The sequence below is a fragment of the Streptomyces sp. WMMB 714 genome (genome assembly GCF_900090125.1).
GTDB lineage: Bacteria > Actinomycetota > Actinomycetes > Streptomycetales > Streptomycetaceae > Streptomyces > Streptomyces daqingensis.
On record NZ_FMHJ01000010.1, the window covers coordinates 168,269 to 225,939 of the forward strand.

46 protein-coding genes and 1 pseudogene (1 of these 47 cut by a window edge) are annotated in these 57,671 nt (G+C 72.0%); 35 read left to right on the top strand and 12 right to left on the bottom strand.

All coding sequences use genetic code 11. The features are described 5' to 3' along the window. Positions 1-26: 26 nt before the first annotated feature. From H181DRAFT_RS19300 to H181DRAFT_RS19315, 4 genes are all read left to right on the top strand, one after another. A complete protein-coding gene (locus H181DRAFT_RS19300; protein ID WP_045865789.1) occupies positions 27-461 on the top strand; it encodes a guanyl-specific ribonuclease in 435 nt (144 codons plus the stop codon). Between the two features lie 714 nt (positions 462-1,175). Continuing rightward, positions 1,176-2,105 carry a sugar kinase gene (locus H181DRAFT_RS19305; protein ID WP_045865790.1) on the top strand — a complete coding sequence of 310 codons (930 nt, stop codon included), beginning with the start codon at positions 1,176-1,178 and terminating at the stop codon, positions 2,103-2,105. 198 nt (positions 2,106-2,303) lie between these two features. Beyond that, positions 2,304-2,954: a bifunctional 4-hydroxy-2-oxoglutarate aldolase/2-dehydro-3-deoxy-phosphogluconate aldolase gene (locus H181DRAFT_RS19310; RefSeq protein ID WP_045865791.1), complete on the top strand. Its 651-nt coding sequence runs from the start codon at positions 2,304-2,306 to the stop codon at positions 2,952-2,954. Positions 2,955-3,189: 235 nt separating this feature from the next. After that, a complete protein-coding gene (locus H181DRAFT_RS19315; RefSeq protein WP_045865792.1) occupies positions 3,190-3,684 on the top strand; it encodes a GNAT family N-acetyltransferase in 495 nt (164 codons plus the stop codon). Here H181DRAFT_RS19315 and H181DRAFT_RS19320 read toward each other — a convergent pair. After that, a complete protein-coding gene (locus tag H181DRAFT_RS19320; RefSeq protein ID WP_045865793.1) occupies positions 3,665-4,462 on the bottom strand; it encodes an SGNH/GDSL hydrolase family protein in 798 nt (265 codons plus the stop codon). The two genes, H181DRAFT_RS19315 and H181DRAFT_RS19320, sit on opposite strands and share 20 nt — an antisense overlap. Further along, positions 4,449-5,030, bottom strand: coding sequence for a PadR family transcriptional regulator (locus H181DRAFT_RS19325; RefSeq protein WP_045865794.1), 582 nt, complete (start codon positions 5,028-5,030; stop codon positions 4,449-4,451). Before H181DRAFT_RS19325 ends, H181DRAFT_RS19320 begins: the two co-directional genes overlap by 14 nt. A 192-nt stretch (positions 5,031-5,222) precedes the next feature. On the opposite strand from H181DRAFT_RS19325, the gene H181DRAFT_RS19330 reads away from it, so the two are divergent. The 4 genes from H181DRAFT_RS19330 (at position 5,223) to H181DRAFT_RS19345 (ending at position 11,660) form a co-directional block, all read left to right on the top strand. Then, positions 5,223-5,654, top strand: a complete 432-nt coding sequence (locus H181DRAFT_RS19330; protein ID WP_045865795.1) for a nuclear transport factor 2 family protein — start codon at positions 5,223-5,225, stop codon at positions 5,652-5,654. Positions 5,655-5,856: 202 nt separating this feature from the next. Next, positions 5,857-9,921, top strand: a complete 4,065-nt coding sequence (locus H181DRAFT_RS19335) for a P-loop NTPase (RefSeq protein ID WP_045865796.1) — start codon at positions 5,857-5,859, stop codon at positions 9,919-9,921. A gap of 261 nt (positions 9,922-10,182) precedes the next feature. Next, positions 10,183-10,980, top strand: a complete 798-nt coding sequence (locus H181DRAFT_RS19340; protein WP_045865797.1) for a class I SAM-dependent methyltransferase — start codon at positions 10,183-10,185, stop codon at positions 10,978-10,980. 248 nt (positions 10,981-11,228) lie between these two features. Then, a complete protein-coding gene (locus H181DRAFT_RS19345) occupies positions 11,229-11,660 on the top strand; it encodes a VOC family protein (RefSeq protein ID WP_045865798.1) in 432 nt (143 codons plus the stop codon). 128 nt (positions 11,661-11,788) lie between these two features. Here the strand turns inward: H181DRAFT_RS19345 and H181DRAFT_RS19350 are convergent, their stop codons facing one another. Further along, positions 11,789-12,793: a Gfo/Idh/MocA family oxidoreductase gene (locus H181DRAFT_RS19350; RefSeq protein WP_045865799.1), complete on the bottom strand. Its 1,005-nt coding sequence runs from the start codon at positions 12,791-12,793 to the stop codon at positions 11,789-11,791. Between the two features lie 153 nt (positions 12,794-12,946). On the opposite strand from H181DRAFT_RS19350, the gene H181DRAFT_RS19355 reads away from it, so the two are divergent. The 11 genes from H181DRAFT_RS19355 to H181DRAFT_RS19405 all read left to right on the top strand — a co-directional run bounded on the left by H181DRAFT_RS19355 (position 12,947) and on the right by H181DRAFT_RS19405 (position 23,726). Beyond that, on the top strand, positions 12,947-13,705 hold the full coding sequence (locus H181DRAFT_RS19355) for a GntR family transcriptional regulator (RefSeq protein ID WP_045865800.1): 759 nt from the start codon (positions 12,947-12,949) through the stop codon (positions 13,703-13,705). 314 nt (positions 13,706-14,019) lie between these two features. After that, positions 14,020-15,030: a sugar ABC transporter substrate-binding protein gene (locus tag H181DRAFT_RS19360; protein ID WP_045865801.1), complete on the top strand. Its 1,011-nt coding sequence runs from the start codon at positions 14,020-14,022 to the stop codon at positions 15,028-15,030. A 172-nt stretch (positions 15,031-15,202) separates the two neighbouring features. Next, complete coding sequence (locus H181DRAFT_RS19365) at positions 15,203-16,177, top strand: sugar ABC transporter substrate-binding protein (RefSeq protein ID WP_107068800.1); 975 nt, start codon at positions 15,203-15,205, stop codon at positions 16,175-16,177. Next, positions 16,174-17,268 carry an ABC transporter permease gene (locus H181DRAFT_RS19370; protein WP_078895840.1) on the top strand — a complete coding sequence of 365 codons (1,095 nt, stop codon included), beginning with the start codon at positions 16,174-16,176 and terminating at the stop codon, positions 17,266-17,268. The genes H181DRAFT_RS19365 and H181DRAFT_RS19370 overlap by 4 nt, the downstream gene beginning before the upstream one ends. After that, complete coding sequence (locus H181DRAFT_RS19375; RefSeq protein ID WP_078895841.1) at positions 17,265-18,134, top strand: ATP-binding cassette domain-containing protein; 870 nt, start codon at positions 17,265-17,267, stop codon at positions 18,132-18,134. Before H181DRAFT_RS19370 ends, H181DRAFT_RS19375 begins: the two co-directional genes overlap by 4 nt. Positions 18,135-18,299: 165 nt before the next feature. Continuing rightward, a complete protein-coding gene (locus H181DRAFT_RS19380; protein ID WP_045865883.1) occupies positions 18,300-19,454 on the top strand; it encodes an ROK family glucokinase in 1,155 nt (384 codons plus the stop codon). Then, the gene (locus H181DRAFT_RS19385; protein ID WP_254666907.1) at positions 19,451-20,104 is read left to right on the top strand and encodes a hypothetical protein; all 654 of its coding nucleotides are present in this window, start codon (positions 19,451-19,453) and stop codon (positions 20,102-20,104) included. The genes H181DRAFT_RS19380 and H181DRAFT_RS19385 overlap by 4 nt, the downstream gene beginning before the upstream one ends. An 81-nt stretch (positions 20,105-20,185) precedes the next feature. After that, positions 20,186-21,433 (top strand): bifunctional 3-oxoadipate enol-lactonase/4-carboxymuconolactone decarboxylase PcaDC, encoded by a 1,248-nt coding sequence (gene pcaC, locus H181DRAFT_RS19390; protein WP_045865803.1) that lies wholly within the window; start codon positions 20,186-20,188, stop codon positions 21,431-21,433. A 64-nt stretch (positions 21,434-21,497) separates the two neighbouring features. Then, positions 21,498-22,136, top strand: a complete 639-nt coding sequence (locus H181DRAFT_RS19395; protein WP_045865804.1) for an MBL fold metallo-hydrolase — start codon at positions 21,498-21,500, stop codon at positions 22,134-22,136. Positions 22,137-22,146: 10 nt separating this feature from the next. Next, positions 22,147-22,926, top strand: a complete 780-nt coding sequence (locus H181DRAFT_RS19400; protein WP_045865805.1) for an exodeoxyribonuclease III — start codon at positions 22,147-22,149, stop codon at positions 22,924-22,926. A gap of 329 nt (positions 22,927-23,255) precedes the next feature. Further along, positions 23,256-23,726, top strand: a complete 471-nt coding sequence (locus H181DRAFT_RS19405; protein ID WP_045865806.1) for a hypothetical protein — start codon at positions 23,256-23,258, stop codon at positions 23,724-23,726. Between the two features lie 63 nt (positions 23,727-23,789). Here H181DRAFT_RS19405 and H181DRAFT_RS29990 read toward each other — a convergent pair. Continuing rightward, positions 23,790-23,891, bottom strand: a pseudogene (locus H181DRAFT_RS29990) (alpha/beta hydrolase); the annotation flags it as partial. Positions 23,892-24,007: 116 nt separating this feature from the next. Further along, positions 24,008-25,813, bottom strand: coding sequence for an SGNH/GDSL hydrolase family protein (locus tag H181DRAFT_RS19410; RefSeq protein ID WP_045865807.1), 1,806 nt, complete (start codon positions 25,811-25,813; stop codon positions 24,008-24,010). A gap of 291 nt (positions 25,814-26,104) precedes the next feature. Here H181DRAFT_RS19410 and H181DRAFT_RS19415 point away from each other — a divergent pair, with 291 nt between their 5' ends. Beyond that, positions 26,105-26,545, top strand: coding sequence for a DUF6278 family protein (locus tag H181DRAFT_RS19415; protein ID WP_045865808.1), 441 nt, complete (start codon positions 26,105-26,107; stop codon positions 26,543-26,545). A 9-nt stretch (positions 26,546-26,554) separates the two neighbouring features. Here the strand turns inward: H181DRAFT_RS19415 and H181DRAFT_RS19420 are convergent, their stop codons facing one another. Continuing rightward, positions 26,555-27,289, bottom strand: coding sequence for a hypothetical protein (locus H181DRAFT_RS19420; protein WP_045865809.1), 735 nt, complete (start codon positions 27,287-27,289; stop codon positions 26,555-26,557). Positions 27,290-27,449: 160 nt separating this feature from the next. On the opposite strand from H181DRAFT_RS19420, the gene ggt reads away from it, so the two are divergent. From ggt to H181DRAFT_RS19450, 6 genes are all read left to right on the top strand, one after another. Beyond that, on the top strand, positions 27,450-29,267 hold the full coding sequence (gene ggt, locus H181DRAFT_RS19425) for a gamma-glutamyltransferase (protein WP_107068806.1): 1,818 nt from the start codon (positions 27,450-27,452) through the stop codon (positions 29,265-29,267). 309 nt (positions 29,268-29,576) lie between these two features. Next, complete coding sequence (locus H181DRAFT_RS19430; protein ID WP_045865811.1) at positions 29,577-30,419, top strand: nitrilase-related carbon-nitrogen hydrolase; 843 nt, start codon at positions 29,577-29,579, stop codon at positions 30,417-30,419. Next, entirely contained in the window at positions 30,419-31,768 is a 1,350-nt protein-coding gene (locus H181DRAFT_RS19435) for an aspartate aminotransferase family protein (RefSeq protein WP_045865812.1), read from the top strand. The genes H181DRAFT_RS19430 and H181DRAFT_RS19435 overlap by 1 nt, the downstream gene beginning before the upstream one ends. Beyond that, positions 31,765-33,171, top strand: coding sequence for a dihydropyrimidinase (gene hydA / locus H181DRAFT_RS19440; RefSeq protein WP_045865813.1), 1,407 nt, complete (start codon positions 31,765-31,767; stop codon positions 33,169-33,171). The genes H181DRAFT_RS19435 and hydA overlap by 4 nt, the downstream gene beginning before the upstream one ends. Positions 33,172-33,211: 40 nt before the next feature. After that, positions 33,212-34,219 carry a TIGR03842 family LLM class F420-dependent oxidoreductase gene (locus tag H181DRAFT_RS19445; protein ID WP_045865814.1) on the top strand — a complete coding sequence of 336 codons (1,008 nt, stop codon included), beginning with the start codon at positions 33,212-33,214 and terminating at the stop codon, positions 34,217-34,219. Between the two features lie 88 nt (positions 34,220-34,307). Beyond that, positions 34,308-35,942 carry an NCS1 family nucleobase:cation symporter-1 gene (locus H181DRAFT_RS19450; RefSeq protein ID WP_078895842.1) on the top strand — a complete coding sequence of 545 codons (1,635 nt, stop codon included), beginning with the start codon at positions 34,308-34,310 and terminating at the stop codon, positions 35,940-35,942. Between the two features lie 23 nt (positions 35,943-35,965). Here the strand turns inward: H181DRAFT_RS19450 and H181DRAFT_RS19455 are convergent, their stop codons facing one another. Next, positions 35,966-41,842, bottom strand: a complete 5,877-nt coding sequence (locus H181DRAFT_RS19455; RefSeq protein ID WP_045865885.1) for a WD40 domain-containing protein — start codon at positions 41,840-41,842, stop codon at positions 35,966-35,968. A gap of 64 nt (positions 41,843-41,906) precedes the next feature. On the opposite strand from H181DRAFT_RS19455, the gene H181DRAFT_RS19460 reads away from it, so the two are divergent. Further along, on the top strand, positions 41,907-43,094 hold the full coding sequence (locus H181DRAFT_RS19460; protein ID WP_107068801.1) for an SLC13 family permease: 1,188 nt from the start codon (positions 41,907-41,909) through the stop codon (positions 43,092-43,094). Positions 43,095-43,137: 43 nt separating this feature from the next. On the opposite strand, the gene H181DRAFT_RS19465 is transcribed toward H181DRAFT_RS19460, so the two are convergent. The 4 genes from H181DRAFT_RS19465 to murJ form a co-directional block, all read right to left on the bottom strand. Beyond that, the gene (locus H181DRAFT_RS19465; protein ID WP_078895843.1) at positions 43,138-44,049 is read right to left on the bottom strand and encodes an inositol monophosphatase family protein; all 912 of its coding nucleotides are present in this window, start codon (positions 44,047-44,049) and stop codon (positions 43,138-43,140) included. Beyond that, positions 44,030-44,710: a hypothetical protein gene (locus H181DRAFT_RS19470; protein WP_254666908.1), complete on the bottom strand. Its 681-nt coding sequence runs from the start codon at positions 44,708-44,710 to the stop codon at positions 44,030-44,032. Before H181DRAFT_RS19470 ends, H181DRAFT_RS19465 begins: the two co-directional genes overlap by 20 nt. Further along, positions 44,707-45,657: a hypothetical protein gene (locus tag H181DRAFT_RS19475; protein WP_254666909.1), complete on the bottom strand. Its 951-nt coding sequence runs from the start codon at positions 45,655-45,657 to the stop codon at positions 44,707-44,709. Before H181DRAFT_RS19475 ends, H181DRAFT_RS19470 begins: the two co-directional genes overlap by 4 nt. A 92-nt stretch (positions 45,658-45,749) precedes the next feature. Further along, positions 45,750-47,441, bottom strand: coding sequence for a murein biosynthesis integral membrane protein MurJ (gene murJ, locus H181DRAFT_RS19480; RefSeq protein WP_045865815.1), 1,692 nt, complete (start codon positions 47,439-47,441; stop codon positions 45,750-45,752). 257 nt (positions 47,442-47,698) lie between these two features. Here murJ and H181DRAFT_RS19485 point away from each other — a divergent pair, with 257 nt between their 5' ends. Further along, positions 47,699-48,337, top strand: a complete 639-nt coding sequence (locus tag H181DRAFT_RS19485; protein ID WP_045865816.1) for a hypothetical protein — start codon at positions 47,699-47,701, stop codon at positions 48,335-48,337. A gap of 17 nt (positions 48,338-48,354) precedes the next feature. Here H181DRAFT_RS19485 and H181DRAFT_RS19490 read toward each other — a convergent pair whose 3' ends face one another. Further along, positions 48,355-49,155 (bottom strand): SIR2 family NAD-dependent protein deacylase, encoded by an 801-nt coding sequence (locus tag H181DRAFT_RS19490; RefSeq protein ID WP_078895844.1) that lies wholly within the window; start codon positions 49,153-49,155, stop codon positions 48,355-48,357. A gap of 170 nt (positions 49,156-49,325) precedes the next feature. Here H181DRAFT_RS19490 and H181DRAFT_RS19495 point away from each other — a divergent pair, with 170 nt between their 5' ends. The 7 genes from H181DRAFT_RS19495 to H181DRAFT_RS19525 form a co-directional block, all read left to right on the top strand. Further along, a complete protein-coding gene (locus tag H181DRAFT_RS19495) occupies positions 49,326-50,960 on the top strand; it encodes an ABC transporter substrate-binding protein (RefSeq protein ID WP_045865817.1) in 1,635 nt (544 codons plus the stop codon). Next, positions 50,957-51,910, top strand: a complete 954-nt coding sequence (locus H181DRAFT_RS19500) for an ABC transporter permease (RefSeq protein WP_045865818.1) — start codon at positions 50,957-50,959, stop codon at positions 51,908-51,910. The genes H181DRAFT_RS19495 and H181DRAFT_RS19500 overlap by 4 nt, the downstream gene beginning before the upstream one ends. A 116-nt stretch (positions 51,911-52,026) precedes the next feature. After that, positions 52,027-52,848 carry an ABC transporter permease gene (locus H181DRAFT_RS19505; protein WP_045865891.1) on the top strand — a complete coding sequence of 274 codons (822 nt, stop codon included), beginning with the start codon at positions 52,027-52,029 and terminating at the stop codon, positions 52,846-52,848. Beyond that, a complete protein-coding gene (locus tag H181DRAFT_RS19510; RefSeq protein ID WP_045865819.1) occupies positions 52,845-53,936 on the top strand; it encodes an ABC transporter ATP-binding protein in 1,092 nt (363 codons plus the stop codon). The genes H181DRAFT_RS19505 and H181DRAFT_RS19510 overlap by 4 nt, the downstream gene beginning before the upstream one ends. Further along, positions 53,933-55,066 carry an ABC transporter ATP-binding protein gene (locus H181DRAFT_RS19515; protein ID WP_045865820.1) on the top strand — a complete coding sequence of 378 codons (1,134 nt, stop codon included), beginning with the start codon at positions 53,933-53,935 and terminating at the stop codon, positions 55,064-55,066. Before H181DRAFT_RS19510 ends, H181DRAFT_RS19515 begins: the two co-directional genes overlap by 4 nt. A gap of 5 nt (positions 55,067-55,071) precedes the next feature. After that, positions 55,072-56,946, top strand: coding sequence for a gamma-glutamyltransferase family protein (locus H181DRAFT_RS19520; RefSeq protein ID WP_045865892.1), 1,875 nt, complete (start codon positions 55,072-55,074; stop codon positions 56,944-56,946). 70 nt (positions 56,947-57,016) lie between these two features. Then, on the top strand, positions 57,017-57,671 hold the 5' portion of the coding sequence (locus H181DRAFT_RS19525; RefSeq protein WP_045865821.1) for an inositol monophosphatase family protein. 164 nt of this gene lie beyond the right edge of the window; the window shows 655 of its 819 coding nt (coding positions 1-655); it begins with the start codon at positions 57,017-57,019; its stop codon lies beyond the right edge, outside the window.

Sequence of the window (57,671 nt, forward strand, 5' to 3'; positions counted from 1 at the left end):
CATCTACGCGCGTCAGCATGGGAGGTATGAGATTCCCCCCACGAATCGCGCGCATCAGCGCCCTCAGTGCCCTGTCCCTCTCCCTCCTCGTCGGCGGTCCCGCGGCGTTCGCCCAGGCGACGGCGACCGACTCCGCCCCCAAGGCCTCGGCACCCGCCGCGGTCGCGCCCGCAGAGGTCGGTGACATCTGCGAGTCGAAGCTGCCGGCCGAGGCCCACGAGACGCTCGACCTCATCGAGCAGGGCGGGCCCTACCCGTACCCGCAGGACGGAACCGTCTTCCAGAACCGGGAAGGCATCCTCCCCGACCAGGATGAGGGCTACTACCACGAGTACACCGTGGAGACGCCCGGCTCGGACGACCGCGGAGCCAAGCGCATCGTGACCGGCGAGGAGGACAAGGAGGACTACTTCACAGAGGACCACTACGAGTCCTTCGACCTGGTCGACTACACCTGCTGACGCCCGGGGCGGGTGGCGGCGCACGCGCCGGCGCCCGCCCGTCCGGACGCCGCGGCGGCGCCGTCCGGACGGCTGTGCCCGAAGACGTCACATGAACGACCGCTGACCGCCTGCCCGGCCTGGGGCCCCCACTCCCGGGCCGGGCAGTGCTGTGCCGTCCTGAGCGGCAAATTCCCGGCAGGGCCGAGCCCTTCGACGCGTCCGCGTGGCCGGACGTGTGCGAGGGGCGGACACGGAGCGTGACCGCCGGCGGATCCGGCGCTCGGTGCCCGTGGCGCCATCTGGTCAATCTCATCGCGGCCGTACCGCCCCGTACCCGGGTCCGGACGGGGCGCGCCCCGGGGTGCGCCAAGGCCGTCCACCGTTCCGCGTGCCGTCCCCGTGCGTGCGACCACCGCCGGCTGCGGCCGCTCGCCGAGGAGCCTGTGACCTGGCCGGACGCGGGTCCGGGGGCATCGCGGGGCCGTGCGGGTCCGGCAGTCGCGGCGAGGCGGGCGGCCGACGGCGAGCGAGCCGGCGCGGAGACGGGACGCGGGCGCCCCGTGCGGCGCCGGGCAGCGGCACCCGCCCTTCGGTGCGGCAGGAAGTGGGCCCCCGGGGGTGGCATTGTCCGTCTGAGCGGGTAACGTTCTCCACAGAGAGTGATGCCATGGTGGCAGATGTGGGGAGAAACCGGTGGTAAACGGGCCAGAGGCGGTTACCTGCGGTGAGGCGATGCTGCTCATGCTCGCCGAACCCGGGATGCCCCTGGACCGCGCTGTCTCCTTCCGGCGCTCCGTCGCGGGTGCCGAGTCCAACGTCGCCCAGGGGCTGGCCCGCCTCGGCCACTGGACACGCTGGATCGGCCGCGTCGGGGACGACCCCGCGGGCGAGGCCGTGCTGCGCGAGCTGCGTGCGGACGGAGTGGACGTCTCCGGGGCCGAGATGGATCCCCGGGCGCCCACGGGCCTGCTCCTTCGCGACAGCCATCCGCAGCGTGCGATCGACGTGCAGTACTACCGCTCGGGTTCCGCGGCCTCGCTGCTCTCGCCCGAACACATCCGCGTGGAGGCGCTGGAGGGCGCCCGCGTGGTGCACGTATCGGGTATCACCCCGATGCTGTCCGAATCGGCCGCCCGCGCCACCCGGGCGCTGATCGAGCGCGCCCGGCAGGTCGGCGCGGCCGTCTCCTTCGACCCCAACGTCCGGCGCAAGCTCGGCACCGACCACGACTGGATCCGCGTGGCCGGCCCGCTGCTGCGCGAGGCGGACATGGTCCTCGCCGGCGAGGACGAGCTGGAACTGCTCCTCGGCGGAGGCTTCGAGGAATCCGCGAAGGCGCTGCTGACGATGGGCCGCGCCGAGACGGTCGTGGTCAAGCGCCGCGACCACTCTGCGGTCGCCGTCGACGCGAAGGGCCGGTACGCCAGGGCGCCGTTCAGCGTCCCCGTCGTCGACCCGGTCGGCGCCGGCGACGCGTTCGCGGCGGGCTGGCTGTCCGCGTGGCTGCGCGACGCGGGACCCGAGCGGGCCCTGGCCGAAGCGGCCTGCGTGGCGTCGCTCGTCGTGCAGGCCCCCGCCGACACCGACGGCCTTCCCACCGCGGCCGCCCGCGACCGGGCGCTCGCGGCGTACGTCCAGGGCACCGACTCCGTACACCGCTGACACCCCCCGCCGTGCTGCCCCCGGGCAGCTCGGAGTTACCTTCGTGCACAGCACAACTACACAGGAACAGCGCACAGTTCACGGGAAATCCGCAGAGCGGCACTTCGTACATGTACCGCATCGCACCGTGGCCCGCGCCGCGGCCCGACCGCGCGGACGCCGGACCAGAGCCCGACACGAAGAGAGGCGGCGACTGCCGTGTACCGATGGGAGATCACTCGGGCTGCCCTTGAGCAGCGCGTCTTCGCCATCGTCCGCAGCGACAGCTACGAGCGCGTCACGGCGACCGCCGACACTCTCCTCGGTGCGGGCATCACCAGTCTCGAGATCTCGCTGACCTCGCCGCACGCGCTGGAGGCGGTCTCCACACTGCGCCGCGAGACGGACGACGACATGGTCATCGGTGCGGGCACCGTCCTGGACGGGGCGTCCGCCCGCGCGGCGGTGGACGCCGGTGCCCGCTTCCTCGTCTCGCCGTCCCTGGACGAGGAGGTCATCCGCACCGGGCACCGCTACGGGCTGCCCGTCTTCCCGGGGATCGCCACTCCCAGCGAGGCGGTACGCGCGATGGAGCTCGGAGCGGACGCCCTCAAGCTCTTCCCCGCCTCCGCCTACCGGCCGGGCTGGGTGCGGGACGTGCGGGCGGCGCTGCCCCAGGCGGCGCTGCTCCCCACGGGCGGCGTCACCGTGGAGAACGCACCGGAGTGGATCGCCGCCGGAGCGGTGGCGTGCGGCATGGGATCGGCGCTCTCCGCGGGCGACCGGGAAGCGGTCTCGAAGCGCGTCACCGAACTGCTGCAGCGGCTCGCGGACGCGGCTCCTGCGACCTCCCGCAGAGAGAGACCCTGAAGTCACCCGCCCCGGCTGCGAGTTCGGGCCGCGGGGCGGGGCTCCCGGCACGTCAGGCGGTCCGGCTCGCCACGCGAAAGGCGGCCCGGCCCCTTGCGGCCGGCCGCAACTCCGCCACATGCGCCGTGACGTGAGCCGCCCCGACGTCCGCCGCGCGGCACGGCCCGCATGTTCCGCCTCACATGCCTCCGCAACCCCCACCCCACCCGCACAACATGAACCTACGCTAAGGCGGATGAGGATCAGCGAGTGCCGGGAAGAGGACGTCGTGCTGCTGGACAAGCACATGCCGTGCCCCGGGTCGACGTCGCTCCACGGTCCTCGCTTCGCCCGGCACGACGCGGGTGCCAGTACGTTCCTCATCGCCTGGCGGGACCGGTTGCCGGTGGGCAGCTGCGAAGTGCTCTGGGAGGGCTGCGAGGCGCCGGAGGTGCGCGCCGTCCACGAGAACTGCCCCGAGATCCAGGGGCTCGGCAACTGGCCGGGCACGCTGCGCGCCCAGTCCGTGGGCACCGCCCTCATCCAGGCCGCCGAAGGCCGTGTGCGCGACCGGCAGTGCTCCTGCGTCGGCCTGGGCGTGGAGAAGAACAACCCGCGCACCGCAGACCTTTACAAGCGGCTCGGCTACACGCCGTCCACGCCCTACCTGGACTGCGGCGTCTACCGCGACGGCACGGGCGTCTTCCACCGCGTCGCCGACGCGTGCACGTTCATGGTGAAGTACCTCTGAGCCGTACGGGCAGCAGCTCCGGGCGCTTGGCCGAGCGGCCGTCGCCGGAGGACCGGCCGAGCATGCGCCGCGCGAGCCACGGCCCGAGGAAGGACGCCGCCCACCGCAGTTCGCCCGCCGCGGCACGCCACCCGGCGGGAACCGCCGCGGACGGACCGGGGAGCGGCCGGGTCCAGGAGTCGTCGCTGCCGGGCAGCTCCAGCGCGTGGGCCACCGCTGCGGCGATGCGTTCGTGGCCCAGTGGGCCGGCGTGCAGCCGGTCCGGACTCCAGAGCCGGGGATCGGTGACCACCCGGTGGTGCGACGTCTCGACGACGGTGACGCCGTGCCGTCGCGCGGCCAGCCGTATGCGGTCGTTCAGGGCCCCGACGCGGGGGCCGAGGGGGCGGGCGAGCGGGGTGATGCGGGCGAGGTCGGGGAAGGTGAGCGTCGCGACGCGGGCTCCCCGGGCGGTGAGCGCGGCGTACATCGCCTCCAGGTGCCCGGCGACCTCGTCGGCGTCGAACCTGGGGCGCAGCAGGTCGTTCATCCCGGCGACGACCGTGGCCAGCCCGGGCCGCAGTTCGAGCGCCGGGGCGAGCTGCCCTTCGCGGACCTGCCCGGCGGTCCTGCCCCGTACGGCGAGGTTGGCGTAGTGCGTGCCCGAGTGGTGCGTCGCGAGCTGCTCGGCGAGGCGGTCGGCCCACCCGCGCAGGCCCGCGGCCTCGTCGCCGTCGCCGAGGCCCTCGGTCTGGCTGTCGCCGAGGGCGACGTAGCGAAGAACCTCAAGACCGGACACGGGCGGCCTCCGACGCGTGCGCTCTCTCCCGCAGGACCTGCGCGGTCTGCCGGCACCAGTCGCGGTTCCCGCGCTCGAACTCCAGGCCGCGACGGCAGGTCAGATACGGGCCGATCCGCTCCCCGTGCCTGAGGAACTCGTCCTCCCCGCGTCCGTCGCGCATCTTCCGCAGCAGCGCCTCGAACAGCGCTGCCTTGGCCTCGGCGAACTCGGCCCGTTCGGTGAGCTGCTCGATGAGCGGGCCGGTGGAGACGCTGTCGGCGGCCTGCACCTTGACCAGGAGGTCGTCCCGGATGAACGAGGGCTTGGCGGCGGCCGACGCGAAGTTCTCCAGCTCGGCCAGCCCGGCGTCGGTGACCCGGAAGAGCCGCTTGTTGGGCCGCGCGTCCTGCACGACCTCGCGGCCCGCGATCATGCCGTTCCTCTCCAGTCCGGACAGCTCCGTGTAGAGCTGCTGGGGGAGGGCGTGCCAGAAGTTGGCCACGCCCATGTCGAAAGCCTTCGCCAGCTGGTAGCCGCTCAACTCCCCGTCGAGCAGGGCCGCCAGCACGGCGTGACGCAATGCCACTGGCCCGTCTCCTCTCCTGCGCCTGTGCCCACCGGGGGCGTTTCCGGCCACTCGATGCGGCTCCGTGCCCGGACGCTGGTCACCCGGACCTCCGCCATGATACTCAAGAAAGTGACTATTCATATTCTTGAGTAGGGCCCGGGCGGGGTCGCCGCATCCGGGACCCGTCGCCGGACGACAAGGGAGTGCCCCATGGCCGCAGCGAACCGATTCCGCACCGCCGTCGACAACCGCGATCTCGCCGCGCTGGAAGGCCTGTTGACGGAGGACGTCCGGCTCTACAGCCCGGTCACGTTCGAACCGTTCGCGGGCAGGCACGCTGTGCTGGGCCTCTTCGGCGTTCTCCTGCGCACCTTCGAGGACTTCCGCTACATCGGTGAACTGGACGGAGCCGCGGAGACGGCCTCGGACGCCGTCGAGACCCCGTCGGCGGCCCTGGTCTTCCGCTCGACGGTGAACGGACGGCAGATCCACGGCGTCGACCTGCTCCACCTCGACCAGGACGAGCGGATCAGGGAGATCACCGTCATGGTCCGCCCGCAGTCCGCCGTGCAGACGCTGGGCGAGGCGGTCCTCGCGGGCCTCGTCGCCGACGGGCAGCTCCCCGGGGCCGCGTCCGCGTGAGGCGCACGTCGGGCCCCCGGCCGCCCGGCCGCCCGGCCATGTTGCCGAGTAGCCGATGACGGCCTGAGGCGCCCGGCTCACGTCCGTCGAAGTCCGTGTCCGGGTACGGGACTTGGCCTGCGCCGACGGGAACCGCGTGTCGGCGGCGGGCTCTACCATGGCGCCCTACGCTCGCCTCGACGACCGCCGGCGAAGGAGTGCTGTGTCCGTCAAAGACCTGGACCGGTTGGAGATGGAGTGGCGGCGGCGGATGCCCCAGCACGCCGCAGGCGGCCGCTACTCGGTGGCGGGTTTCCACTATCAGTTCCTGTCCACCCTGCTTCGCACAGTTCGGCGTTTCATCGCGGACAAGGGCCGTACGACGGCGCCGGTGATCGCGGAGTGTCTCTCCGACATCCTCTCCGTCGAGGACAACGCCGTCGTGGTGATCCAGGTGAAGCGACGGCTCACTCCGAAGACCGTGAGGGATGCCCTGCGCGAACTCCGTGCCATCCACGAACTCGCGTCGTCCTTCCCTGCACTGCAACCGCACCTGCGTTTCGAGATCCAGGCGGCGAAGTCCGAAGTCGCGGACGTCCAGGGGGTTTTCGACACGTGGTGCGCCAAGGCGGGGGAAGACGTCGAGGACTTCATCAGCCGGGTCAGTGTGTCCACGGTCGCCGATGCGGGTGGAGAGCTCTTCGCGCTGCTCCACCAGGAGCTGAAGGCCGCGGACCCGGTCGGTCGGGCGCATCAGTGGCTGGCGAGCCTGGTCGAGGCCAGCGAGAGCGACGAGGGGTTCTCCCTCGCCGCCAGGGCCATCTGGAACGATCTCGTCACCCTGCACGCCGAGAGGAACTTCCGGGGTGACGGAATCCTGCTCTGGCGCGACGAGCACGTGCCGCCGAGCACTGTCAGCCAAGGGGACTTCCTGACCGGGCAGCAGCCGATGCTCCACCACCTCCGGCAGGGGTTCTTCGCCGAGCGGCCCAAGGCGCTCGAAAAGGCGGAGCGGGACTTCCTCGACTGGATCGACTCCCGGCCGGCGTTCGCCGACAAGACCGTCAGGCTGCCGGTGTTCTGGATCGGTGGCAGGTCCGGAGTGGGGAAGAGCGTCCTGCTCCTCCAGCTCCTCTCGCGGTTGCACGCCGACGGCGTCGCCCGGATCCTCTGGCTGGCCAACAACCCGCAGAGCATGGCCGGTTCGATCGAATGGGCCCGGCAGGCCGCCGAGACCGCACAGGAATCCGACCGGGTCTGGGTCATCGCGATCGACGATCCCTACCTGGTGGGATCCTCCGCAGAAGCCACGGCGCACTGGCGGGAGGCCCTGGACAGGATCGAGGATCTGCGGCAGGAGGGCGAGGGCGACCGGGTTCCGTTGATCGTCTGCTGCGGCCCCACGGAACAGGCCGCCCGGCTGGAGGACGACTTCCCGGATGACGTCGCGCTCACCCAGAGCATCGTCGACAACGAGTCCCGGGCCGACTACGAGCAACTCCGCAGCTGGTTCACACAGCGCACAGGTGACACTCCGCCCCCGGTCGACGAAGGCAACCTCCTGCTGGTTCAGCTCTTCTTCGAGTGGTTCCACGGCCAGTCGCTGTCGTCCTTCGCGCTGCGCTTCAGAGAACGTCTCAACGTCATGGATCCGTCGGGGCGGATCGTCGACGCGGTCACGCGTCTCCTGACCCTCAACCGGCTGTACACCGGCTACCCGGTCAGTGCTTTCGAGGAGCTCCTCAACCCGGCCCAGCGGGACGCGCTCGAGACCCTCCAGAAGGAGGAGCACCTGGAGTCCCGCGGTATCGGAGCACGGCAGGACATCTGGGTCGCACACCCGCATCTGTCCAACATCATCTATGAGACGTGGTTCCCCGCACACAGCAGTCGCCGTCAGCGGATCGATCATTTACGCCAAGTGATCGCGGACTGCGACGAGTACGGCGTGGACACCTCGTCACGGATGTCGCCGTTGTGGGCGCTCTCCCGGGTAGTCAAGGACAGAACGGGCGAGTTGAGCGCCCGAGTCGATTCGGGCGATCTCTCGGAGCTGCTAGAGAAGACCTACGCCCGCATTGCCGACGGCGACGTACCGATGCGGCTCTCCGACCTTCCGGTCTGGATCGAGTTCTCCAGCCTTCGGCCTGACCGCACATGGTCCCCCCACCCGGTGGAGACCGCGATCGAGTTCCTCGACGACGCCCCGACCACAGCCACGGGTCTGCGACTTACCTGCCACAAGCTGCTCCAGCACGCGTCGATGCGGGCGGGGGTCGGCGACGCCGTCATCCGGCTCCTGGAAACCGCCACCCACTGGCGGGAGTGGGTGCCGGTGGCACTGGACGCGTTGAGTCGGCTCGAAGATCCCCGGCTGGACACGATCGTGGAGAGCTGGGTCGAGAGCTGGACCGAAAGCCGTCAGGGCGACATGGCCACTCCCGCGAACGCTGTCGGTGAGTTGCTCGAACGCGCACTGCAACGACCGACCGCGAGCGGGCGGTTGGCGACCGTCGCCGGGTCGCTGCTTCCCCGCGCGCCCTGCTCGCTGCACTGGGGCGACGTGGCGATCGAGCTGCACCGACGCCATCCCGACGCCCATCTCCCGCAGGTGATGTCGTGGCTGCGAACGTACGCGAAACGCAGCGAGGCGGTGTACCTGCTCAACGAGTTGCTCACATCCGGCAACGGGGGCGGCGTCCGTGACGAGGTCGTGCGGCTAGCAGTGCAGTGGTCGGCCTCCTACCACCGCAGACCACCGGCGAACTTCGTCCTCGAACCGCTTCTGAAGATGCTGCCGTCGAACGTCGAGGTGGCGCGCTGGGCCAAGAGCTGGCTCAAGGTCGGTATGGGCGACCAGGGCCATGTGATCCAGCTACTGGTCCGCCAGCACGGAGAGATCGCTCTGGGCGTCGAGTGGCTGCGGACCACCTCGATGAGCCACCCGTCATGGACCTTCGTCTTCACCGATGCGTTCGATGCCGACGCCGGCGACCGGGATCTCGTCCTCCAGGGACTCATCTGGCTGGAGGAGCAGTTCGACCACTCCGGCTGGCCGATCGTGTGGGAACCCCTCTGGGAGGCCGGCCACCATGCTCATTGGCTCACCTCCCTCGCTCTTTCCTGGCTCGCCGAGCATCCGGAGCACGGCTCCTGGTCGCATGTCTGGGAGTATCTCTGGCGGGCCGGGAAGCACAGAAGAGAGCTGACCGTCCAGGGTCTCGCTTGGCTGGAGCCGCGAATCGACGACCCCGGGTGGACATTCGTCTGGAAACCCCTCTGGGAAACCGGCACCGGTGGTGACCAGCAGGTCGCCATCGATACCGACCTGCTCGCGGTTCTCGCCCTCCAGTGGATCTCCGGCCATCTCGACGGGTATTACCGGCGTCAGATCTGGGACGCGCTGTGGAACCAGAACCCCTCGACGCAGAAAGCCGTCCTGAATTGGGTGAAGAAGGTCCCGGAGCAGGCCGTACGGGAACACTTCTGCTCTCTCATCTTCCTGTGCGGCGGCTCGTCCCGCGAGATCCGTGCGATGGGGGTGGAGCCACTGGCGCTCGTCGAATCGGGACGGGCCGGCTGGGCCTCCGGGTGGATGAGGCTCTGGCGTGAGGGATACGACCGGGAGAAGATGCGGACCGTCGGCCTCTCCTGTCTGCGTGACGTCCCCGACTCCGCCGGCCTGTCCAGGTATCTGAAGTGGGCGGAGGTCTGGAGAGCGCTCTGGGTCGGGAGCCACACGCCACAGGTCCGGGGCGAGCTGTCGGACCTGGCGCTGCGGTGGCTCACCGCGGCGCCTCTCATGAAGCAGTGGAAGGACGTCTTCCACGAGCTGAGAACGGAAGGGGCGAAGGACGACCAGCTGCATGAGCTGGCCATGAGGCGACTCGCCGGCCTGGAACCGGATGATTCCCACTGGGGATACCTCTGGAGCAGCGCCTGGCGGCACGGGTCCGACCGGGGCGAGCTCCGCCGGTCGGCGGTGGACTGGCTGAGGGCCATGCCTCAGGCGGACAGCTGGAAACACGTCTGGTTCAAGCTGTGGGAGGACGGCGACGGCCTCGAAGAACTGTGGGATCTGGGTATGTGGTATCTGCGTACCGAGGTCACGAGACGAGGCTGGGAGTACGTCTGGTATCCGCTCTGGGAGACCGGGGAGCGCCGGGAGGAGTTGGGGGATGTCGCCGAAGTCTGGTTGTCGGTCACCCCGCGGCACAGAAGCTCATGGGGGCGCGTCCACGCCATGCAGCGGAACTCTCTCGGCAGCCGACGGGATCTCGAGAGTTGAGTCCCGCGCCTTCGGAGTGGCGACTCCACCGGCGCCGCCGACTCGCCGCGGAGCGCCCCCGACGCCGTGCAGTCCGCTCGCGTCAGCAGTCAGCAGTCAGCAGTCAGCAGTCAGCAGTCAGCCGCGCAGACGATGGGCGGGGCGGTCCCCGCGGGCCTCGTCGCTGACGGGCGGCTCCCCGGGGCCGCGCCTGCGTGAGGCGCACGTCGGGCCCCCGGCCGCCCGGCCGGTGGGTCACCTGCGGACCGGAAGGTGAGGACCATGTTCGACGAAGCCCTCGACTCCTGGCGGGAGTGGCAGCGGAGCCCCTGGGGCCGGCTCCGTTACAGCGTCGCGGAGTCCAACCTCCGCCGGTGGCTCGCGCCGCTGGGTGACGGCCCGCTCACGGTGCTCGACCTGGCCGGCGCCGACGGCGGCGACGCCCTGCGCCTCGCGGCGCTCGGCCACCGGGTGACCGTCGCGGACTTCTCGCCCGGCATGCTCGCCGCGGCTCGCGAGCGTGCGCGCGAAGCCGGGCTGGAGGAGCGGCTGGTCACCGTCGAAGCGGACGTCTTCGACCTCCCGGCGGCGGTGACCGCCGACCGGTACGACGCCGTCCTGTGCCACAACCTCCTGCAGTACCAGGACGATCCGCTGCCCGCACTGCGCACGGCGACGGGCCTCGTACGCGCCGGCGGTGTCGTTTCCGTCATGGCGATCAACCGCCACTCCGTGCCGCTGGGTCTGGCCGTACGCCGGCTCGACCCGGCGGCGGCCCTCGCCGCGCTCGGCGGGCGCACGGCACCGGGTCACACCTTCGACGCCGAACTGACCCTCTACACGGCAGAGGAACTGACGCCGCTGCTGGCCGAGTTGGGCTGCGAGGACATCGAGCACTGCGGGATCCGCACCGTCCAGGACCACATCGTCGACGACGCCCGGAAGCACGAACCGGACTTCTACGCCGCGCTGGAGGCCCTGGAGCTGGCGCTGACCGGCCGCCACCCCTACCCGCACACGGCGAGGATCCTCCATCTGCTCGCGCGGGCGGGCGGCCGGCGGGGCCGCCGGTCCGCGTGAGCAGAACCCTCCGCGCACGGGCGCCGTCGCGCCGGGAATCGCGTTGTCCCGGCCCGCGAGGCGGGCTACGTTGACCGGGTGACTGCCGGGTCGGCCATGCGCCGAGCACGAGTGGGGTTCCCGGTCTCGCCGTGAGCGCGAGGCGGGCCAGAGGCCCGCCGGTCCTCCGCGTCTTGCCTCCCGCACCCCGCTGGAAGACCCCAGCGGGGGTGCCGTTCCATCGGATCCCAAGACCTGGAGACACACGCATGCCTGACGATCAGCAGCAACCGCCCCACGGACCCGGCCCGGCCACGACCGCGGTCCAGCTCGACCACACGGCCGTCTACGCCCGGGACCGGCGCCTGTCCGCCGAATTCATCGCCGGTGTCCTCGGACTGGAGGTCGGTGCCCCGTTCGGGCCGTTCCTGCCCGTGGACCTCGGTAACGGCGTGACCCTCGACTACTACGAGAAGAGGGACGAGCCGGTCCAGCCGCAGCACTACGCGTTCCTCGTGCCCGACGAGCAGTTCGACTCGATGATCGCCCGCCTGGAGGCGTCCCGTACCACCTACTACGCCGACCCCGGCCACACCGAACCCGGCGCCATCAACCGCCTGTTCGGGGGCCGGGGCGCGTACTTCGACGATCCGGACGGTCACAACATGGAGATCATGACCCGTCCGTACGTCCGCCCCTGAGGGACCGTCGCCCGCGGTGCGCCGGTCCGCTCACCGGACCGGCGGCCCGGGCGGCGGCCCTTCAGGGCCGTACTCTCCATGCGCCGCCGGACTCCCCGCGCGGTGCGGCCCGTCGGGCGCCGTGTGCGTCAGCTGCCGAAATCCGTCATCGCCACGGGACGTCCCTCGCGCCGCGAGCGCTCGCACGCTTCCGCGATACGCAGCGCCGCCAGCGCCTCGTAACCGTCGCAGGGGTTGGGCGCCTCGCCCCGCACCGCCTGTACGAAAGCGGTCAGTTCGGCCTCGTAGGCGGGTGCGAAACGCTCCAGGAAGCCCGGCCAGGGCGTGCCCCGGGAGGTGTCCGCCGCCGGCTCCAGGGAGGTGAGGGGCGTGCGGGCGTCGAGCCCGACGGCCACCTGGTCCTTCTCGCCCGCGAGTTCCATGCGCACGTCGTAGCCCGCCCCGTTGACGCGGGTCGCGGTCGCCGTGCACAGCGTCCCGTCGTCCAGGGTGAGGACGGCGGCGGCGGTGTCGACGTCGTCGGCTTCGCGGAACATCGCGGGACCGGCGTCGGAGCCCGCCGCGTACACGGAGACGACCTCGCGCCCCGTGACCCACCGCAGCACGTCGAAGTCGTGGACCAGGCAGTCCCGGTACAGGCCACCGGAGAGCGGCAGGTAGGCGGCCGGGGGCGGGGCCGGGTCGGAGGTCATGGCGCGCACCGTGTGCAGCCGCCCGAGGCTGCCCGAGCGCACTGCCTCGCGCGCGGCGGCGTAGCCGGCGTCGAAGCGGCGCATGAAGCCGATCTGCAGGAGGCTGCCCGCCTCCTCGACGGTGCGCAGCGCCTCCATGGTGCCGGGCAGGTCGAGGGCGATGGGCTTCTCGCAGAAGACGGGCAGGCCGTGCTCCGCGGCCTCGCGGATGAGCCCCGCGTGCGAGGCCGTCGCGGAGGCGATGACGACGGCGTCGATGCCGTGGGTCAGCAGGAGCTCGGTGGGGGACGGCACGGACGTCGCGCCGAGTCCGGCCGCCACCTCGGCGGCGCGGGCGGCGTCCGCGTCGGTGAGGAGTACCTCCGTCACTCCGGGGGCCGCGGTGAGGGTGCGGGCGTGGAAGGTGCCGATACGGCCGGTGCCGATGAGTCCGATGCGCATGGGGACACGTTGGCCGGTGCGCTCAAGTGCTGTCAACACTTTGTCCTGACAATTGCGGCACCGCACAGGGGAGCCATGAAGTAGCTGTGCGCTTTGTCCGGACAACCAGACTTACGCCTTCCGGTGGGCCGCCCCGCGCACTACGCTCCACCCGTGGCCAAGAATGATCCCGTCGACCTCGAGTTCAGCGTCGACCGCGGCAGCCCGGTCCCTCTGTACTTCCAGCTCGCCCAGCAACTGGAAGCCGCCATCGAACGCGGCCGGCTCTCCCCCGGAAGCCTCCTCGGCAACGAGATCGAGCTGGCGGGGCGGCTCGGACTGTCCCGGCCCACGGTGCGTCAGGCGATCCAGTCGCTCGTCGACAAGGGCCTGCTCGTGCGGAGGCGCGGCATCGGCACCCAGGTCGTGCACAGCCAGGTGCGCCGCCCACTGGAGCTGAGCAGTCTCTACGACGACCTGGAGGCCGCCGGGCAGCGGCCGGCGACGCAGGTGCTGCACTACGGGACGGAGGCGGCCGGCCCCGAGGTCGCCGCCGCGCTGGCCGTCCCCGAAGGCGGCGACGTGTGCCGGGTGGAGCGGCTGCGGCTGACCCATGGCGAGCCCATGGCCTACCTGCGCAACCACCTCCCCAGCGACCTGCTTCCCGGGGACACCCGCGCGGAGCTGGAGTCCACGGGGCTCTACCGGCTCATGCGCGGCGCCGGTATCACCCTGCACAGCGCGCGGCAGTCGGTGGGGGCGCGCGTCGCCACCGCCGAGGAGGCGAAGCTGCTGGGGGAGGAGGCCGGTGCACCGCTGCTGACCATGGAACGCACCACGTTCGACGACACCGGGCGTCCCGTGGAGTACGCCGCGCACCTCTACCGGGCCTCGCGCTACGCCTTCGAGTTCCAGCTCCTCGTCCGGTCGTGACCGAGCCGTCGTGACCGAGCGGTCGTGACCGGTCGGCGTGACCGGAGCAGCCCGGGTCCGCGTCCGCCTCCGTCCGGCCTGAACCGCGCCGCGCCCTCGCCTGCGGCTCACAGGTGCCTTACCTGCGCCCTCACCTGCGCATCGACCGCGTCAGGTCCGCGCCAGGTTCCGCGCCGGGCCCGCGCCAGGTTCCGCGCCGGGCCCCGTCCCGTGTTCCGCCGCGACCCTCGCACGGTTTGTTCGGACAAACTGTCGTGGAGAATGTTCGGACAAAGTATTGACGCCCCGCTCCGACCACGGCTAGAACTCCGCTCATGGTCCTTCGGCGTAGAGCACGTAGAGCAACAACGGTGGCGATAGCCCTGACGAGCGCGGCGCTCCTGGCCGCCGGCTGCAGCAGTTCCGGCGGCAAGGGCTCCGAGGAGAAGGCGGACGGGGCCGGCGGCGGCAAAGGCGTCAACACCCCCCGGATGACTGTCGCGATGGTGAGCCACTCCGGGGAGGGCGACACCTTCTGGGACATCGTGCAGAGCGGAGCGAAGGACGCGGCCCGCAAGGACAACGTCCAGTTCGACTATTCGCACGACGACGAGGCGGGGCGGCAGGCGCAGCTCGTGCAGTCGGCCGTCGACAAGAAGGTCGACGGGCTGATCGTCACGCTCGCCAAGCCCGACGCGATGAAGGGCGTGCTGAAGAAGGCCGCCAAGGCCGGCATCCCGGTCATCACCATCAACTCCGGCGGCGAGTTCTCCAAGGAGATGGGCGCGCTCTCGCACATCGGGCAGGACGAGTCGATCGCCGGTGAGGCCGTCGGTGACGAGCTGAACAAGCGGGACCGCAAGAAGGCCCTGTGCGTCATCCACGAGCAGGGCAACGTCTCCCTCGAGGACCGCTGCGCGGGCGCGAAGAAGACCTTCGACGGGGACATGTCGACGCTCAACGTCGACGGCACGAACATGCCGGACGTGCAGTCCTCCGTCGAGGCCAAGCTGCAGTCCGACTCGGACATCGACACCGTCCTCACCCTCGGCGCCCCGTTCGCGGCGACGTCCGCGAAGGCGAAGGAGAAGGCCGGCAGCGACGCGGAGATCGACACCTTCGACCTCAACGCGCAGGTCGTGAAGGGCCTGAAGGACAAGAGCTTCGGCTTCGCGGTGGACCAGCAGCCCTACCTCCAGGGCTACGAGGCCGTCGACGCCCTGTGGCTGCACGCGTACAACGCCAACGAGCTGGGCGGCGGCAAGCCCGTGCTGACCGGTCCGCAGATCGTCACGGAGAAGGACGTGCCGAGGCTGGAGAAGTACACCGAGCGCGGCACCCGGTGACAGGACGCCGCGGGGGGAGTGCCGATACTGGCGCGGGGATCCGCGCCGGTGCCGGCTGCCGCCGCGGCGACCCGGAAGAACAGCGCCACCCGTACCGAGAGGTCAGCAGCACGTGTCCAGGCTGGAGAGGTTCCGCGGTAACCGCACAGGAGCGCGCGCCGGGCGAGCCGCCGTGGCGGGGCTCCTCGCGGCGGCGATCCCGCTCGCGGGGTGCAGCAGCACCGGCGGCAAGCGGGCCGAGGAGGAGCGCAACGCCGCCGTCGGAGGCGAGGCCGCCGTCGGTACGCCCCGCTGGAAGATCGCGATGGTGAGCCACTCCGGGGAGGGCGACACCTTCTGGGACATCGTGCAGAGCGGAGCTGAGGACGCGGCCCGCAAGGACAACATCGAGTTCCTCTACTCCCACGACAAGGAAGCGGGGCGGCAGGCGCAGCTCGTGCAGTCGGCCGTCGACAAGAAGGTCGACGGGCTGATCGTCTCCCTCGCCAAGCCCGACGCGATGAAGGGCGTGCTGAAGAAGGCGGACAAGGCCGGGATTCCCGTCGTCACCGTCAACTCCGGCCAGGACGAGTCCCGCAAGCTCGGCGCGCTCGCCCACATCGGGCAGGACGAGGTGCTGGCCGGCGAGGCCGTCGGCAGGGAGCTGAACGACCGCGGCCGCAAGAAGGCTGTCTGCGTTCTGCACGAGCAGGGCAACGTCGGCCACGAAGAGCGCTGCCGCGGCGTCCGCGAGACCTTCGACGGCAAGGTGCGCAACCTGCACGTCGACGGGACGAACATGCCCTCGGTCGAGTCGTCGCTGGAGGCCGAACTCCAGTCCGACCGCGGGATCGACTCCGTCGTCACGCTGGGCGCGCCCTTCGCGCCGACCGCCGTGAAGGCCGCCGAGGGGGCGGGCAGCAAGGCGGAGATCGACACCTTCGACCTCAACGACCAGGTGGTCACTGGCCTCGAGGACGGCTCTCTCGGCTTCGCCGTGGACCAGCAGCCCTACCTCCAGGGCTACGAGGCCGTCGACCTGCTGTGGCTGCACCGCTACAACGCCGACATGCTGGGCGGCGGCAAGCCCGTGCTGACCGGCCCGCAGATCCTCACCAAGAAGGACGCACCGACCTTGCAGAAGTACACGAAGCGGGGAACGCGATGACGGCTACACCCACTCCGACACCCACACCGGAGCCCGCCGGGACGGCGCGGTCCGAAGAACAGGAGAAGGACAGGACCGACGAACGCCTGGTGCACCGCTCACTGCTGAGCCGGCTGCTGGGACGGCCCGAACTCGGCGCCGTGGTGGGCGCCGTGGCCGTCTTCGTCTTCTTCTCCTTCGCCGCCGAGAGCTTCCTGCGGGCCTCCAGCCTCTCCACGGTCCTCTACGCCTCCTCCACCATCGGGATCATGGCGGTGCCGGTGGCGCTGCTGATGATCGGCGGCGAGTTCGACCTGTCGACGGGCGTGATGGTCACGTCCTCGTCCCTGATCTCGTCGATGTTCAGCTACCAGATGACGGCCAACGTGTGGGTCGGCGTCGGGGTGTCGCTGCTGCTCACGCTCGGCATCGGCTTCTTCAACGGCTACCTGCTGGTGCGGACGAAGCTGCCGAGCTTCATCATCACGCTCGGCACGTTCCTGATGCTCACCGGGCTCAACCTGGGCCTGACGAAGCTCATCAGCGGCACCGTCTCCACCAAGGGCATCGGCGACATGGAGGGCTTCACCTCCGCCCAGGCGCTCTTCGCCTCGGAGCTGTCGGTGGGCTCCGTCCAGATCCAGATCACCGTCGTGTGGTGGCTCGCCCTGGTGGCCGTCGCCACCTGGATCCTGCTGCGCACCCGCGCCGGCAACTGGATCTTCGCCGTGGGCGGCGGGCAGGACACCGCGCGGGCGGTCGGCGTTCCCGTCGCCCGTACGAAGATCTGCCTCTACCTCGGAGTCGCGCTGGGCGCGTGGATCTCGGGTCAGCATCTGCTGTTCAACTACGACGTCGTCCAGTCCGGCGAGGGCGTCGGCAACGAGCTGATCTACATCGCCGCCGCCGTCATCGGCGGCTGCCTCCTCACCGGCGGCTACGGCTCGGCGGTCGGTGCGGCGGTCGGCGCGCTCATCTTCGGCATGACGAGCAAGGGCATCGTCTACGCCCAGTGGGAGCCCGACTGGTTCAAGTTCTTCCTGGGGGCGATGCTCTTGATCGCGACCCTGCTGAACGCGTACATACGCAAGCGGGCGGAGGCCAACCGATGACCGCGGAGAAGACCACAGGCAAGGACACGGCGGAGCAGGCCGGCGGGGCCGTGGAGGACGCCGCGGCGGAGGGCGCCCCCCTGGTCGAGCTGTCGGACGTCAGCAAGCTCTACGGCAACATCCGCGCCCTGGAGGGCGTCTCCCTCCCGGTGCACGCCGGCCGCATCACCTGCGTGCTCGGCGACAACGGCGCGGGCAAGTCCACCCTCATCAAGATCATCGCCGGGCTGCACCAGCACGACTCCGGCAGCTTCCGCATCAACGGCGAGGAGACCCGGCTCGGCTCCCCCCGCGAAGCCCTGGACCGCGGTATCGCGACCGTCTACCAGGACCTCGCCGTCGTCCCGCTGATGCCCGTGTGGCGCAACTTCTTCCTCGGCTCCGAACCGGTCAAGGGCCGCGGCCCCTTCTCCCGGCTCGACGTGGACCGTATGCGCCGCACCACGCACAGCGAGCTGCTGCGCATGGGCATCGACCTGCGGGACGTCGACCAGCCCATCGGCACCCTCTCCGGCGGTGAGCGGCAGTGCGTCGCCATCGCCCGCGCCGTGTACTTCGGCGCGAAGGTGCTGGTGCTGGACGAGCCGACGGCCGCGCTCGGCGTCAAGCAGTCGGGTGTCGTACTGAAGTACGTCGCGGCCGCACGTGACGCGGGCCTCGGTGTCGTCCTCATCACGCACAACCCGCACCACGCGTACCTCGTCGGGGACCGTTTCGTGCTGCTCAAGCGGGGCGCCATGGCGGGCAGCCACCGCAAGGAGGAGCTTGCCCTGGACGAGCTGACGCGCCAGATGTCCGGCGGCAGCGAGCTGGAGCAGCTCTCCCACGAGCTGGAGCGCGCCCCCGTACCGCAGCACCTGGAGTGAGGGCGTGCGGCACCGCGCGGGCTTCGGCCCGCTCGCGCGGTGCCGCACGGTGCGACTGTGCGGCGGGGCCTCGCGGTAAGGCAGAATCGGCCACGTGGGCGGGGGAGCGTCCACCCGTGACCGAGCAGTCAGCACCGTGCGAACACGAAAGGCCGCGCCGTGAGCATGTACCGAGAACGGGCGGACCGGGACCGTGTCTACAGGCGCACCGCACCCAGTGCCAGCGTGCTGCGGACCGTCAGCACCCGGGAACGGCGCTCTCACCTCTCCGCCCCCCGGGTGCCCACCGTCGGTATCGACATCGGCGGGACGAAGGTGATGGCGGGCGTCGTCGACGCCGACGGCAACATCCTGGAGCAGGTGCGCACCGAGACTCCGGAGAAGTCCAAGAGCCCCAAGGTCGTCGAGGACACCATCGCCGAGCTCGTGCTCGACCTCTCCGACCGGCACGACGTGCACGCCGTGGGCATCGGCGCCGCCGGCTGGGTCGACGCCGACCGCTCCCGCGTCCTGTTCGCCCCGCACCTCGCATGGCGGGACGAGCCCCTCAAGGACGCCCTCACCGCCCGTCTCGCGGTGCCGGTCATGGTGGACAACGACGCCAACACCGCCGCGTGGGGCGAGTGGCGCTTCGGCGCCGGCCGCGGCGAGGACCACCTCGTGATGATCACGCTCGGCACGGGCATCGGGGGCGCCATCCTGGAGGACGGCGGGGTCAAGCGCGGCAAGTACGGCGTGGCCGGCGAGTTCGGCCACATGCAGGTGGTGCCGGGCGGCCACCGCTGCCCCTGCGGCAACCGCGGCTGCTGGGAGCAGTACAGCTCCGGGAACGCCCTGGTGAGGGAGGCCCGGGAGCTCGCCGCGGCCGAGTCGCCCGTCGCGTACGGCATCATCGACCGCGTCGCCGGCCAGATCGCCGACATCACCGGCCCGCTGATCACCGAGCTGGCCCGCGACGGCGACGCCATGTGCACGGAGCTGCTGCAGGACATCGGCCACTGGCTGGGCGTGGGCATCGCCAACCTGGCCGCCGCGCTCGACCCGGGCGGCTTCGTCATCGGCGGAGGCGTCAGCGCCGCCGACGAGCTCCTCATCGACCCCGCGCGGGACGCCTTCCGCCGCCACCTCACCGGCCGCGGCTACCGGCCGGAGGCCACCATCGCCAAGGCGCAGCTCGGCCCCGAGGCAGGTATGGTCGGCGCCGCCGACCTGGCGCGCCTCGTCGCACGCCGCTTCCGCCGCGCCAACAGGCGCCGCCTGGAGAGGTACGAGCGCTACGAACGCGCCGCGGACAACCTGCGCCGGGCGGTGGGCCAGTGACCACCACGTCCACCGCATCCACCGCGTCCAATGCATCCACCGCGTCCACTGCATCCACGACGAACGACGACTCCCAGGCCGGTTCCCCCATGGACACCACGCCCGCGAACGTACGCCCCGCACAGCGGCCGCCGCACCGCCCACGGCACCGGCTGCTGACGCTCCTCATCGTCGTGCTGCTCATCGCCGTCCCCGGCGGCTATCTGGTCAGGTCCGCCTTCCAGAGCCGCGACAGCGGCGAGGACAAGCAGCGCAAGGCCGCGGCCACCAACCTCACCTACGGCTGGCCGAGCAAGGTCCAGCGCAACGTCTATGACGTGCCGCTGCCCGCGCAGTCCAGCCACCACGCCTTCTACGAGGACAACTCGTGGAAGACCAGCTCCCTGTACGTGCAGTTCCGCACGTCGCAGAAGCGGCTGGACGACTTCCTCGAGGACGTGGGAACGGACCGCGCCGCCCTGAAGAAGGGCGAGGTCACGATCGGCGAGAAGCACGCGGACCACGTCGGCTGGGACTTCAACCGGGAGGACCGCGACTGGGCGGGCACGACATACCGGCAGAAGCAGGGCCGTCCCACGGTGTCGATCACCGTGGACCGCACGCACGAGAGCCGGCCCCGTGTGTATGTCGTGTCCACCGTGAAGTTCTGATGTGCAGAGCGACGACCCCCGGGCCGGGCTCCGGGATCCCCTGGGTAGCGTGAACACGTGAGCGAAGAGCAGAACGCCCTTATGTTGCAGCACCGCCTCGACGGCCCCGACGACGCGCCAGTGCTCGTGCTGGGGCCCGCCCTCGGCACGACCTGGCACATGTGGGACCGCCAGATCCCCGAACTCTCCCGCAACTGGCGCGTCCTGCGGTTCGACCTGCCCGGCCACGGCGGCGCCCCCGCACGCTCGGCCGACTCCGCGAAGGTCCTGGCGGAGCGCCTTCTCGCCACTCTGGACTCGCTCGGCGTCAACCGCTTCGGCTACGTCGGCTGCTCGATTGGCGGCGCCGTCGGCATCCAGCTCGGCCTCCAGGCGCGGGACCGGGTCTCCTCCCTCGCCCTCGTCTCCGCCTCGCCGCGCTTCGGTACCGCGGACGCCTGGCGGCAGCGCGGCGTCGTCGTCCGCACGAACGGGCTCGATCCGATCGCGCGCTCCACTCCCGACCGCTGGTTCACGCCCGGCTTCGTCGCCGCGCAGCCGGCGATCGTCGAGTGGGCCGTGCAGATGGTCCGCACCACCGACCCCGGCTGCTACATAGCGGCCTGCGAGGTGCTCGCCGCCTTCGACGTCCGCCAGGACCTGGGACGCATCGGCGTCCCGACGCTGGTGATGGCGGGAGCGGAGGACCAGGCGACGCCGCCCGCCGACGCCCGCGCGCTGGTGGCCGGCATTCCGGACGCGCGCCTCGCGATAGTGCCCGGCGCCTCCCACCTGACGCCCGTCGAGCAGCCCGGGGCCGTCACGGAGCTGCTCATCAGGCACTTCACGACCAGCTGGCAGGAGTCGCCCGCCGGCCCGCCCGCGCCCGCCCCCGTCATCACCCCCACTCCGGCACGTCCCGTCGGGGCGATCGCGGAGCTGGAGTCGGCCGCGCAGATCGCGGGCCGCAACGACCCGTACGACGCGGGAATGAAGGTGCGCCGCGAGGTGCTCGGCGACGCCCACGTCGACCGCGCGACGGAGAACGCGGACGCGTTCACGCAGGACTTCCAGGACTTCGCGACCCGCTATGCCTGGGGCGAGGTGTGGACCCGGCCGGGCCTGGACCGCCGCACCCGTTCCGTCGTCACGCTGACGGCGCTCGTCGCGCGGGGCCACTTCGACGAGCTGGCGTTCCACGTCCGTGCCGCACTGCGCAACGGCCTGACACCGGAGGAGATCAAGGAGGTCCTCCTCCAGACCGCCGTGTACGCCGGTGTTCCCGCCGCGAACTCGGCCTTCGCCGTCGCCCAGGGGATCATCCGCGAGGAGACCACCCCGGAGGACTGACGTCCGCGCACGGCCCGGCCCCCGGCCGGAGCGCCGGAACGGGGCTCCCGGGCACAATGGCCCCATGAAGCTGATCAAGAAGGGCCACTCCTGCGTACGGCTCGAGAAGGACGGGCGCGCCCTCGTGATCGACCCCGGCGGCTTCAGCGAGGACGACGCCGCGGTCGGGGCCGACGCACTGCTCGTCACCCACGAACACCCCGACCACTTCGACGAGGGGCGGCTCCGGGCCGCCATGGAGGCCAATCCGGCGGCCCGCATCTGGACGCTCCGCGGCGTCGCGGACCGGATCTCCACGGCCTTCCCCGGCAGGGTGCACACCGTCGGCGAGGGGGACGCGTTCGACGCGGCCGGCTTCGAGGTCGAGGTGCACGGCCAGCTCCACGCCGTCATCCACCCCGACATCCCGCGCATCGCCAACTCCGGCTACCTCGTGGACGGTTCGCTCTTCCACCCCGGGGACGCCCTGACCGTGCCGGGCCGCTCCGTCGACACCCTGCTGCTGCCGGTCCACGCTCCGTGGAGCAAGGTCTCCGAAGTCATCGACTACGTGCGCGAGGTCGCTCCGCGCAGGGCCTTCGACGTCCACGACGGGCTCCTCGCCGACCGGGCCCGCCCCGTGTACGACCGGCTCATCGGGGACCTGGGCGGCGTCACCCACAGCCGGCTCACCCCCGGCGAGAGTGTCGGTGTCGCGCGGTAGATTCACACGTATGCGTATCGCCACCTGGAACGTCAATTCCGTCAGCGCCCGGCTGCCGAGGCTGCTGGCCTGGCTGGAGTCCGCCCGCCCCGACGTGGTGTGCCTGCAGGAGCTGAAGTGCTCCGCCGAGGCGTTCCCCTCCGAGGAGATCTCGGCGCTGGGGTACGAGGCCCTCGTCAACGGGGACGGCAGGTGGAACGGCGTCGCGGTGCTCTCCCGGGTGGGCCTGAGCGACACGGTCCTCGGCCTGCCCGAGGGGCCGCTCTTCGACGGCGGGGACGAGTCCCGTGCCGCCGCGGCGACCTGCGGCGGCGTGCGGGTGTGGTCGGTCTACGTGCCCAACGGCCGCGAGGTCGGGCACCCGCACTACGCCTACAAGCTGGAGTGGCTGGAGGCCCTGCGCCGTACCGCGCTGAAGGAGGCCCCGGGGTCCCTGCCCTACGCGATACTGGGCGACTACAACATCGCGCCGGCCGACGAGGACGTCTACGACCGCGCGGCTTTCGAGGGCTCGACGCATGTGACGGAGCCGGAACGCGCCGCGCTGAAGGCCCTGCGCGACACCGGCCTCAGCGACGTGGTGCCCAGGCCGCTGAAGTACGACCACCCCTTCACGTACTGGGACTACCGGCAGCTGTGCTTCCCCAAGAACAGGGGCATGCGCATCGACCTGGTCTACGGCAACGAGCCGTTCGCGGCGGCAGTGAAGGACGCCTACGTGGACCGTGAGGAGCGCAAGGGGAAGGGCGCCTCCGACCACGCGCCCGTCGTGGTCGACCTGGAACTCTGACCCCGCGGCCTGCCCGTACGCCCTCCGCCGGAGCGGCCGCCCGCCGTGCGGGCGGCGCCGGTGGCCGGTTCCCCAGCAGGGGGACGTGTGCCTCAATGGCTTGAAATGTGCCACAGGCGCTCTTGCGCTCTCCCGCGTCACGCGTATCAATAGCAACGCGTGAATTGACGAGCTGTCACCGTGAAGCCCAGGGATGCCGCCTGCCGCGGATCGTGCGCGTTCCTGGTCGCCACAAGCACGCACCGCACCCCCCACACGCTCACGCGCGCCAGACGTGGCGCACCGATGCGGTGGTCAGGCTTTTCCCCCACGAGCTGGAAGGCGATCCCATGGGACGCAGCAGGAAAGTTCTAGGAACGGCACTGGGCACGGCAGCACTGACGGCATGCGCGCTGGCGTTCGCGCCCGGCGCGCTGGCGGTCGACCCGACCACGGCCACGGTCACGGCCGACTGCGGCAGCGCCGGCTCCGGCGATGCCACGCTCACCGCGACACAGGACGGCACGGCCGCGACGATCACGCTCTCCTCGTCCGCGGTGAAGGCCCCGATCGACGTGGGGGCCGGCTCCGTCGAGACGGAGCTGACCCTCACGAAGAACGGCAGCGACACCGCGACCTTCAAGGGCAACTCCAACCCGGCGATGTCGGCCGGCGACGACGTCAACTCCGGTCCCCTGGACGGCACGGTGGCCGCCGGCGACGTGATGGAGGCGAAGTCGGTGAAGCTGGTCATCTTCGGGACGATCACGGTGAACTGCGAGGCGACGTCCCCGCAGGACCCGGGTCCGTTCACCTTCTGACAACCGTGTGACGAGCGGGGCGGTGCCTGTGCGCCGCCCCGCTCCGCGGTGTCCGCGGCGCCGCGGGTGGGACACGACCTCCGCGAAGCAGGCGGGCGCGGCGGCGCCCAGCCCGTGCACGCGGACACGCGGCGGATGCCGTCCCGGCAGTTCCGTCCAGCGCATCCGGTCGCCCCCGGGCTGTACCCGCGGCCCAGGAAAGGGCGGCGGGCAGGTGCAGGACCGCCCGCCGTCCTTCCGCGGCTGCCGGGCCGGGGCGTTCGCCACCGCCCCCGAGCCCGTTACGGCACCAGCTTCCTCAGCTCCACCGAGTCGGCCATCGCCTTCAACCCGGCGTCCCCCGGGTGCAGATGGTCGCCGCTGTCGTACGCGGGCAGCATCCGCTGCGGCCGCGCCGGATCCCGCACCACGGCGTCGAAGTCCAGCACGGCGTCGTACACGCCCCCGTTGTGGCGGACGAACTCGTTGACGGCGGTGCGTCTGGCCTCGACCTCCGGTGAGCAGTCCTTGTAGCCCTCACACGGCGTCAGCGTTGCGCCGACGACGCGCAGTCCGCGCTCGCGTGCCCGCTGCGCGAACGTCTTGAGCCCGGCGACGACGTCCTCCGCGGAGGCACCCCACCGCACGTCGTTGATGCCTTCGAGGACCACCACCGTGTGCGCGTTCGTCTGGGCCAGCACGTCGCGCTCCAGCCGGTGCAGGGCGCTGACACCACCGGTGTCGTCGCTGACACCGTCGCCCGGGTAGCGGTCGGAGAGGACGCGGTTGGCGGAGATGCCCTGGTTGAGGACGCCGTAGCGGGGCACGTCGTCCTGGGCGCGCAACCGCTGCGAGAGGACGTCCGGCCACCGCCTGTTGGCGTCCTGCGTGGAGCGCACACCGTCGGTGATGGAGTCGCCGAAGGTGACGACGGAGCCGGGGCCTTCCCCTACGCCTTCGGCGCGGGGAGACCCCATCCGCACGTCCACCCCCGTCAGGAACGGCCACGCCTCCAACGACCCCGTGAACGCGGCGCCTTCCTCGTCTCCCGTACGGTCGCCGCTGCCCGCGCCGCTGACGTACGAGCGCTGGATCGCCTCGCTGTGCACGGGCGCGGCGGCGACGGGGCCGGGCAGGTGGATGCTCACGAGCAGGTTGGCGCCGGGCGGCACGCGGAAGCCCACGGGGTCGCTGACCGCCTCCGCCCCGGCGGGCATCACGACGCCGTCCCGCCCGTCGAAGCGCAGCGGCACGGGCCTTCCGCGTCCCGAGGCGCCCTCTCGCTGCACGACCACCGAGGCGCTTCCGATCTCCACCGGGGCCGAGGCGAAGGTGTTGGCCAGCCGGATGCGGGCCCGCGACCCGCCGGCGGAGCTGTGCACCACCAGTCGCAGCGTCTGGTCCTGCCACGGCCCGACGGCCGCGTAGCCGGAGCTGCTCGCCGACCAGCTTCCCGTCCACGAGGACTCCTCGCGGCGCACGGCCGCGGAGAAGACGTGCAGGTCCGACTGTGGACCGGCGTCGTCGGGGAGCGTCACGGAGCGGATCTGCCGGCCGGGGTCGGCTGGCACGGTCACCGCGTAGAGGCGGGCCTTCTCGGCGAGCTGCCCGCCCTCACGGGTGTTGACGTGCGGCAGGGCGACGGCCTTCTCGGCGAGCGGCCCCGCGCGCCAGTCCGGAGCGGTGAGGGTGTACGGGCTGCTGGTGCCGTCCCAGTAGTGCACGGTGCCGCTGCCCGTCACGCCGCCGCCCGGCCTCCCGTCGGCCGAGGTCCCCGCCACCAGGAGGGAGACGGCGTTGCCCGATCCGCGTACCCGTACGTGCTGACCGTCGGCGCGCACGTTGTCGGGGCTGCCGGGAGCGGTGCGGGGCCACCGCAGCGAAGCGGAGTCGAGGTCGAGCCGGCGGCCCGGCTGCCAGCCTGCGGCCCGCAGGTCCTGCGCGGAGAGGGAGTTGCCCGCTCCGTCGAAGTCGGCGTCACCCGGGTGCGCGTCGTCGCTGACGGCCCGGTTGTCGAAGAGCCGCTCCAGGGGGAGCGGCTCGGTGGTCGTGGTGCGGTCTTCTGCCACGGCGACCGCGGGGAGGCCCGCGACGCTCGTCAGGATCATGAGGGGGACACTCCACAGACGTCTGCGCACGCCGACTGGTCCTCTCTGGCGTCTCGGGCCCTGCCGTGCGGATCTCCGCGGACCCGCGGCGACCCCGACGGCACGTCCCAGTGGCTTCCGGCTTCAACACCCTTTCGTCGCGCCTTGATTCGACCCAGGCCCGGTGAAGGTAGAGAGGCGGCAAAGCGTCGTCAAGGTGTCCAGTCGGACACACGGCGTTTTTTCCGTACCCCTGCACGTGCACAGCGTGCCTGTGGTGCTCCCGCATCAGGGGATGCCACCCTGACCCGTATGAACATCCCCTTCCTGGACAACTGGCGTAAGAGGCACGGTGCGGCATCGGACACGCCCGTCTCCGACACCGCGTCCAGCGACCCCGAGGGCGTCGCGCAACTGCTCTCGGAGTGCGAGCTGCTGCGGGGGCTGGCGGGGCGCGAAGGAGTGCAACTCGACGATTCCGCGGAGTCGTTGGCCGAGCTGGACCAGATGCTGCCCCGCTGGCGGGAGGACCCGGAGGTGTCGCCGTGGCTCGGCAGCGACGCCGGTCTCTACCTGGGCACCGTCATCGTCCGCACGGTGCCGGGCGCGGCCTGGTGGTTCGGCTCGGGCGGCGAGCCGGTCGTGCAACTGCCCTCGGGGCGCCGCCTGGACGTCCTGGAGGAGGGCACCGCGTGGGCGGAGACGGGCACGCCGGAGCTGTCGCAGCTCTACGCGGAGTTCTCCGAGCGGTGAGTCTGAGTCTCAGGCGGACGTGGCCGGCGAGCTGGTGGCGGCGCGGGTGACGTCGGCGACGAGTTCGACGACGTCCGGGCCGTACGCCTGGGAGTTGACCACCCGCAGCAGCAGGCAGAAGTCCCCCCGCGTCCCGTACTTGCGCATCAGCCGTGTGTGGTGCCGGGCGAGGTAGCGGGCAGCCGCCTGGTTGGTTATCGAACGCTGGCCGCAGAAGAGGAAGACGGGACGCGTCTCCGCGTCCTGCCCGGCGGTGAGCCGAGCGAGCAGTACGTGCTCGCGGGTGCCGCGCTCCATCAGGTGACGCTCGCCGCCCACCGTGAAGGCCGCCTGGTCCGGACCGCGTTCCGCGTCCTGGTTGATGTCCACGCCCGGCAGTAGCGACTGGAGGTGGGCGGCCGTCCGCCGGTTCGAGGTGGGGCCACCTATGCAGAACTCGGTGCGCTCTCCGAAGCCCTGCTGCGCGGCGTCGTGCGGTACGACGTCCGCCCGCGCACCGCAGTCCTTGATCAGGGCGGAGAGCTCCAGGAGGGCGAAGACGTCGTTGCGCGCGACGGCCCACTCGCTCGTCGCCGGGTCGCGGTTGACCACGAGCTTGCACTCGGAGTGGTGCGGGAGGCCGAAGAAGCGCTGCGTGCGGCGGAGCCTGCGCCGCCACAGGTAGGTACGGGCGAACCAGCCCAGAGCGGCCGTGACGCCCGCCGCCAGCACACCGAGCACGATCTCCCGGAGGTTGTCCGTCATGGGGCGGCAGCGTACATCCGCGACCGATGCGGTCGTACGGGTACGTCCCGGGGTCGCGGGGAGGGGAGCGCCGGAGCGAAGCCCGTACCGATGCTGACGTGCACACGTCCGGCAGCTAGTCTTCGCTGACCAATCCCGTCAGGAGGTGTCCATGCGGCGCATGACCAACCGCCGTTCCGCCAGACTGCTCGCCCTGATCACCGCGACGGCGGCCATCGGCACAGTAGGTGCCGTTCTCGCGCCCGCCGGAGCCGGGACGACGGACGGCTCGGCGCAACCGAAGAAGGAGCCGGTGGCCGTCGGCCACGGCGGCGCCGTCTCCAGCGTGGACCCCGACGCCTCGGCGGCCGGGATCAAGGTGCTCAAGAAGGGCGGCAACGCGGTGGACGCGGCCGTCGCCACCGCTGCGGCGCTCGGCGTCACCGAGCCGTACTCGGCGGGCGTCGGCGGAGGCGGCTACTTCGTGTCCTACGACGCGGCGAGCGGCAAGGTGCGCACGCTCGACGGCCGCGAGACCGCCCCCGCGAGCGCGGACGAGAAGCTCTTCCAGGAGGACGGCGAGGCGCTGCCGTTCGACGAGGTCGTCACCAGCGGCCTGAGCGTCGGCACCCCCGGCACGCCCGCCACCTGGGAGAAGGCCCTCGACAAGTGGGGCTCGAAGTCGATGCGCGACGTCCTCTCGCCCGCGGAGCGGCTCGCCCGCAAGGGATTCGAGGTGGACGAGACGTTCCGTCAGCAGACCGCCGACAACGAGGAGCGCTTCCGCAACTTCCCCGACACCGTCGACCTGTTCATGCCGGGCGGCAAGCTGCCCGAGGTGGGTTCGACGATGCGCAACCCGGACCTGGCGCGCACCTACAAGACGATGGGCCGCGAGGGCGCGGACGCGCTCTACGAGGGGCCGGTCGCCGAGGACATCGTCGACACCGTCCGGAAGCCGCCGGTCGGCCAGGACGTGAAGAAGAAGATCCGCAGCGGTGACCTCACGGCCGAGGACCTGAAGGCGTACAAGGTCAAGAAGCAGGCCCCGTCCCGCACCGGGTACCGCGGCCTCGACGTCTTCGGCATGGCCCCCTCCTCGTCGGGCGGTACGACGGTGGGCGAGGCGCTGAACATCCTCGAAGGCGGCGACCTCGGCAAGCTGAGCAAGAAGGAGCTGCTGCACCGCTACATCGAGGCGAGCCGCGTCGCGTTCGCCGACCGCGGGCGCTGGGTCGGCGACCCGGCGGCCGAGGACGTGCCGACGAAGGAGCTGCTCTCCCAGCGCTTCGCCGACTCCCGCGCCTGCCTCATCAAGGACGACGAGGTGCTCAAGAGCCCCGTCGCGCCCGGCGATCCGCGTGACCCCTCCGACTGCGGCAGCGGCGACAAGGCCACCCGCACCCCCTACGAGGGGGAGAGCACCACGCACCTGACGACGGCCGACAAGTGGGGCAACGTCGTCGCCTACACCCTGACGATCGAGCAGACCGGCGGCAGCGGCATCACCGTGCCCGGCCGGGGCTTCCTCCTCAACAACGAGCTGACGGACTTCTCGTTCGAGCCGGTCGACCCGGACGTCCACGACCCGAACCTGCCCGGACCGGGCAAGCGGCCGCGCTCGTCCATGTCGCCGACGATCGTGCTGGACGAGGGCAAGCCCGCCTTCGCCCTCGGTTCACCGGGCGGCGCGACCATCATCACGACCGTGCTCCAGACCATGATCAACCACGTGGACCGCGGCATGCCGCTGGACAAGGCGCTGAACGCGCCGCGCGCAAGCCAGCGCAACGCGGCGAAGACCGAGATCGAGCCGAAGCTCTACGGGAGCGACGTGCGGCCCGAACTCGAGGAGCTGGGCCACGCGTTCACGAAGATCCCGGAGCTGGGCGCGGCGACGGCCGTGCAGCCGCTGCCGGACGGACGCTGGCTCGCGGCAGCCGAGAAGGAGCGCCGCGGCGGCGGCTCGGCGATGGTGGTGCGTCCTTCGAAGAAGTAACAGGACGGAACACGGAGGAAGTCGGACTGCGCCGCGTGCGGAACACCGCCCGCGGCGCAGCCGTGTGCACACGGCCGTGCGCGGCGCGGCCCCGGCAGGGCGAAGAGGGGTACCGGGCGGCCCGGCGCCGGTGGGCCGTCGCGCACTGCCGCGCAGGCCACGCGGTCTTGACACGGGCCGGAAACAAGATCGATCGAGCGACCTAACGTCGATGCCCTTGCCACCGTGCGTGACGGGACCTACGGTCACATTCTCACGTGGATCTACGCGTGTCGCATTGCCCTGACCTCCCTCCCAAAGGAGCTGCTCATGACCGATGTTGTGCGCGCCGCACTCGTACAGGCGACGTGGACCGGCGACACCGAGTCGATGATCGAGAAGCACGAGCAGCACGCGCGGGAGGCCGCCAGGCAGGGGGCCAAGGTGATCGGCTTCCAGGAGGTCTTCAACGCCCCGTACTTCTGCCAGGTCCAGGACGCCGAGCACTACAAGTGGGCGGAGTCCGTGCCGGACGGGCCGACGGTGCGGCGGATGCAGGAGCTCGCCCGTGAGACCGGCATGGTGATCGTGGTGCCCGTCTTCGAGAAGGAGCAGTCGGGCTTCTACTTCAACACCGCCGCCGTCATCGACGCCGACGGCTCGTACCTCGGCAAGTACCGCAAGCACCACATCCCCCAGGTCAAGGGCTTCTGGGAGAAGTTCTACTTCAAGCCGGGGAACCTGGGCTGGCCGGTCTTCGACACGGCGGTCGGCAAGGTCGGCGTCTACATCTGCTACGACCGGCACTTCCCGGAGGGGTGGCGGGCCCTCGGCCTGGCCGGGGCCCACCTCGTCTACAACCCGTCGGCCACCCACCGCGGCCTGTCCTCCTACCTCTGGCAGCTCGAACAGCCCGCGGCGGCCGTCGCGAACGAGTACTTCGTCGCGGCCATCAACCGCGTCGGCCAGGAGGAGTACGGCGACAACGACTTCTACGGCACCAGCTACTTCGTCGACCCGCGCGGCCAGTTCGTCGGGGACGTCGCGAGCGACAAGGAAGAGGAACTCGTCGTCCGCGACCTGGACTTCGGCATGATCGACGAAGTCCGCGAGCAGTGGGCCTTCTACCGCGACCGCCGCCCCGACGCCTACGACGGGCTGGTGCAGCCCTGATGACCACCGCGGACCACGACCCGGCTGGTTCGCCGAAGGTGCTCCACAACCGCCACCGCGCCGTGCTGCCCGACTGGCTCGCGCTCTACTACGACGAGCCGATCGAGATCACCCACGGCGAGGGGCGGCACGTCTGGGACAGCGAGGGCAAGCGCTACCTCGACTTCTTCGGCGGCATCCTCACCACCATGACGGCGCACGCGCTGCCCGAGGTCACCAAGGCCGTCAGCGAGCAGGCGCAGCGCATCCTGCACACCTCCAGCCTCTATCTGGACCGCCCCATGGTGGAGTTGGCGGAACGGATCGCCGCGGTGTCCGGAATCCCGGACGCCCGCGTCTTCTTCACCACGTCCGGTACGGAGGCCAACGACACCGCCCTGCTGCTGGCCACCACCTACCGCCGCTCCAACCAGATCGTGGCGCTGCGCAACAGCTACCACGGGCGGTCGTTCTCGGCGGTCGGCATCACCGGGAACCGCTCCTGGTCGCCCACGTCCCTCTCGCCGCTCCAGACGCTGTACGTGCACGGTGGCGTGCGGACCCGGGGGCCGTTCGCCGAGCTGGACGACGCCGCGTTCGTCGACGCCTGCACCGAGGACCTGGCCGACATGCTCGGACAGGCCGGGGGCGACGTGGCCGCCCTGATCGCCGAACCCGTGCAGGGCGTGGGCGGGTTCACGTCCGGCCCCGACGGGCTCCTCGCCGCCTTCCGCGAAGTGCTGCGCGAGCGCGGCGCCCTGTGGATCAGCGACGAGGTGCAGACGGGCTGGGGCCGCACCGGCGAGCACTTCTGGGGCTGGCAGGCACACGCGCAGGCGGGGCCGCCCGACATCCTCACCTTCGCCAAGGGCATCGGCAACGGAATGTCGATCGGCGGCGTCGTCGCCCGCGCCGAAGTCATGAACTGCCTCCCGGCCAACTCGATCTCCACCTTCGGCGGCAGCCCCGTGACCATGGCCGCCGGCAACGCCAACCTCAACTACCTGCTGGAGCACGACCTCCAGGGCAACGCGCGCCGGGTCGGCGGGCTGCTGCTGGAGCGGCTGCGGGCGGCGGCGGCCGGCCTGGGCGTCGTACGCGAGGTGCGCGGCAGGGGCCTGATGGCCGGTGTCGAACTCGTACGTCACGGCACCGACGAGCCGTGGCCGGAGGCCGCCTCACTGGTGCAGGAACTGGCCCGCGAGAGAGGGCTGCTCATCGGCAAGGGGGGCGGCCACTCCACCAGCAGCGTGCTGCGGGTCGCGCCGCCGCTGACGCTGACCGTCGCGGAGGCGGAGGAGGGCGCCGAGATCCTGGAGCACGCGTTGCGCACGGCAGACACTCAGCTGGAGGGGAAGAACCCGCAATGACGCACACCCGTACGGCAGTTCGCGGCGGTCTCGTGATCACGGCAGCCGACGAGACGCACGCCGACATCCTGATCGAGGACGGCCGCGTCGTCGCGGTCGCCGCGAGCGGCAGCACCGTCGCCGAGAGCTGGAACGCGGAGCGCACCATCGACGCCTCCGGCAAGTACGTCGTCCCGGGCGGCGTCGACGCGCACACCCACATGGACTTCCCCTTCGGAGGCACCTTCTCCTCCGACGACTTCGCGTCGGGCACCCGGGCGGCGGCGTGGGGCGGCACCACCACCATCGTCGACTTCGCCGTGCAGACCAAGGGCCAGGCCCTGCGCGAGGGGCTGGACCGCTGGCACGCCAAGGCCGACGCCCAGTGCTCCGTGGACTACGCGTTCCACATGATCCTCTCCGACGTCAACGAGGGCACCCTCAAGGAGATGGACATACTGGTGGAGGAGGGCATCACCTCCTTCAAGATGTTCATGGCCTACCCGGGCGTCTTCTACAGCGACGACGGGCAGATCCTCCGCGCCATGCAGCGCACCGCCTCCAACGGGGCCCTGACGATGATGCACGCCGAGAACGGCATCGCCATCGACGTCCTCGTCGAACAGGCCCTGGCCGCCGGCCGTACCGACCCCCGCTACCACGGAGAGGTGCGCAAGGCGCTGCTGGAGGCCGAGGCCACGCACCGCGCCATCCAGCTGGCCCGCGTGGCGGGTTCGCCGCTCTACGTCGTGCACGTGTCCGCGGAGGAGGCCGTCGCCGAGCTGGCGACCGCACGCGACAAGGGCCTGCCCGTCTTCGGGGAGACCTGCCCGCAGTACCTCTTCCTCTCCACGGACAACCTCGCGGAGCCCGACTTCGGCGGCGCCAAATACGTCTGCTCCACGCCGCTGCGGCCCAAGGAGCACCAGGCCGCCCTGTGGCGGGGCCTGCGCACCGACGACCTCCAGGTGGTCTCGACCGACCACTGCCCGTTCTGCTTCGTCGGACAGAAGGAGCTGGGCCGGGGCGACTTCTCGAAGATCCCCAACGGCATGCCCGGTGTGGAGCACCGCATGGACCTGCTGCACCAGGCGGTCCTCGACGGCCACATCTCCCGGCGCCGCTGGATCGAGCTGGCCTGCGCCACACCGGCCCGCATGTTCGGGCTCTACCCCAAGAAGGGGACCCTGCAGCCCGGCTCGGACGCCGACGTCGTCATCTACGACCCGCAGGCACGGCAGACCCTGTCCGCCGAGACGCACCACATGAACGTCGACTACTCGGCGTACGAGGGCAAGCAGATCACCGGGCAGGTGGAGACGGTGCTCTCGCGCGGCGAGACCGTCATCGACCGCCGTACGTACGCGGGACGGGCCGGGCACGGCCAGTACACGCCCCGCGGTCTGTGCCAACTCCTGGACTGAGCACGGCGGCCGGACAACAAAACACCGAAAGGACCCTGGCATGGACTTCGGACTCGTACTGCAGACTGACCCACCCGGCTCCCGGACCGTCGGCCTCATGCGCCGCGCCGAACGCAACGGCTTCCGCTACGGGTGGACGTTCGACTCGGCGGTGCTCTGGCAGGAGCCGTACGTCATCCACAGCCGCGTGCTGGAGCACACCGAGAAGCTGATCGTCGGTCCCATGGTGACCAACCCCGGCACCCGCTCGTGGGAGGTCACCGCCTCGACGTTCGCCACGCTCAACGAGATGTACGGCAACCGCACCGTCTGCGGCATCGGCCGCGGCGACTCGGCGATGCGCGTGGCCGGGCGGAAGCCGAACACCCTCGCCCGCCTCAGCGAGGCGATGTCCGTCATCCGCGACCTGGCCGAGGGCCGCGAGGCCGTCCTCGACGGCACGCCCGTACGGCTGCCGTGGGTGCGCGACAGCAAGCTGCCGGTGTGGATGGGGGCGTACGGGCCGAAGGCGCTGGCCATGGCCGGCCGCGAGGCGGACGGCTTCATCCTGCAGCTCGCCGACCCGTATCTCACGGAGTACATGGTCAAGGCGGTGCGCGTCGCCGCCGTCGAGGCCGGGCGCGACCCCGACGAGGTCACGATCTGCGTCGCCGCACCCGCCTACGTCGGGGACGACCTCGCGCACGCCCGCGAGCAGTGCCGCTGGTTCGGCGGCATGGTCGGCAACCACGTGGCCGACCTCGTCGAACGCTACGGAGAGAACTCCGACCTCGTCCCCACCGCGCTGACCGACTACATCAAGGCCCGCCAGGGCTACGACTACTCGCACCACGGCCGCGCCGGGAACCCGGACACCGCCTTCGTGCCCGACGAAGTCGTCGACCGCTTCTGCCTGCTGGGCCCGGCGGAGGCGCACGTGCAGCGGCTGAAGGAGCTCCGCGACCTGGGCGTCGACCAGTTCGCGGTGTACGCGATGCACGACGCCACGGAGTCCACCATCGACGCCTACGGGAGCGAGATCATCCCCGCACTCGGCGCCGGGTCCTGACGGGCCCGGCCCCCCGGTGCCGGGCACCGGGAGCGCAGCACCACACGCGACACCCACTGGACCGACCCAGCAGAAGAGGTGTGTGCACATGACCGGGACCGCTCCAGCCGCCGCACCGGGACCGCAGAGCGCTCCCGGTGACGGCCCGGCGGGCGACCAGATCACCCACGCCGACGGCCGGGTGGAGCTCGCCGAGGGCGCCATACCCGACGGAGGCCGGTACACCAACGACGACCTCAGACCGGTGCCGCTCGCCCAACGGCGCTGGACCACCTACAACTTCGCCGCCGTGTGGATCGGCATGGCGCACAACATCCCGTCCTGGCTGCTCGCCTCGGGGCTCGTGGCGCTCGGCATGGACTGGAAGCAGGCCGTGTTCACCATCGCCCTGGCGAACGTGATCGTGCTGCTGCCCATGCTGCTGACCGGTCACGCCGGGCCCAAGTACGGCATCCCCTTCCCCGTGTTCGCCCGCGCCTCCTTCGGTGTGCGCGGAGCCAACCTGCCGGCGATGATCCGCGCCGCCGTGGCCTGCTGCTGGTTCGGCATCCAGACGTGGATCGGGGGGCAGGGCATCTTCATCCTGCTGGGGAAGATGTTCGGAGGCTGGAAGGACGCGGCGCAGATCGGCGGGCAGCCGTGGACGCTGTGGGTCTGCTTCGTGCTGTTCTGGGCGCTCGAACTGGCCATCATCTACCGGGGGATGGAGGCGCTGCGCCGCTTCGAGAACTGGGCGGCGCCCTTCGTCATCGTCGGCGCGTTCGTCCTGCTGATCTGGATGGCGGTCAAGGCGGGAGGCTTCGGGCCGCTCCTCGACCAGCCCTCCGAGCTGGGCTGGGGCGCCGAGTTCTGGCCGGTCTTCTTCCCGGCCCTCATGGGCATGATCGCCTTCTGGTCCACCCTGTCGCTCAACATCCCCGACTTCACCCGCTTCGGCGCCGGCCAGCGCGCCCAGGTGTGGGGCCAGTCGCTGGGACTGCCGACGACCATGACGCTCTTCGCGCTGCTGTCGGTCTTCGTCACCGCCGGCTCCCAGGCCGTGTACGGGGCGACGATCTGGGACCCGGTCGAGCTCGCCGCCAAGACGGACAACGTCTTCGGCCTGCTGTTCGCCCTGATCACCGTGCTCGTGGCGACGATCTCGGTGAACATCGCCGCGAACGTCGTCTCACCCGCCTACGACCTGGCGAACCTCGCCCCGAGGTTCATCAGCTTCCGTACGGGCGCGCTCGTCACGGGCGTCGTGGGCGTCGTCATCATGCCGTGGAAGCTGACCGAGACGCCCGAGCTGTACATCTACACGTGGCTGGGCACCGTCGGCGGGCTGCTCGGCACCGTCGCGGGCATCCTCATCGCCGACTACTGGCTGCTGCGGCGGACCCGGCTGCTGGTCGCGGACCTCTACCGCGAGGGCGGCTCCTACTGGTACGGCTCCGGCTGGAACTGGCGGGCGCTGGCGGCGTTCGCCGCGGGCGGTCTGCTGGCGGTCGGCGGCTCCTGGTCGGCGCCCGGCAAGGGGCCCTTCCCCGCCGACGGGCTGATCCCCCTCCTGAAGCCGCTCGCCGACTACGGCTGGGCCGTCGGCATGGCCAGTTCGCTGCTGCTGTACGTGGCGCTGACGCGGGCCGTGCCGCCGCAGAGCCCCGTGGCGGAACCGCCGGACGGCTCCGTGGCGGAGCCGCAGCGACCCGCGGCCGGCGAGGGCGCGGCGGGCGGGCGGTAGGACGCCCGAGCCGCCGCGGCTCTTCACAGCTCCGCGTCGAGGGGCAGCCGGTTCACGCCGGGGAGGTACTCGTCGAGTTCCCCCGGCGTGAACCGTGCCATGCCCACCACGTGCCAGAACTCGCCCGCCACGTCGCCCTCGTACTTGTAGCCGCCCGACGGGGTCAGCGCCGCCCAGCCGTGGGGCACCCCTATGAGCGTCCCCCGCAGTTCCGGCTCGTCCGAGCCGGCCGGCACGGACCACAGGCGCACGGTGCCGTCCTCGCCGCCGCTGGCGAGCATCGACCCGTCGGGGCTGAAGGCGAGGGCGAGGACGCGCCCGGTGTGGTCGTCCAGCCGCGCCGTCTGCACGCCACGACCGGTGTGCCACAGGCGGATCGCGCGGTCGTCGCCCGCCGTCGCCAGCAGCGGACGCGACGGATGGGACGCCGCCGCCCACAGCCGGCCCCTGTGGCCGCGCAGCACGTGCAGCGGCTCGCCGCCGCGCCAGATCACGGCCGTGCCGTCCCAGGAGGCGCTGACCACGACGCGTCCACCGGCCGCGTCTCCGGCCGGTCCCTCCGCGTCTCCGGCGCCGAAGGTCACCGAGTACACGCGGTCGGTGTGGCCCTCCAGCTCGGTGACGAGTTCGCCCGTGCGGGGGTCGTAGAGCCTGACGAGGCTGTCGTCGCAGCCGGTGGCGAGCAGCGCGCCGTCCTCGCGGAACGCGATGGAACGCACCCGGCCGCGGTGCTGCGTCAGCGTGGCCACGTGGGCGCCGGTGCTGCGCCACCACAGCCGTACGGTGTCGTCGTCGTTGGCGGTCGCGAGCAGGTTGCCGTCCGCGCTGAAGGCCTCGGCCCAGGTGTGCTCCGTCTCGACGTCCATCTCCCGCAGGTACTCGCCGGTGCCGGCGTGCCACAGGTAGACGTCGCCGTCGTTGCTGGCGGTGCCGAGCAGGGGCGCCGCGGGGCTGAAGACGGCGGAGACCAACCGGTCGCCGCGGCCGGAGAGTTCGGCGGTGCGGCGGCCGGTGCGCGCGTCCCACATCCGTACCGTCCCGTCGTTGCCGCTGGCGGCGAGCCGGGTGCCGTCGGCGCTGAAGCCGAGGGTGTTGACGCGGCGGCCGTGGCCCCGCAGGATGCGCTTCCCGCCGCCCGTCTCGGCGTCCCAGATCTGCGCGCCGCCGTCGGTGCCGACGGTGAGCAGCTGCCTGTCGTGCGGGCGGAACGAGCACGCCCAGGCCGATCCGCGGTGCTCGACCGGTTGCTGGGGGAGCAGGGACACCGAGTGCCGCTCCCCGCCCGCCCTTCCGGACGCGAAGCGCCACATCCGCACGGTGCCGTCGCTGTCGCACGCGGCGAGCAGCCGGCCCTCGTCGCCGAAGAGCACCTGGTAGACGCTGCCCGGGCAGCGCTCCAGCGTTCCGGCGGCGTGGCCGGCGACCGGGTCCCACAGCCGCACGCCGCCGTCGGTGTCACCGCTGACGAGGAGGCCGCCTGCGGGATGGAAGTCCAGGGTGTACACGCGTCCGGTGTGGCCGGGCAGTTCGTGCAGGAGGTTTCCGCCGGCGGCGTTCCACACGCGTACGGTGCCGTGCCCGTCCGCCCCCTGGTCCCCGGTGGCCAGCAGCGTGCCGTCGGGGCTGAAGCGGGCCCGGTAGACGGCCCCACGGTGACCCTCCAGCACCGCCCTGCACGTTCCGGTCCGGGTGTCCCAGAGGCGCAGCGAGGCGCCCGCGTCGCCGGTGGCGAGGGTCTCGCCGTCCGGGCTGAACACGGCGGTGTAGACGGGGGCCGTGTGGTCCGGCAGCCGGTGCAGGGCTTCGCCCGTGGCGGTGTCCCAGAGGGTGACGAGCCCTTCGGCGTCCCCGGTGGCCAGCAGCCGCCCGGCCGCGTCCAGGGAGACGGGCCAGACACCGCCGGGGTGGACCTCCAGCCGGTGCCGGCAGCGCCCCGAGACCGGGTCCCACAGGCGCACGGTGCCGTCCGCGCTCCCCGTGGCGAGCACCGTGGAACGGAACTTGACGGCGTACACGCGGTCCTGGTGGCCGTGGAGCGTGCGCAGCGCCCTTCCGGTGTCGGCGGCGCAGACCAGCACGCCGCCGTCCTCGCTGCCGACGGCGAGGAGTTCGCCGTCGGGGCTGTAGGAGATGGGCTCGGGCAGACGGCTCGTCCGCATGTCGAAGCCGTAGGGGACGCCGACCGCCGAAGGGCGCAGCCCCGCCTCGACGGGCATGTCGGGGGCGATCGCGGCGGCGGCGAGTTCGGGTGCGGCGCGCACGCCGCCGTCGGCCACCGGGTCGATGAGCGCGGCACGGTTCCAGCGGCTGCCGGTGAGGCGGGCGCCGCGCAGCACGGTCCGGGTGAGCCCGGCCCTGCGCAGGTCGGCGCCGGACAGGTCGGCGCCCGTCAGGTCGGCGCGGTCCAGGCGGGCGCCGGCCAGGCGTGCGTCCCGCAGGACGGCGCCGGCGAGGTTGCTGCCCACCAGGCGGGCGTCGGTGAGGTCGGCTCCGGTGAGGTCCACACCGGAGAAGTCCCGTGCCGACAGGTCCTCGCCCACGAGGCGCGCACCGCGCAGATCGGCGTCCGCGGGCACCCGCAGCCGGTCGATGACGCGTACGGCGTTGGCCCGCGCGGCCTCGCTCGTGTCCGGGCCGGGCGTGTTGAGCACGTCGCGGACCCAGGCGGTGACCAGGTCGTGGTCGGCCAGGTCGCAGAAGAACTCGACGGCGAGCTGGCTGAGGGGCCGCGCGGAGAGCAACGCCGCCTCGCCGCGGCCGAGTTGGGCCGCTGCCTCACGGGCGACCAGCCATTCGACGACGGAGCCGTGGATGAAGTGGAAGAGCCCTTCCTCCGTACGCGCCAGCAGGCTTCCCGCACCCACCGCCTGGGCGCTCTCGGGCACCGACAGCGAGCCGCTGCCGGCGAGTCCGCCCAGCGTCTCCGCCACGGTGTCCGTCAGCTCGTCCAGCCGCAGGGCGCTCCTGCCGCTCTCCCAGAGGCGCTGCGCGAGGGCGGTGACGGCCGCCCACAGGTGCTCCTGGCGCAGCCCGGGCGCGGCGCCGGGGCCGCCCTGGGCGCGGTTCTCCTCGAAGGAGAGCCACGCGGTGAAGACGTCCTCGTAGAGCCCGGCGGCGCTCAGCGCCCGCCCCGCTCCGGCCACCGCCCGCAGCTGGTCGGGGTGGAGGTCGGCGACGAAGCTCAGCAGCCGCGGGTTGCGGCACAGCGCCAGCAGGTCGGGGATGTTCTCCAGCTGCTGGAAGCGCTGCCCTGCCACGGCCTCGTCGCCGTAGCGGTTGACCAGGTAGGCGCGGATCTGCGCCGGCAGGAAGCCCTCGATGGACAGTATCCGCCGCTGCGGCAGCATCCCCACCCGTTCGCCGAGCGCCGTCAGGATCTGCGCCTGGGACTTGAAGTGCTGGGTGCGGCTGCTGACGACGATCTTCGCGTTGTCGACGGAGGCGTCCAGCAGCACCTGCAGGTGGTCGGCGGCGCGGTCGTAGCTGACGCGGTTGACCAACTCGTCGAAGCCGTCGAAGAGGAGCACGACCCGCCCCTGCTTGAGCATGTAGCGCAGCGCCCGCAGGTCGATGGTGTCCACGTCGTGGCCCGCGAGGTGCGCCGCGACGAGCCCTTCGAGGCTGTGCGCCCGGTCGAGGGTGCTCAGCGGGATCAGCAACGGCGTGAGGTGGGGGAGCTGTTCGGGGATGCGCCTGGCCAACTCCCGCAGGGCGAAGGTCTTTCCGTGGCCGAAGTCGCCGAGCAGCAGCAGGAAGCGGCCGTGGTCGGCCTCCAGCAGCTCCAGCATCTTCTCGACGAGGCCGTCGCGTTCCTCGCCGTCGGGGCGTTCGGCCTCCCGGTAGCGCTGGGGCAGGTAGAGGCCGGGGGAGTAGCGCTCGTCGGCGGCGAGGGCGGCGCTCTGGGCCGCGACGTAGGCGCGCAGGTCCAGCAGGCCCTGGAACTCCAGGAAGCTGCGGACCCGGATACCCCTGCGGCCCGCCCGCTCCCGCAGGGCCCTCCCCGGCGACGGGCCCTCGTGGACCACCTCGGCCTCGAAGCCGATGTCGGTGGCGTGGGCCTGCGCGGTGAACCGGTCGAGTTCGTCCTCCGTGGGCGTGCCGGGGTGCACGGCGATGCGCTGCTGCCGCACGACGCCCTCTTCGTGCCAGGTGGCCATGATCTGCGCCATGTCGCCGGCGGCGCGTGCGGGCACGTCCCGCAGCCGGACGTTCTCCCAGCGGGCCAGGCAGACTTCCCGGACCCGCTCGGCGAGCGAGCCCGCCGGATCGTCGACGGGCCGGTTGTCCTCGTCCTGCGTTCCCGCGGGGGTGCCCGCGTGCTCCCCGGGAGGGGCGAACACGCGGTGGGCCCTGGGCCAGCCAGCGGTGAACCGGGCGGGCCCGCCGGTTCCCGTGTCGCTCCAGCGCGTGACGCCGTCGGCGGCGATGTGCAGCAGCTCGCAGCGGCCGGGCGCCGCGGAACCGAACAGCGGCAACTCGCCTGCCGGCGTGTCCAGCCGGGCGTGCGCGGGCTCCGCCGCCGTGGTGCGCGGACCGCCGGCCGGGCCGTGCAGGACGAGGTGGAGACGGCGGCCGGGGAGGCGGGCGAAGGTGTCGGCGTCGCGGAGCGGGCCCGGGCCGCCCGGCGCGTCCCCCGGGCGGGGGCGGGCCGGGGCGAGGGGGTGGCGGAGCACGCCGATGCGCAGCCAGCCCTCCTCCTCGTACGTGCGCAGTGTCTCGCTGAACCAGGTGCTCTGGTCGCGGCCGAGGAAGCCGTACTGGTCGTCCGGCCGGTGGCTGTAGGCGATGGAGGAGTTGAACCCGGCGACGACGGTGTGCAGTTCGGGCACGGGGAAGAGCGTCCAGGGCTGGTCGCTCTCGAAGACGGTGTCCATGCCCTGGTAGAGGTCGCGGAAGAGCCTCGTGTAGTGCCGCCACTTGGGCCAGTACGGCGGCTGCGGCGGCACCTCGTCGGCCTCGCAAGTGTGGAAATAGCCTAAGCAGGCGGCCTGGCTGACGTCCTGCGTGCCCGGCACGGCCACCACCCGCTGCGGCGGCAGGTCGAGTTGGGAGCGCAGCCCCGTCAGGAACCCGAGCGCCTGGTCGCACTCGCGGGGGCTTCCGGACGCCGTCAGGTCCCCGCTGACGACCAGCAGGTCCGGCGCCGGCGCACCGTCGTCCTTCAGCTCGACGAGGCTGCTCCAGATCTTGCGGCGCAGCTCGTCCGGCTCCCGCCCGCGGCCGAAGTTGGGCCCTGCCACGTGCAGTACGGTCACCGCGCCCTGCGACCGGGCCGCCTCCGGCGACTGCGGATACGACGGTGCACGGGACGGACGGCGGCGCCCCGGCCACCCCGTGCGGCCGAGCGGACGCGGGCCGGCGTCCTGAGCGTCGTGGTGACCCGCCGCGTCGCGGGGGCCGGGCAGCGCGGCGGGTGCGCCGCCGCCCGGGTAGCCGGGGCGCGAGCCGGGGCGGGCGTGGCCCTCCAGGGCCTGCCCGACGCGGGTGAGCAGCAGGCCGCGGGCCGCCGCGGCGTCGGAGACGCCCACGAGATCGACGTAGGTGATGGTGGCGAGCAGCCCCTCGACGGGAATGTCCTCGACCCGGACCGTCAGCAACTTCCGCTCAGGCGCCTCCGGTTCGGCACGCAGCGCCGCCTGCCACTCCATGCGGCCGTACGTGGAGCGCTCGTAGTGGCGGGAGAGCACCGCGATGACGGCGGCCGACTCGCTGACGCCGCGGTCCATGAAGTCGATGAAGTTGGTGCCGGGGACGAAGTCCCAGGCCTGGATGGCCGTGCGGTACCCCGCCTCTTCCAGGGTCCACGCGATCCACGAGGCCCACTGCTCGTCCGCCGGGGAGTAGCTGATGAAGAAGTCCAGATTCCGCGTCTGCCCCAGCAGTTCCCCGTTGGTCACCATGCACCCATCGTAGGAGTTCGCCCGGACACCGGCGGTCTTCACCCTGTGTGCGATTCTGTACACCGTGCGGATCCTGAAGCGATTGCATCCTCTGGACTGGCTCGCTTGCGGCCTGCTGCTGTGCGGTCTGGCCCTCGTCGCGGCGGGCGTCCTGCCCTCGGAGGCGGCAGAGTCCGCCATGAAGCGCATCGGACCGCTGCTCGTCTTCCTGGCCACCGTGATCGTGATGGCCGAACTGACGGGCAAAGCCGAGGTGTTCGACGCCGTCGCCGCCTGGGTGGCCCGCGCCGGGAGGGGCAGTTACGCCGCCCTCTTCGGGCTCTGCGTGCTCTTCGCCTCGGTCGTCACCATCACGCTCAACCTCGACACCACGGCGGTCCTCCTCACGCCGGTGATGCTCGCCCTCGCCGCCCGCGTGGGGATCGCCGCCGTGCCGCTCGCCATGACGACCGTCTGGCTGTCGAACACGGCGAGCCTGCTGCTTCCCGTGTCGAACCTGACGAACCTGCTGGCCGCGAACCGGGTGGCGCTCTCGCCGCTGGAGATGGCCGCCACCATGTGGGCGCCCCAACTGGCCGCCGTCCTGGTGACGATGGCGTGCCTGTGGGGTTTCTACTGGCGGCGCGGACGGCGTGGCGCCGGCTCCTACACTCCGCCGGCCCCGCCGCGTCCCGCGGACCCCGTCCTCTTCCGCGTGTGCGCGGTGACGTGCGCGGCCTTCCTGCTGGCGCTGCTCGTGGCGGAGGTCCCGCTGTGGGCCGCCTCCCTCACCGCGGCCGTGGTCGTCGTCGCCGCCTTCGCCGTCCGGCGCAGGGAGGTCCTGCGGCCGTCGCTGGTGCCGTGGCGGCTGCTGGTCCTCGTCCCGGGCATGTTCCTCGTCGTGGAGGCCGTCAACATCCACGGGCTGCACGAGCTGCTGACGGCGACGATCGGCTCCGACGGCGGGCTGCTCGGCATGCTGCGCTCCGCCGGAGTGGGCGCGGGTCTGTCCAACGTGCTCAACAACCTGCCCGTCTACCTGGCGGGGGAGTCCGCCGTTCCCGTCGGCAGCCAGGACCAGCTCCTGGCGCTGCTGATCGGCACCAACGTGGGCCCCGTCGTCACCCCTTGGGCGTCCCTGGCGACCCTGCTGTGGTTCGAGCGCTGCCGCTGGCACGGCACGAGCATCCCCCTCGGCCGCTTCGTGGGCACCGGGCTGGTCCTGTCGGTGACGGCCACGCTGGCGGCGACCGCGACGCTGGCGGCCGTCTGAGGAGCGTCCTGAACCACCGGACTACCGGTGGGCGCCCGGCAGTTCAGGCCGCGTCACCGGGCCCCGCGGCACCGGCCACCGCGTCCAGGAGATACGGGAGCACTTCCGGGCGGGCCGCGACGAAGCTGCGCTCCGAGTCCGGCCCGGTGAAGCCCACTTGGAACGGCCCGCCCGTCAGCGTACGGAAGACGGCGCCCGCTTCGGACGCCAGCAGCGCCCCCGCGGGGAAGTCGACCGCCTCCGCGCAGTAGCCCACGAAGCCGTCGATCGTGCCGCGTGCCAGCATGCTCCAGCCCAGCAGCGGTGCCCACAACTGAAGTACGCGGCGCGAGCGCAGCTCCAGCGCGCCCCTCAGCTCCCGTGCCGTGGAGTCCTTCCGGCCCACCGCGTGTCCCTGCGTCCAGGCGACCACCGGTCCCGCGTCGGGCACACCGCCGGGCGGCCCGGGCAGCGGAACCTCGCCGGAGTACGCGCCCCGGCCGGCGACGGCACTCCAGGTGCGGCCGGTGACGGGCTCGTGGACGACTCCGAGCACCGGCTCGCCCGCCACGCACAGCCCGAGCCCCACCGCGTAGGCGGTCAGCCCCACCGCGACGTTGTTGCTGCCGTCCAGCGGGTCGACGAGCCAGGTGCGCCGGCCGACCGCGTCGAAGAGCCCCGCCTCCTCCGAGAGGATCCGGTCGTGGGGGAAGTGGGTCTGCAGACGGGCCAGTATGAGCTTCTCGGAGGACAGGTCGAGGTCGGTGACGACGTCCCCGTCGCCTCCCTTGCTGCGCACCGTGTACGCCTGCTCGAAGCGCTCGCGCAGCATCGCCCCGGCTTCCTCGGCGGCTGCGACGGCGACCCGCCGCTCCAGCGAGTACGCTCCGCCGCCGGCCGTGGGGCCGCTTCCGCCCGTACCGGCGCCCCTCCCGCCGCCGCGGTCCTCGCCCTCGTCAGCCGGCCGGTTCGCCATGGACCCTCCTGAGCGCCGTACGCACAGTCCGTTCGGTGTGTGTGGCACCGCACAGCCGCCGCACCGTGCGGTGCCCGCCGCCGTGCACCGGTCCGAGGACCAGATCGGTGTGCCCCGGCAGCGACCTGCCCAGGACGAGCGTCGCCGCGGGCTCGTCCCGTGCGACGACCGTGGAGTGGAACTCGCCCGGCGGCAGCGTGTAGGTCTCCCCGGTGCCGCTGGTCTCCTCGGGCCCGGGCAGGCACTCCACGAGCCGTGCCGTCGGCCGCAGTTCGTCCACGCCGGCGGGATCGCTGTGGACCTCGAACACGCGGTGCGTGGGCTCGGACGTCGCGTCCTCCACCCGCACGGGCACGTTGGACACCCGTCCGTACAGGACGTGGCTCATCAACTCCCAGCTGTGCGCGTGCATCTGAGTGTCGGCAGGGGATGCCGCGCCGGTGCCCTGCTCGAAGAGATGCACGCAGACGCCCCGCGCGCCGTCCCGCACGAGCGGCAGGCAGAGAAAGCCCAGCGGATGCTCCACGGCGCGCAACTCCCGCTCGCCGGAGGCGATCTCCTCCAGGACGCCCGTGACGGCCTGCCTCGGCCCGTCCGGCGCACCGTCCTCCCGGAGCACATGTGCGAACTCGTCGTAGTCCATGGCCTCCGAGACGTTCACCTCCGGTACGGATCCTCCGCGTGCAGTGCCTTGTCGATGATCTCGCCGATGTCGCCATCGGTGAAGACCGCGGGCAGATCCAGGGCCAAATGGGCGAAAACGGCCCGCACTTCGTCGACCGTGGGCTCCTCGCTCAGCGGCGGCAGGCCGTGCAGCTCCAGCCGGCGGGCCTGCTCCCGGCTCTGGTGCAGCTCGGTGACGTAGTAGTCGTAGAGCGGCTGGTCCTTCCGCACCAGGATGTTCACCCGGTTCGGGTCGTCCTGCGTGATCACAAGGCACGAATCGGACAGGTCGAAGCGGAGGGTGGGCACGCCGAGCGAGAGGTGGACGCTGATGTCCAGCGTGTCGAGGCGCTGTTTGAACCAGCAGGCCGCCAGGACGGTCGCGTAGGACTCCTTGCGCGTCCGGGCCGTGGTCCACGCGTCGGCGGCGGCCACGTTGCGCTGGCGGGCGAAGGTGTGACGGAAGCGCGCGTAGGCCGAACAGGTCTGCTCGTCCCCGGGGTTGATGATGTCGATCTTGAGGGTGAGCGGCGTCCGCTGCCGGGTCGCCGTCTCCACGCAGCGCGGCAGCGTCACGGCCCGCAGGTAGGTGCCGGTGCCGCCCTTGAAGTACCAGCGGCTGGTCTCCTCGCGCGCCTTCGTGAGCGCCTCGCCGACCTCCCCGCCGGACAGCGACCGGACCATCGCCACGTCCTGCAGGGCCCGTTCGGTGCCGGCGGCGACCTCCTTGATGTCGGACCTGCGGCGGATGCGCTCCGTCATCGAGCCGACAGCCAGGGCGCCGAGCACCAGCAGCGTGGCACCGGACGACACGTCGTCGCTGACGACATCGCCGAAGACGTCCAGCAGACCGATCGTCAGACCGAGCCCGACGGCGATGACGACGTCCAGGTTCCTGATCACCCAGCCGATGCCGCTCTCCAGGCGCCCTGCACGCTGTGCCACGAAACCACCCCTCCCCGTGATGACCAGCATCGTAGGAGGCGCGGCGACCCGCTCGCCAGGCGGGCCCGTCGGGCGGCGCATCGCCGCCGGTGTCACCTCAGCCGGAACATGCTCCGCAGCTCGCCCAGCCGCAGCAGGCGGACCGCTCCCAGGTACGCCCCCGCCAGCACGACGACTCCCGCGGCCACCTCCAGGGCGGAGGCCGCCACACCGCTGACCGGCAGGTACGCGCAGCCCCGTGCGGCCGCCCAGCCGAACCCGCCGGCCACGGTTCCCGCGATCACCAGCTTGGTGTAGGCACGGCGCACCTCACCGCCGTCGAGACGCTCGCCGAGCCTGCGGCGGAGCAGCCAGGAGGCGAGGACGAGGCCCGCCGCGTACGCGAGCGTGTACGAGGCGGCCATTCCCGTCACCGCCCAGCGTGCGGGCAGCAGCAGATGGCACGCGGTGGCCAGCGCGATGTTCACCGCCGCGGTCCAGGCGGCGACGGCGAACGGCGTACGGGTGTCCTCGAAGGCGTAGAACCCGCGCAGCAGCAGGTACTGGGCGGCGAACGGGACGAGGCCCGGGCCGAACGCCTGCAGCATGTGCCCCAGCGGCCGCGCCGACGCGGCGTCGGCGGCCCCGTGGGCGAACAGCAACTCCGCGATGTGCGGCCCCAGTACGAGGAACAGGCATCCCGCGGGCACGATGAAGGCACCGGTGACCCGCAGCGCCCTGGAGAGGTCCGCGCGCAGGTCGCCGACGCGGTTCTCCGCCGCCGCCCGGCTCATCCGCGGCAGCAGCGCGGTGACGAGCGAGACGGTGACGATCGACTGCGGCAGTATCCAGATCGTCTGCGCGTAGGTGTAGGCGGAGTATCCGACGCCCGCCTCGGGGAGCGCCTGGTCGGCGGCGTTGGCGTAGTTGGTCACCACGGCCAGGGCCACCTGGTTCACCAGGACGAACAGCAGGGTCCACTTGGCGGCGTGGAAGCTCTTGCCCAGTCCGGTGTTCCGCCATCCGAAGCGCGGACGGAAGCGGAAACCGGCGGCGCGCAGGAACGGCAGCAGCGACAGCGCCTGCAGCGCGATGCCGCTCGTCGTGCCGATGCCCAGCAGCCGCACCTGCGCGGCGGTGACGTCCTCCACCTGCGCGGGAAGCGTCATCAGGCTCAGGTAGGCGCCGAACATGGCGATGAGCACGAGGTTGTTGAGGACCGGCGTCCACATCATGGCGCCGAACTTCTCGCGGGCGTTGAGGACTTGGCCGAGTATGCCGAACAGCCCGTAGAAGAAGATCTGCGGCAGCAGGAATCGTGCGAAGACCACGGTCAGCTCGAACGCCTCGTGCGCGGCCGGGGTGTCGCGCATGTACAGGCCGACGATGTAGGGCGCCGCCCACACGGCCAGCGCCGTCCCCGCGGCGAGCAGGCACAGCACGAACGTCACGAGCCGCTGCTCGAAGGCGCGTCCTCCGTCGGGGTCGTGCGTCCGCGCCCGCACGAGCTGCGGCACCAGCACCGCGTTGAGCGTTCCGCCCACGAGCAGCATGTACAGGCTCGTCGGGATCGTGTTCGCCGTGTTGTACGTACTCGCCAGCAACCCGTTGCCCAGCGCCGCTGCCTGGAGCAGCTGACGGAACAGGCCCGTGGCCCGCGAGGCCACGGTGCCCACGGCCATCAGCAGCGAGGAGCGGGCCAGGCTTCTGCCGCTCGCGTGCCCCTCGCCGGTTCGGGGCTCCTCGCCGCGTTTCCCGTCGGCAGTTCCGGTGCCCGCCGGTGTCGTCCCCGCCCCTTCAGCCATCGGGCCAATCTAGAACAGGGCGCGGCGCCTGCCGGGCGCGGCTCGGTACGGGCACTCCGCAGGCCGCCCCGCCCCCGGTTCGTCGCGCTGCCGCGAGCGGTTTCGTCGCCCTGCCCGGCCGCGGAACCCGGCGCCTGCGGCGGTGTCAAGGGCGGGGTCAAGACCTGGGCGCCCAGGGGGAGTTCGCAGTAGAACTTCTTCGTCAGGGGGCGCACGAACGGGGCGCCCGTCCCCACCGAGGCGAGGTGTCGCGCCCGATGAACCGCAGTACGGGATATCTACTGGCGGGCCTGGCCTCCGCGATCGGCGCGGGCCTGCTGCACAACCGCTGGTCCGGTCGCGGGGAACACCTCCACGCCACGGTCTTCAGCGAGCCCGGCTACAGGGGCCGCACCCGGTACCTGACGTGGACCGGCGGCAAGCCGAAGGTCGTCCCGCTCCGCAAGGCCGGGTTGCCGCGCGTCGGCTCGATCAAGATCGAGCGATCGGTGTACCGCTTCCGGCCCGCTGTGCGGCTGCCGAACCTGCCCCTCCTGTGGTACGCCCTCACCGAGCCCTCGGACCCCGAGGATCCCGAGGAAAACCTGCTGGGCCTCATCGCCCTGAACGAGCTCGCGAGCACGTTCTCGGCGGGCTACCGGGAGCCTGTCCGCCCGTCCGCGGCGCGGTCGGGCGTCCGGCTCCGGGCCGGACACCCCGGCGCCGTGGCGCCCGCGCGCGGCCGCCGTGCCCGCTCCGGCAGGACGGCTCCCGGCACGGCTGCTTCCGGCAAGGGGGCGGCTTCGGGCGCCGAGCCCTGGCACGACGTCCTGGCCGACACGTCCGACCTCGCCTCGTGGGGCACCCGCGTCCGCTACCTCGAACTCGGCTATCTCCGCGGTCGCTTCAGCCGGTGAGGCGGCCGCCGGGCCGGTCAGGCGGGGCCCAGCTCCTCCAAGAGCCGCGGCAGGGCCTCGCCGATCGGCTCGCGCACGACCTCGTCAGCCATCCCGTCGTACGGCGTGGGCTCCGCGTTGACGATGACGAGGCGCGCCCCGTGCTCGACGGCGATCTCCGCCAGCGAGGCGGCGGGCTGCACCTGGAGCGACGTGCCGACGGCCAGGAACACGTCGCACGCCTTGGCCACGCCCACCGCCTGGCCGAGGACTTCGGGATCGAGGGCCTGCCCGAACATGACGGTCGCCGACTTGAGGATGCCGCTGCACTCGGCGCACTCCGGGTCGTCCTCGCCCGCCTCCACCCGCCGCAGCGCCTCCTCCATGGGCGAGGAGGCTCCGCACTGCGTGCAGACCACCGTGCGTGAACTGCCGTGCAGCTCCAGCACCTTGCGGTCGGGGAGTCCGGCGAGCTGGTGCAGTCCGTCCACGTTCTGGGTGATGACGCGCACGGGCCTGCCCGACTGCTCGAACCGCGCCACCGCCTCGTGCGCGGCGTTCGGGCGGGCCTTCCAGGCCGGGCTGTCGCGGCGCATCAGCCAGGAGCGGCGCCGGATGTCCGGATCGGTCATGTAGTAGTCGTACGTGACCAGCTTCTCGGCGTCCGGGTCCTTGCGCCACAGCCCCTGCGGGCCGCGGTAGTCGGGGATTCCGGAGTCGGTGGAGATGCCCGCGCCGCTGAGGATCGCCACGAGGGGGCCGTGCCGCGAACGGTGGCCGTCCCCGCGCCGGGGGTCGGGGGAGTGCCGGTCCGGTGTGGGTCCGGGGGAGGTCGCCATGCCCGCCAAGGGTAGTCAGACGCAGCGGAACGCAGGTCACACCGGGTTGTTCCGCCGTCCGCCGCGCCGATCCGGGTGATCGTCCAGTCTTCAAGCAAGCCCTTGCCAGGTCGGTGTATACGACATACTGTCGCCCGCGTCCTGCCGTTTCCGCTGAGAGGTGGGCCGTCATGCGCCGTCGCGTACCGCTCCCCACGCGTGCCGCGGCCCTCACCGCCGCCGTGGCACTCGGCGCCACGGGGTGCGCTTCGCTGACGACGTCGGCGACCGAGGTCGGCGGAGTCCGCATGAGCGACGACCGGCCCGTCCGGGACGGCGGCACGCTCACCGTCGCCCTCAAGTCCGACCCGGACAAGCTCGATCCGAGCCTCGGCAGCACCCTTGTCGGACGCACCGTCTTCGCCGCGATGTGCCAGAAGCTCTACGACACCGACGCGGACAACCGCATCAGGCCCCAACTCGCCGCCGGGATGCCGGAGGTGAGCGACCGCGGGAAGCGCGTCGTGCTGACCGTCCGCCGCGACGCCCGCTTCAGCGACGGTACGCGCATGGACGCCGAGGCCGTCGCGACGTCCCTCAAGCGCCACCGCGACCTGCCCGCCTCCGCGCGCGCCAGCGAACTCGAACCCGTCGAGAGCATCGGGACGCTGGACGGCAACCGCGTCGAACTGCGCCTGAAGGAGCCGTACGAGCCGCTGCTCGGCGCGCTCGCCGACCGTTCGGGGATGGTCATGTCCCCCAGGGCGCTGAAGAAGTACGGGGAGGACTTCGCGACCCACCCGTCGTGCGTCGGGCCGTTCCGCTTCAAGGACCGCGTGACGGGCGACCGGATCGTGCTGGAGAAGGACCCGCACTACTACGCGGCGAAGGACGTCCACCTGGAGAAGGTCGTCTACCGCACCATCATCGACGGCAACGTCCGCCTGGCGAACCTGCGTTCAGGCGACGCGCAGGTCAGCGACCAGACCGCGCCGCTGGAGGTGCAGAGCGCGCTCACGGACGACACCTTGCAGCTCTTCAACTCGCCGACCCTCGGCTACCAGGGGCTCACGGTGAACATCGGAAACTCCCGCGGCCTGGGAAAGCCGCCCGGCAAGGTGGGCGGCGCCCTGGCCCGCGACAAGCGCGTGCGCGAGGCCTTCGCCCTCTCCCTGGACAGGCGGCTCATCAACAAGATCGTCTTCCAGGGCATGTACGACACGGCCTGCGGCCCCGTGGCGCCCTCCAGCGAACTGGGCACGAGGACACGCTGCCCCGGACGCGACCTCGAACGCGCCCGCCGGCTCCTCGAAGAGGCGGGGGAGAAGGGCAGGGTCCCCGTCGAACTGACCATCTCCAACACCGTGGAGGACATGCGACTGGGCCAGGTCGTACAGGCCATGGCGAAGGACGCAGGCTTCCAAGTGCGTCTGAGGCCCACCGAGTTCACGACGCTCCTCGAACACGCCGACAAGGGCGACTTCGAGGCGGTCTCCGTCGGCTGGTCCGGGCGGCTCGACCCGGCGGGCAACATCGACGCCTTCGCCGGCACCCTCGGCTCCGAGAACCGCTCCGGCATCTCCGACGAACGGATCGACGGGCTCATCGAGGACGGACGGCGCACCTCCGACCCCGCCGAGCGCAAGAAGATCTACCGGGACCTCACCGAGGCCGTGAACGGCCAGTTCGGACTGATCTACCTCTACCGGCAGCGCAACTACGTCGTCGCCACCGAGGACGTGGCCGGTCTGCGCGTCTACGGCGACGGGCTGATACGCGTCGAGAACGCCGGCTACGGCGGCGGGACGGAGGCGGGGGACCGATGACCCGGTATCTGCTGCGCCGCCTCGGCCAGTCGGCGCTGACGCTGGTCATGGTGAGCATCGTCGTCTTCGCCGGAGTGCGGGCCATGCCCGGCGACACCGCGAGGGCCCTGGCAGGGGAGGAGACCACGCCCGAGGCGCTCGACGCGATCCGCCGCCAGTACGGGCTGGACCAGAACATCGCCGTGCAGTACGCCCGTTACGTCGAGAACGCCGTCAGCGGCGACCTCGGCACCTCCGCCCGCACCGGGCTCCCCGTCACCGACGGCATCTTCGACGCCCTTCCCGTCACGCTCGAACTGGCCTTCCTCTCCCTGCTGCTGGCCGTCGTCGTCGGCATCGGCGCCGGCGTCACCGCGGCCGTGCGCAGGGGGCAGCCCGCGGAGTGGATCGCCAACACCGTTGCGCTGCTGGGACTTTCGGTGCCCAACTTCTGGCTCGGCATCCTGCTCATCCTCGCCTTCGCCATCGCCGTGCCCGTCTTCGCCGCGTCCGGCTTCGTGCCCTTCGGCGAGGACCCGCTGGAGAACCTCCGCCGGATGGTGCTCCCCGTCGTCGTCCTGGGCAGCGGCCTGGCGGCCGTCGTGATGCGCCAGACGCGGGCGGCGATGCTGGAGTCGCTGTCCGCGGACTACGTGCGCACCGCCCGCGCCAAGGGCCTCGCGCCCCACCAGGTCGTCGGAGGGCACGCCCTGCGGAACTCGCTCGTCACCGTCGTCACCGTCCTCGGCCTCCAGCTCGGCCACCTCATCTCGGGAGCCGTCGTCACGGAGCAGATCTTCGTCCTCCCCGGTTTCGGCAAGCTGATGATCGACGCCGTCTTCACCCGCGACTACGCCATGGTCCAGGGAGTCGTCCTCTTCACGGCCACCGGCTACATCCTGGTCAACCTCGCCGTCGACCTCCTCTACTCCGTCATCGATCCGCGGATCCGGCTCGGAGGTGCCCAGTGAGCACGGACGCCGTCCACAGCGGAACGGCCCACGGGCCGGCCGGAGCCGACGCCGCCGGACCGGGCGGCCCCGAGGACGACCGGGCCACGGCCCCCGAACGCCGCCGCCCCGGCCTCCTGCGCCGGCTGCGGCGCAACAGGCTCGCGTTCACCGGCGCCGTCATCGCGGCCCTCTTCGTCCTGGCCGCGCTGGCAGCCCCGCTCATCTCGCCGTACGACCCCGCGCGAGCCGACTTCGGCTCCGCCCTCGCCCCGCCCGGCTGGAGCCACTGGCTGGGCACCGACGACCTCGGCCGCGACCAGCTCTCCCGCGTCGTCCACGGCGCCCGCGCCTCGATGCAGGTCGGCGTGCTGGCGGTGGCGCTGGCCTTCCTGGCGGGCGTGCCGCTCGGCCTGATCGCGGGCTACTACGAGAGGTTCGCCGACCCGCTGGTCTCCCGCATCACCGACACCCTGCTGGCCTTCCCGTTCCTGGTGCTGGCCGTCGGGCTGGCCGCCGTGCTCGGCCCGTCGCTGCTCAACGCCACCGTCGCCATCGGCGTCTCCCTCGTCCCGCAGGTCATTCGGGTCACGCGCGCCGAGACGCTGCGCCTGAAGCACCTCGACTACGTGGGAGCCGCGGTCGCCAGCGGCGGCGGCGACGGCGTCGTCCTCGTCCGCCACATCCTCCCCAATGCCGCCTCCGCACTGCTCGTGCAGGCCACGGTCGGCGTCCCTACGGCCATCATCGGCGAGGCGCTGCTGAGCTTCCTCGGGCTGGGTGTCCAGCCGCCCGACCCCTCACTGGGGGTGATGCTCTCCAGCGCGCAGCCCTACATCGCCGCCGCACCCTGGACGGCCGTCTTCCCCGGCCTCGCCATCGTCGTGGCGACGCTGGCCTTCAACCTCTTCGGCGACGGGCTGCGCGACGTACTCGACCCGAGAGGGGCGACCCGGTGAACGACCCGGTGAACGACACCGCCGGCAGCACGTCCGTGCTGCGCGTACGGGACCTGTCCGTCTCCTTCCGCGGCGAGGAGGGCGGGGAGGCCGACGTACACGCCGTGGACGGCGTCAGCTTCGACGTCGCACCCGGCGAAGTCCTCGCCGTCGTAGGCGAGTCGGGGTGCGGGAAGTCGGTGACGTCCCTCGCGGTCATGGGCCTGCTGCCCCCGGCGGCCCGCGTCGGAGGCTCCGTGACCCTCCGCGGAAGGGAACTCGCGGGCGCGGACGAGAAGGAGCTGCGGTCCGTACGGGGCAGCGAGATGTCGATGGTCTTCCAGGAGCCCATGACGTCGCTCAACCCGGTGCTCACGGTGGGACGCCAGATCGGCGAAGTGCTCCGCCGCCACCAGGGGCTGGGCAGGCGCGAGGCGCGGCAGCGTTCCGCCGAACTGCTGGAGACGGTGGGCATACCGGACCCGCGTCGGCGCGTCCACGAGTACCCGCACCAGCTCTCGGGCGGCATGCGCCAGCGCGTCATGCTCGCCATCGCCGTCGCCTGCGACCCGGCCGTACTGATCGCGGACGAGCCCACCACGGCGCTCGACGTGACCGTCCAGGCCGGTGTGCTGGACGTGCTCGGCGCGCTCAGGGAACGGCTCGGCACGGCGGTCGTGCTGATCACCCACGACCTGGGCGTCGTCGCGCACACCGCGGACCGCGTCCTGGTGATGTACGCGGGCCGTGCCGTCGAACACGCCCCCGTCGAGGACCTGTTCGCTGCGCCCCGGCATCCCTACACCCGCGGCCTGCTCGACGCCGTGCCCCGGCCCGGCGGCCGGGCGGCCGCCCTCGCCGAGGGCAGGCGCCCGAGGCTGCGGGAGATACCCGGGCTCGTCCCCGGCCTGGAGACCCAGCCGGACCGCTGCACGTTCGCCCCGCGCTGCCCGCACGCGGACGCCCTGTGCACGTCGCGGCGGCCCCTGCTGGAGACGCCGGCGTGGCCCGGCGGCGGGCGGCGGGAAGCTCCGCACACCGCGGCCTGCTGGCATCCCCTCGACGTCGCGGGCGCACCGGCCGAAGCCACCGAGGAGGCGGCACCGTGACCTCCCAGCACACCGGGGGCGGCAGGCCTCCCGCTCTCGAAGTACGCGGCCTCGTACGCCACTTCCCCGGTCCCGGCCGCAGCACCGTGCGCGCCGTCGACGGGGTCTCCCTCACCGTCGGACGCGGCGAAGTCGTCGGTCTCGTGGGGGAGTCGGGGTCCGGCAAGTCGACCGTCGGGCAGTGCGTCGTCCGCCTCGACGAACCCACCGGGGGGACGGTCCGCATCGGGGGCGTGGACGTCACGCGGCTCTCCCGTCGCCGGCTGCGTCCCCTGCGCAAGGACTTCCACCTCGTCTACCAGGACCCTTCCGCGTCGCTGGACCCGAGGATGAGCGTCGCCCGCATCGTCGCCGAGCCGCTGGTGCTGCACCGCCTGGCGAGAGGCGACGTGCTGCGCAGCAGGGTGGCGGAGCTGCTGGAGCAGGTGGGGCTCCGGCCCGAGCTGGCGGAACGACGCCCGCACGAACTCTCGGGCGGCCAGCGGCAGAGGGTCTCCATCGCCCGCGCGCTCGCCGTCGATCCGCTGCTCCTCGTGGCGGACGAACCGACCTCCGCCCTGGACGTCTCGGTGCAGGCGTCCGTGCTGAACCTGCTCGCGGACCTCCAGCGGGACCGCGGCTTCGGCTGCCTGTTCATCACCCACGACCTGGCGGCCGTGGAGTTCCTCGCCGACCGGATCGCCGTGATGTACCTGGGCGAGATCGTCGAACAGGCCCCCGCCGCCGAGCTGTTCGCCGCTCCCAAGCACCCGTACACCCAGGCCCTGCTCTCGGCCGTCCCCGTCCCCGACCCGGCGGTGAGGCGAGCGCGCGGGGGTTCCCCCGCCGAAGGCAGGGGGAGGATCGTCCTCCACGGCGACCTGCCCAGCCCCGTCTTCCCCAGGACGTCCTCGGGCCACGCGGTCGGCTACTGCCGCTTCCACACCCGCTGCCCGCTCGCCGTCGAACGCTGCCGCACGGAGGCCCCTGAGCACCGCACCCTTCCGGGCGGCGGCCGGCAGGTCGCCTGCCACCTCGTCGAGGACGACGGCACCGCACCGGACGCCGCCCGGCCGCGTCCGCGCACAATCGACCCGCAAGTCCCGGCACAGCCCTCTCCCGGCACCACCGACGTCGACAGGAAGCCGTAACGCCCGTGTTCACCACCCGACCCACCCTCCAAGGCACCTTCGGCATGGCCTCCTCCACCCACTGGATCGCCTCGCAGACGGCGATGGCCGTACTCGAGGACGGCGGCAACGCCTACGACGCCGCCGTCGCCGCGGGCTTCGTCCTCCAGGTCGTCGAGCCGCATCTGAACGGTCCCGCCGGTGAGGTGCCGCTCATCGTCGCTCCCGCCGAGGGTCCCGTGCGGGTGCTGTGCGGGCAGGGCGTCGCACCGGGCGGCGCGACCATCGGGCACTACAGGTCCCTCGGTCTCGAACTCGTCCCCGGCACGGGCCCGCTGGCCGCCGCGGTCCCCGGCGCGTTCGACGCCTGGATGACGCTGCTGCGCGACCACGGCACCCTCTCCCTGGAGAGGGTCCTGGACTACGCGATCGGCTACGCGGAACGCGGCCACCCCGCCGTCGAACGCGTCGGCGAGACGGTGGAGACCGTGCGGGAGCTCTTCGAGACGGAATGGACGACCTCGGCGGCCCTCTACCTGCCCGGCGGACGTCCGCCCGCTCCGGGCCGCCTGCTGAGGAACCCGGCGCTCGCGGCCACCTGGCGCCGCCTGCTCGCCGAAGCGGCGGCGGCCGGCCCCGGCCGCGAGCAGCGCATCGAGGCCGCCCGCCGCGTGTGGCGTGAGGGCTTCGTCGCCGAAGCGCTGCTGGCCGCCTCCGCACGCCCCACCACGGACACCTCGGGCGAGCGGCACACCGGGACCCTCACGGGGGACGACCTGGCGGGCTGGGAGGCCACGTACGAGGACCCCGTCACCTACGAGTGGAACGGCTGGACCGTCTGCAAGGCCGCCGCCTGGTCGCAGGGCCCGAGCATGCTGCAGCAGCTCGCGCTGCTGCCCGGACTGACCGCCTCCGACGTCGAGTTCGGCGACGGTTCCGGCGAGGACGGCGCGGCGGGCGGCGGCTTCCGCGACCCCGCGTTCGTCCACCGCCTCATCGAGGGCACGAAGCTCGCCATGGCCGACCGGGAGGCGTGGTACGGCGACGCGGAGGGCGCCGGCTCCGTCCCCGTGGAGACGCTGCTCTCGGACGGCTACAACGAAGGCCGCCGCGCCCTGGTCGGCGACACCGCGTCCCGTGAGCTGCGGCCCGGCAGCCCCGGCGGACGGTCGCCGCGTCTCGCGGCGCACGCCGCCGAGGTCGCACGGGGCCGCGACGCCTTCCGGATGGCGGGCGGGCCGGGCGGCGCCGGCGCGGCGGGAGCGGGCGAGCCGACGGTCGCCAGGGACGGCGCGACCCGCGGCGACACCTGCCACCTCGACGTCGTCGACCGGTGGGGCAACATGGTCAGCGCCACCCCCAGCGGCGGCTGGCTGCACTCCAACCCCGTCATACCCGAACTGGGCTTCCCGCTCGGCACCCGGCTCCAGATGACGTGGCTGGAGCCCGGCCTGCCCAACTCGCTCACCCCCGGCCGCCGCCCCCGCACCACCCTGACGCCCTCCCTCGCCCTGCGCGGCGGCGTCCCCGTGCTCGCCTTCGGCACCCCCGGAGGGGACCAGCAGGACCAGTGGCAGACGCACTTCTTCCTCGCCGCCGCGCTGCGCCCCCGCGTGCGCGGCGGGCTCGACCTCCAGGGAGCCGTGGACGCCCCCAACTGGCACACCGAGAGCTTCCCCGGCTCGTTCTTCCCGCGCGCGATGCGGCCGGGCAGCGTCACCGTGGAGTCCCGCGCCGGACGCCGGATGACCGACGGCCTCAGGGCGCGCGGACACGACGTCGAGGAGGGACCCGCATGGTCGGAGGGCAGGCTGTGCGCCGTGGCGCGCGATCCGGAGACGGGCGTACTGAGCGCCGCCGCGAACCCGCGCGGCATGCAGGGCTACGCGGTGGGCCGGTGACGCCCGTGCCCGGTACCACTCCCACACCCGCGGCACCGGCGACGGCACCGCACGTGCTTCCATTGAGCGCATGATCGACGATGAGCTGGCCGCAGCGGTCGAAGGAGCCATCCGGCGGACGGTCGCCGAGGAGGTGATGCCGCGGTGGCGGCAGCTCTCCGACGACGACGTGGTGCAGAAGAGCGGCCCGCACGACCTCGTCACCGTCGCCGACCAGCGCGCCGAGGAGAGCCTCAGCCGCACGCTGGCGGCGCTGCTCCCCGGCTCCGTCGTCGTCGGCGAGGAGGCGGTGCACGCCAAGCCCGCCGTCTACGAGGCGCTCCACGGCGAGGCCCCCGTCTGGATCGTCGACCCCATCGACGGCACGCGGCAGTTCGTCCGCGGGCACGAGGGCTTCTGCACCCTCGTCGCCCTGGCCCGCTACGGCGAGATCCTCGCCTCGTGGACGTACGTCCCCGTGCCCGGCGAGATGGCCGTCGCCCGGCACAGGGGAGGCGCGCTGCTCAACGGCGAGGCCCTCGTCGCCGGGCGCCCCGAGGACGGCAGGACCCTCGAAGTGGCCACCTCCCACCCGGACTTCACCACGGAGGCGCAGAAGCACGCGCTGCTCGGGCTGCGCACCGAAGGCGTCTCACCGCGCCCCTGCGGCTCGGCGGGAGTGGAGTACCTGAGCGTCGCCCGCGGCACGCTCGACGCCGTCGCCTTCAGCTGGGAGGCGGCGTGGG

Coding starts and splice junctions, on each gene's coding strand:
- H181DRAFT_RS19300 (WP_045865789.1), top strand. CDS start 27: ATGAGATTCCCCCCACGAATCGCGCGCATCAGCGCCCTCAGTGCCCTG.
- H181DRAFT_RS19305 (WP_045865790.1), top strand. CDS start 1,176: ATGCTGCTCATGCTCGCCGAACCCGGGATGCCCCTGGACCGCGCTGTC.
- H181DRAFT_RS19315 (WP_045865792.1), top strand. CDS start 3,190: ATGAGGATCAGCGAGTGCCGGGAAGAGGACGTCGTGCTGCTGGACAAG.
- H181DRAFT_RS19330 (WP_045865795.1), top strand. CDS start 5,223: ATGGCCGCAGCGAACCGATTCCGCACCGCCGTCGACAACCGCGATCTC.
- H181DRAFT_RS19340 (WP_045865797.1), top strand. CDS start 10,183: ATGTTCGACGAAGCCCTCGACTCCTGGCGGGAGTGGCAGCGGAGCCCC.
- H181DRAFT_RS19345 (WP_045865798.1), top strand. CDS start 11,229: ATGCCTGACGATCAGCAGCAACCGCCCCACGGACCCGGCCCGGCCACG.
- H181DRAFT_RS19350 (WP_045865799.1), bottom strand. CDS start 12,793: ATGCGCATCGGACTCATCGGCACCGGCCGTATCGGCACCTTCCACGCC.
- H181DRAFT_RS19360 (WP_045865801.1), top strand. CDS start 14,020: ATGGTCCTTCGGCGTAGAGCACGTAGAGCAACAACGGTGGCGATAGCC.
- H181DRAFT_RS19370 (WP_078895840.1), top strand. CDS start 16,174: ATGACGGCTACACCCACTCCGACACCCACACCGGAGCCCGCCGGGACG.
- H181DRAFT_RS19375 (WP_078895841.1), top strand. CDS start 17,265: ATGACCGCGGAGAAGACCACAGGCAAGGACACGGCGGAGCAGGCCGGC.
- H181DRAFT_RS19380 (WP_045865883.1), top strand. CDS start 18,300: ATGTACCGAGAACGGGCGGACCGGGACCGTGTCTACAGGCGCACCGCA.
- pcaC (WP_045865803.1), top strand. CDS start 20,186: ATGTTGCAGCACCGCCTCGACGGCCCCGACGACGCGCCAGTGCTCGTG.
- H181DRAFT_RS19395 (WP_045865804.1), top strand. CDS start 21,498: ATGAAGCTGATCAAGAAGGGCCACTCCTGCGTACGGCTCGAGAAGGAC.
- H181DRAFT_RS19400 (WP_045865805.1), top strand. CDS start 22,147: ATGCGTATCGCCACCTGGAACGTCAATTCCGTCAGCGCCCGGCTGCCG.
- H181DRAFT_RS19405 (WP_045865806.1), top strand. CDS start 23,256: ATGGGACGCAGCAGGAAAGTTCTAGGAACGGCACTGGGCACGGCAGCA.
- H181DRAFT_RS19410 (WP_045865807.1), bottom strand. CDS start 25,813: ATGATCCTGACGAGCGTCGCGGGCCTCCCCGCGGTCGCCGTGGCAGAA.
- H181DRAFT_RS19415 (WP_045865808.1), top strand. CDS start 26,105: ATGAACATCCCCTTCCTGGACAACTGGCGTAAGAGGCACGGTGCGGCA.
- H181DRAFT_RS19420 (WP_045865809.1), bottom strand. CDS start 27,289: ATGACGGACAACCTCCGGGAGATCGTGCTCGGTGTGCTGGCGGCGGGC.
- ggt (WP_107068806.1), top strand. CDS start 27,450: ATGACCAACCGCCGTTCCGCCAGACTGCTCGCCCTGATCACCGCGACG.
- H181DRAFT_RS19430 (WP_045865811.1), top strand. CDS start 29,577: ATGACCGATGTTGTGCGCGCCGCACTCGTACAGGCGACGTGGACCGGC.
- H181DRAFT_RS19435 (WP_045865812.1), top strand. CDS start 30,419: ATGACCACCGCGGACCACGACCCGGCTGGTTCGCCGAAGGTGCTCCAC.
- hydA (WP_045865813.1), top strand. CDS start 31,765: ATGACGCACACCCGTACGGCAGTTCGCGGCGGTCTCGTGATCACGGCA.
- H181DRAFT_RS19445 (WP_045865814.1), top strand. CDS start 33,212: ATGGACTTCGGACTCGTACTGCAGACTGACCCACCCGGCTCCCGGACC.
- H181DRAFT_RS19450 (WP_078895842.1), top strand. CDS start 34,308: ATGACCGGGACCGCTCCAGCCGCCGCACCGGGACCGCAGAGCGCTCCC.
- H181DRAFT_RS19455 (WP_045865885.1), bottom strand. CDS start 41,842: ATGGTGACCAACGGGGAACTGCTGGGGCAGACGCGGAATCTGGACTTC.
- H181DRAFT_RS19465 (WP_078895843.1), bottom strand. CDS start 44,049: ATGGCGAACCGGCCGGCTGACGAGGGCGAGGACCGCGGCGGCGGGAGG.
- murJ (WP_045865815.1), bottom strand. CDS start 47,441: ATGGCTGAAGGGGCGGGGACGACACCGGCGGGCACCGGAACTGCCGAC.
- H181DRAFT_RS19485 (WP_045865816.1), top strand. CDS start 47,699: ATGAACCGCAGTACGGGATATCTACTGGCGGGCCTGGCCTCCGCGATC.
- H181DRAFT_RS19490 (WP_078895844.1), bottom strand. CDS start 49,155: ATGGCGACCTCCCCCGGACCCACACCGGACCGGCACTCCCCCGACCCC.
- H181DRAFT_RS19495 (WP_045865817.1), top strand. CDS start 49,326: ATGCGCCGTCGCGTACCGCTCCCCACGCGTGCCGCGGCCCTCACCGCC.
- H181DRAFT_RS19500 (WP_045865818.1), top strand. CDS start 50,957: ATGACCCGGTATCTGCTGCGCCGCCTCGGCCAGTCGGCGCTGACGCTG.